We start from the raw sequence: 54,495 nt of genomic DNA on the forward strand, positions 1-54,495 counted from the left end.
AATATAAATCAAAAATTGAAGTATACAATAAAGACGCTATAGAACTTTCAAAAAGTATACTCCAGAATTTAGGAAGCAAATGCCTTTTTTACTTTGACCCCCCCTACTTTAATAAAAGTAAAACATTATATACAAACAGTTATACTAAGAATGATCATATTAATGTCTCCACTTTTATTAAGCAATTAAAGTGTCCATGGATAGTAACATACGATGATGTACCATCGATACGAAGACTATACGAACCATGTCCATATTCTGAATTATTAATAAACTATTCTGCCTATAAAAATGCTGTAAAGGGAAAGGAAATTCTTTTTTACGGAAATTTAGTTATCGCCTAAAAATAAACATACTTTTCTTGCCCGCCTTGCGGGGCGTATGACCGCCGATGCCTTCATGGTATTGGCGGTATTTTTTTGTATGCATAATATCCTATCGGAAATTTTTTCTTGACTTCTATATTTCCTATTGGTAATATCTCTTCACAACGAACGGAACACCAAAGGAGAACGCCATGCCCACCACAACCGCCCCCTACCTCGTAATCGGAACTTCCCCCTTCAACGGGATGGACACCGTGGACGAATGCGACTCCCTCGAAGAGGCGCGGGAATTCGCCAACGAGCACGGTGGAAAGGTGATCAAGGCTTCCGAGTATCGCCCCAAGGGGCTGCTTGAAGACTGGCTCAACAACGAGCCCGAAGACTTCGGCGTTCTTCCCGGCATCGACTTCCCCGCAACGCTGCACCGCGCTTGGTAAAGCGCCCAGCCCCGCACCAGCCCGGAAAATCCGGGTTGGAAACGGGATTGGGACGCCAATCCGAACATCAATGCAGGAGAAAGGAACCATGAAGGATTTGGACAAGATGACCGCCCGCGAACTTGAAGCGGAGCTGTCCCGGCTGGTGCTCCTCCGTACCGAGGCCCGCTGCTGTATCGCTCCAATCTTTGAACCGCAGGGCCTCGGATTCGTGAACGACATCGAAGGCAACGAACTCGCCCGCTGCACCTACGAGAATGTCCGCGACTACATCGTCACGTTCGACCCCGCCACAGTCCGCGGACTTCTCGACATCGCCATCAATGCCGTTTCCGCCAAGCTCGACGCGGTTGTCGAGGCCGAGCGCAAGAGGGCCGCAGCATGAAGTGGATTGAAGAACACCCCGTCGCGTGGCGCGTCACCCTGCTCATCCTCTGCTTCCTGATCACGGGGTACTTTGAAGCCCAAGACGAGGAACTTTTCCGGCAGGTTAATTCCATGCACATGGAGTCAATACGATGACCACCGCCCCCATCATGATCCGCGCTTCCAGCCTCGCCGGACTGTTTGAATGCCCGGCCCGGTGGGAAGCCCAAAACATCCGCGGGCTGCGGACGCCTTCCAGCGGTTCCGCACGGCTTGGAACCGCCGTCCATGCCAGCACCGCCCTGTTCGATACTTCGCGCATGAATGGAACGGGCATCACCCCGGACGAAGCGGCGGGCGCCGCTGTAGACGCCATCCACAAGCCGGATGAAGAAGTCCTTTGGGACGACCTCCAGCCCACGGAAGCCGAACGCATCGCCCTCTCCCTGCACCGTCTGTACTGCTCCACCATCGCGCCCCGGCAAACCTACGCGGCGGTCGAGGCCGCCTGCGAACGGCTGGAGATCGCGGATCTTGGCATCGCCCTGACGGGAACGGTGGATCGCGTGAGACGGACGGAGGAGGGGTACGGAATTGCCGACATCAAAACCGGGAAATCCGCCGTCGGCTCGGACGGAACCTGCAAGACGCAAGGGCATGCCGCCCAACTCGCCGTCTACGAACTGCTGGCCGAACACAGCACGGGCATTTGCATCAAAGCCCCGGCCCAGATCATCGGGCTGCAGGCCGCAAAGACGGAAAGGGGCCAGCGCGCAGCCACAGGGACAATCTCCGGCGGGCGTGAGCTTCTCATAGGCGGCGAGGATTTCCCCGGCCTTCTCGAAATGGCCGCAACCCTCATCCACAGCGGCAACTTTTACGGCAACCCCCGATCCAACGGATGCGGGAAAAAATACTGCCCCATCTTCAACATCTGCAAATGGAGACGATAACCCATGAGCCAACAGCCACAGACAACCACGCTTTCCGAATTGAAGAAGCCCACGCCGCCCCTCGATCCTTCCATCAAGGCGGGCTTCGATACGGTGGGCGGTTTCGACCTCATCCAGCGCACGGCCAAACTGTTTGCGGCCTCCAACATCGTGCCGCAGCAGTTCCAAGGGAACCTCCCCAACTGCGTGATCGCCGTGGACATGGCCCTGCGCATGGGGGCCAACCCGCTCATGGTCTGCCAGAACCTCTATATCGTGTATGGACGCCCGGCGTGGTCCGCACAATTCCTGATCGCCACCCTCAACCAGTGCGGGCGGTTTACGTCCATCCGCTACGAATTTCAGGGCGAGGAAGGCAAGGATGAATGGGGATGCCGCGCCGTGGCTACCGAACTCGCTACGGGGGAAAAGCTGGCCGGCCCGCTCATCACCATCGGACTGGCCAAAAAGGAAGGCTGGTACGGCAAGAGCGGGAGCAAGTGGCAGTCCATGCCGGAACTGATGCTCCGTTACCGGGCTGCGTCGTGGTTCGTCCGGGCCTATGCCCCGGAAATCGCCATGGGCTTGAAGACCGCCGAAGAAGTGCAGGATACGTATGATCTCGAACCCGCCGAAGACGGGACATATCGCGTATCCGTGCAGGAAATGAAGGAAGAAGCGCAGGATAAGGACACCCCGTCCAAGCGTAGCCGCCCCACCAACGCCGAAATGGAAGCCCGACGCAGGGAAGCCGCCGACGCATGGCTGGCCACGGGCAACCCTCTTGAGGACGTCGAAAAGCTGGTCAACGCCTACGCCCGCAACTGGAACACGGCGCAGTGCGAGAAGGTCAGGCAGCTTGCCGCCGAAGCCATGCGGAACGGTGCGCAACAGGACGCCCCGGAAGCCCCCGCGCAGCCGGAAGCGCAGCCCGCCCCCGCCGCCAATATGCTCACCTGCCCGAAAACGGAAACGCAGGTCAGCGACTGGACGTGCTCCGACTGCGAACAGCGCACCGGATGCCCGGCGTGGGCCGAGTAAGCCCCCAACCGCCCCGCACCTTCCTTCCGGGGCGTCACCATAAAAGCCCCGCCGGGGGCTTCATACCCGGCCCAAAGGAGAACCCATGAGCCAAGAAATAGCCATCATCGCCACCAATGCCCGCCCCATCGGCCCGAATATGACCTATGTGCGCGAGGAAACCATCACCATCTCCGAACCGCTGACAGACGCCGAACGGCTGGAATACGGACAGGAAATGGCCGATGCCCTCGCGAAAATCGAGGAATACGAGGCCGCGCTTGATGCCGAACGCAAGCACTACAAGCGCCTCATCGAAACGCAGGAGAAAATCGCCCAAACCGCCTCAAAACGCTACCGCGACGGCAAGGAAGAACGGGAGGCTCACTGCGATCTCCTGAAGGATTGGGACAAGTGCGAAATGGTATGGGTTGAATCCGCAGAACCTTACCGTGAAGTCCTGCGCCGCCCCATGACCGCCGAGGAACGGCAGGGCTCCTTTCTTGAAAAGCCCGTCTCCGTCTCGCCCAGCTCCCCCGATGATGACGACGTAATCGACGTGACCTCGGAGGAACAATGATGGATACCCGCCGCGCCACCATCACCATTTCCGAAACGCCAAAGGAAAATACCCTCAGCATCGACGTGGAGTTCTTCCCCGAACTGAACCTTCAGGACGATGCCTTCTCAGGTCTGGCACATCTCGTTTGCACCGCGCTTGAAGCCATCAACAAGGAAGCGGAACGCCATGCCGGATGAAGCCCCGAAACCACGCAAACAAAAAAACTTCGCTCAGATAAACGGCGCCTGCAAAATGGCCCGCCTCAGCGACGGACTGTCTCCCAAGGCTTGCCCCGTCTGCGGCACCGTCAGCAAGCTCAGGGAATGCCCCTTTTGCCACCATCGGCGGGAGAAGAAATAGCCGCCGTCCGGGGGCGCGGCCGGACAACAACGCGCAGGGAGAAAGTATGCTGACGAAACAGGAAAAAGAATGGTTCGATAAAGCAAAGGCAAAGGTTCCTCAGTGCGGCTGTACTTGGCTCTGGTGCACTATGAAGTGTGAGCATGGAGAAGAGTGCTTCGACATCCATTCAGATTTCGAAGACGCCGCCGAGTTCGAGGCGAGAGTGGCGGAAAAACTTACACTGAAAGAGCCTTGTCCTCTTCCCGAAAATGCTGGACTTCATGATTGCCCCTACTCCTACTTTATCGAAGACGAGGAAAGCGCATTTTCGTGCAGATGGTGCCGTCTGAAAAGAGCCCGTATCGCCGTTGAACAGGAGATGGAAGAATGCCCGAACCAATGACCGAAGAACTCGACTACATCCGTTCCGCCGCCATCGGCGACATGCTCGGAGACTCCCGCGCCTTTGATGGGATGGGGCCGTCCGCCGTCGTTTTCAGATTGTGCGTGGAGATCAAAAAACTCCACAAAGAGCGCAGCGAAAACAGGGCGTTAATCCGTTTCATCATCGGCAGATTGGAAGCCATAGCCCAAAGAGGGAAAGCCCCCGTAAGACGGTGTAGGAGAACAGCATGGAACCGGAACTGCTGACAACAAAACAAGTCGCTTCCGTCATGAACATTGGAGAAGAGAGGGCGCGGGCAATCCTGCTGTCCCGTGGCGTACAGCCTGTGAGCCTTCCGTGGGGCAAGGAGCGCAAAACCTTGCGCTGGTCACGGCGCGCCGTTATGACGGTGATCGACACATTACATGCTGAGGCTCAGGCAAAGGCAGGAGTTCCCAAGCGCCGACGATCACTCAAAACAACAGGGTGCGTCATCGGAAAATCCGCAGAGGAACTTTTCGCAGAATTCAATATGGGGGCCGTCCAGTAGTGGCTGGCGGCCCCTTTGCTCAGGAGCTATTCAGTATGGCCATCAGACAGAGGAAAGGCCGCAGAAAGCCGTGGGAAGTGTACTGGAACAACCCCTTCACGCTCAAGCGTGAATCACTGTACGTCGAAACGGAGGAAGAAGCAAAAAAACAGGATGCACTTAAAAAGTATCAGCTCAAATATGAACGGGATCTCTTTCGGCGAGAGGCAACGGAAGCGCCGCAGGTGGAGCATACCTTTGAATCCGCGTATTACCTGTTCCTAAAAGAAAGACGCTTTTCAGAAAGGGCGTTGAGCAGGCACTTGCTAAACATGAAACCCTCCGTCCTGTTTCTTGGAAATACACCACTTCGAAATGTGGACAGGGTTAAACTCAAAAATCTTGTTGAGCATCTTCTATCGCGTGGAATCAAGACGGCAACCCTTAAACGCTATATGTGTCAAGTCGTTTCCGTGCTCAGGTGGGCACATCAAAATAAACTCATCATAGAGATACCGCAACTCCCCCAACTACCACATGTGGAGTACGAGCATTTTATTCCGCCGACTCAACATGAAATCACACTGATTTTTGCTCATGCCAGCGAACATGTTCGGCGTGTTATCGTACTCGGATCGCAAATGGGCATCAGAGTAGGTCCATCTGAGCTTTTCGACCTGAAATGGGTGGATGTAGATATTGAGAATAGTGTGATTCATCTGCGTGCGGCAAAGAAAAACAGAGCTGAGCCGATCAGAGATATTCCGATCAGAAAAGCGTTGATAAAGGAGTTGCAGTCGTGGCGTGATATGGACAGAGCACAGGGGGCTGAGTATGTCATCCATTTTATGGGGAAACCTATCAAAAGCATACAAAGAGGATGGAAAGCGGCCCTGAGACGAGCCGGAATAGCCAGAAATATACGTCCATATGATTTACGGCATGCCTTCGCCACCGAAGCAATCGCCGCCGGTGCAGACATAGGAACGGTTGCAAAACTCATGGGACACACAAGTTTGACTATGATTTTAAAGCATTATCAGCATGTGCTCAACTCACAAAAAGTTGCCACTATGGAGGCCATCCCCGAACCGAAATATGTGGCAGAAAGTATGTGGCAAATCAGGAATACAGATTCCAACATCCAATAACATATTTTAAATAATATATTTTTAGCTATACTATTTTTACATCTTATCCCCGTCGTAGGGATTGGCCCACGTAATCCCGACAAAACGATCCGGGAAACGTCCCACGGCCCGCTCCACTACCGTGTTGTCCATATAGCTCACCACAGACTTTTCGATACCGTACCGATCCATCTCGGCGACCATCTGTTCATCCGTATACCCGACATCAGCCCATCCGCCGAAATATCCCACATGCGCATGTGCGTCGATCTTTTGCATCATGCCCTCCTCAAAAGAATACTGCCTAGTGGCGTTTCATGTGACCTACGCCCGCTCGGAACGGCGGTCAAGCCAAGACTCCCCTTATCCTCCGTCCGGCTGGACTCACCACCCTTTTTCGCCTACACTCCTTTCCTGTGCGCTTGTCCGAAAGCTGCCGAACCTTGTCAGGAACCAACCAAAGAAGTTCTGCCATGCACGAAATGTCTGTCGTTACAAGCCTGTTATCCATTGTTCGCGAAGAGATGGAAAAGCACGACGTCCATCGCCTCCTGTTGGTACGGGTACGGTATGGCGCATTGTCCAACATCGTCCCGGAAGCGCTTTCCTTTGCTTTTGAGGCGCTTACGGCGGGAACGGATTTCGAGGGCGCTGTGCTGGAAACCGAAGAGGTTCCCATCACTCTCAAGTGTTCCCAATGCGGACATACCTTCCCGGCCATCAAAGGAGAGCACTTCTTTGCACCGTGTCCAGCCTGCGGCGAGCAATACGGACATTCAATGGAAACGGGCCGCGAGCTGTACGTTCAGCATATCGAGGCGGAATAAAAGGAGCTTATTGTGGAAATACCTGTCATTCGTAATGTTCTTGAAGCCAACGGAAAGTTGGCGGCAAGCCTGAAAGATCAGTTCGCCAAACACGGCATCCTTGCCCTGAATCTCATCAGCTCTCCCGGTGCGGGCAAGACCTCCCTGCTGGAGCGCACGCTTACGGATTTGGCTTCCGAATTTCGCATGGCCGTTATTGAAGGCGACCTCCAAACGGACAATGACGCACGCCGTGTCGCCGCCACCGGAGCCAAAGCCGTGCAGATCAATACGGACGGCGGCTGCCACCTCGACAGCAACCTTGTTATGGAAGCTCTGGGGGCTTTCGATCTGAACGAGATCGATATCCTGTTCATCGAAAACGTGGGGAATCTCGTTTGCCCCGTCGAATTCGATTGCGGTGAAGACGCCAAAATCGCCCTGCTCAGCGTGACCGAAGGCGACGACAAGCCTGAAAAATACCCTCTCCTTTTCAACCGCGCCAGCGCGATGATCCTCAACAAAATCGATCTTCTGCCCTATGTGGATTTCGATGTAGAGGTTGCCGCCCGCCATGCCCGCCATCTTAATGCGGATCTGGCCCTCTTTGAGGTTTCCTGCCGTACAGGTGAAGGGCTCGAAAAATGGTACTCGTGGCTGCGCCAAGCGGCGAAAGCCAAAAAGAATGCTTGAGTATCCCCTTTGGGAATCGTCAAGATCAAAAAAAGCCTCCCATATTTCGAGAGGCTTTTTTGTATCAACGATTATGCGTTACATATGGACATGTACGCCAAAAGCATGGTTCCCGACAGGCAACAGCGGGGGCAACTGGAGGCGCTTGAACGCGCTCCTGCGCATAAGGGCTTGCACACGGTTGACATCCTCAGGCGTGACGCCGGGCAACTCAATATCCTCAGCCCGCTTCGATTCTTCAATCAACGCATGAAGGATCGAATCCAACACATCATACTCAGGCAAAGAATCCTGATCCTTCTGGCCCGGGCGCAACTCCGCCGACGGCGCCTTATCGAAGATGCTCTGGGGAATGGCGCACATCCCCTCGCGCTCGTTGAACCATTGCGCGAGCTGGTATACTTCCGTCTTATACAAGTCGGCAATGGGTGCCAGACCGCCGCAGGTATCCCCATACATTGTGCAATACCCGGCGGCCACTTCGGACTTATTCCCCGTAGCCAAAAGCATCCAGTGAAATTTGTTGGAAAACGACATCGTGATCACGCCGCGGATACGGGACTGGATATTCTCTTCAGTGACATCCCTTTCCCTTCCGGCAAAGGCAGGGGCAAGCGCTTTTTCAAAGGCATCCATCATCGGCGAAATCGGAACCGTGAATGTTTCCATCCCCAGATTGGCGGCCAACGCCTCGGAATCGGTGATGCTTCCCTCACTCGACCACGGGGACGGCATCATCACGCCGTGTACGTGGCCCTTGCCCAATGCATCGACGGCAAGCGCCGCGACAAGTGCGGAATCCATCCCCCCGGAAAGGCCGAGGACGACATCCGTAAAGCCGTTCTTCCGAACATGCTCGCGGATGCCGGATGTCAGCAGCCCCCAGACTGATTTCCAATCCTTGGCAGGAATGCTCGACATTATTTCAACCTCGACTTTAAGATATCGCCCATGGCGTATACCTTGCCGCCCGGCTGCCCCGGCAGCCAGCTTGCGGCACGCAGCGCACCCTGCGCGAAGTTTTCCCGCGAATGTGCGTGGTGAGTCACCTCAATGCGTTCTCCGGGGCCCATGAAATAGACGGTATGCACGCCGACCACATCGCCGCCGCGAATGGCCTGAACGCCGATTTCCTTCTTGGGGCGCTCCCCAATAATGCCTTCGCGGTGGTAGCAGGCAACATCCTTAAGCTCCCAATCCCTGGCTGAAGCCAAAGATTCGGCAAGGCGCAAAGCCGTGCCGCTGGGGGAATCCTTCTTGCGGTTGTGATGCAGTTCTACCATTTCCAAATCATAGTCCGGGCCAAGCATCTGCACGAGTTCAGGCAACAGTTCCAAAAGGACATTGACCCCGACGCTCATGTTTGGAGACCAGAACACCCGACCGTTTTGGGCGATCGCATCCAGCTCTGCCTTTTGCTCCGGGGTGAAACCCGTCGTCCCGATGACGATGGGATTGCCGTTCTTGACGGCGCACCGGGCATTGGCAAGGCTTGCTTCCGGTGCCGTAAAATCGATTACGACAGCCCCGGGAACCTGCGGGTACACGACTTCGGGATCCGTTCCGGCGAGACATCCCCAATGAGCCAATGCTTCCAGCTTGTCAGGGCGTTCCAGTACGGCCGCAAGCGTCATGCCCTGCTCTTTCGCAAGATTGGCAATGGTCGTCCCCATGCGCCCGGAAGCGCCCATCACGACAACAGAAAGACTCATATCCTCACCTACTCCCTTATTCAGAATTCTGTGCCGCGCTTTCAGACGAAGACGCCGCCACCTCATTGTCCGCCTGCAGCAATGCCAGAAAACCGGCTTCGTCCACAATACGGATACCTAATGCCTGAGCCTTTTCACGTTTGGAACCCGGCTCCTCCCCGACGACCAGCAGATCCAGTTTACGGGAAACGCTGCCCGCAATTTCCGCACCGGCATTTTCCGCCATCTGCTGCGCCTTTGAGCGAGGCATGGACAACGACCCCGTAAAGAGGATCTTCCGCCCGGCGAGCGGCCCCGCGGGTACGGAAGCCACAGCCGCCTCCTGACGCACAGGCCACAGCCCAAGCTCCCGCAGCCGCGCCAATAAAGCCACATTGGGCTCGTCGTCAAAAAATGCCTTGATGGAACTCGCCACTTCCGGGCCGATATCCGGCAGCTCCTGCAATGCTTCTGGGCTTGCCGACCGCAACGCATCCATATCGACATACGCAGCCGCCAATGTTTTTGCCGTCTGCTCACCCACATGCCTGATGCCAAGCGCACAAAGAAGACGCTGCAACGTCGCTTCCTTCTTAGCCCGATCCAACGAATTCACAAACTTGGTGGCGAGTTTTACACCCATCCGTTCATAATGCAAGAGCTCGTCAACCCTGAGCGTAAAGAGATCCGCAGGAGTTTTGACCCGCCCTGATGCGACAAGCAGTTCGATCCAGCGCTGGCCGAGCCCTTCGATATCAAGACCGGCCTTGGAGACAAAATGCGCCAATGATTGCCGGATCATGGCGGGGCAGGAAACATTCACGCACCGCCAAGCCACTTCCCCTTCCAAACGGGACGCGGCCTGACCACAGGAAGGACATACATGGGGAAAAACAAAAGGCTGCGAATCCGGGGCACGTTCCGAGAGTACGGCCCGCACCACTTCAGGAATGACATCCCCGGCACGCTGAACCACCACACGATCGCCGATTCTGACGTCCCTATTGCGGATTTCATCCTCATTATGGAGAGTTGCCCGGCTGACGAGCACGCCCCCGACGTTCACCGGCTCCAATTCGGCTACGGGGGTTAAAACCCCTGTCCTCCCCACCTGAACGGTAATATCCAGCAACAGGGTTGTTGCCTGCTGCGCCGGGAATTTCCACGCAACGGCGAATCGCGGAGCTCGCGCCGTATAGCCCAATGCCTCCTGCGCCTCAAGATCATTGAGCTTCATAACCACGCCGTCGATCTCGTATGCCAACGACTCCCGTTTTTCGCTCAACGACGCGTAGTAGGCTTCCACTTCTTCGGCCCCCCGGCAGAGGCGCCCTCCCGGCGGCGTCTCGAACCCGAAGCTACGGAGCCGATCCATAACCTCCGCATACGTATTCCACGGCTGTACCCCGCCGAATCGAACGTCCCCAAAACCATACGCCAAAAAACGAAGAGGCCGGGAGGCTGTAACCGAGGTATCCAACTGTCGTATGGAGCCAGCCGCGGCATTGCGCGGATTGGCAAACGTTTTGAGGTTTTCCTTCCGCAACCGCTCATTGAGCAAGGCGAAATCCTTCCTGCGGAAAATGACTTCCCCCCGCACTTCCAAACGCTCCGGGGCATCGCCGTACAGCACTTTGGGCAAGTTGCGCACCGTCCGCATGGCCTCCGTCACAAGTTCGCCAACCTCGCCGTCCCCGCGCGTCAGGGCTTCGACAAACCGCCCGTTCTCATACACAAGCTCAAGGGCAAGGCCGTCCATCTTCGGATCACACCAAAAGGCATGCTCAAGCCCCTCCTGAGCATTGTCCAGACGCTTGAGAAACCCTTGCCACTCCTCCGTATCGAACACGTTGTCCAGACTGTACATCCGCCGCGTATGGGCCTTGGTTTCCAGCGACGACAACACTTGTCCACCGATCCTGTTTGTCGGGGAATCGGGCGATCGCCATTCGGGATGGCGCTCTTCCAGCTTCAAGAGCTCCTGAAAAGCGGCATTGTACTCGTCATCGGTAATTTCAGGCGCATCAAGCGTATGATACCGATAGTTATGGTAGCTCACGAACGAACGGAGCTCTTCCAGACGTTTTTTATCGGCATCCTCGACCAAAAGGGATTGCAGCGTCCCTTGATTCATGGCTTCATCCTTCGTTACCCCGCTGACGAGGCTAAACAATCAAAAATTGTTCCCGAAGCTGCTTGATGCGATCACGCAAGGCAGCCGCCTTCTCAAATTCCAGATCACGGGCAGCGTCGCGCATCTCGCGTTCAAACTGCTTCAAATACCGGGCCACGTTCTGGGCCGTGATGTCCACTGATGTGGAAACCGCCGCAGGCTGTTGAGCCTGTTTGCTCCGCCCACGCTTTCCCTTTCCTTCGTTTGAGGAGGTGTACAGGGAGTCAAAAGGCGTGGCAAGCGGCTTGCTGATGGTCGTCGGCGTAATGCCGTGCGTTTCGTTCCAGTCCTGCTGCTTCGCGCGCCGACGGGCCGTTTCGCCCATGGCCGCACTCATGGATGCCGTCACCGTATCCGCATACAGCAAAACCTTTCCGCCGGCATTACGCGCCGCCCGCCCGAACGTCTGGATAAGCGATCCTGTGGAACGCAAAAAGCCTTCCTTGTCCGCATCCAAAATGGCGACTAGGGAAACTTCGGGGATATCCAAGCCTTCGCGCAACAGGTTGATGCCCACCAGCACATCAAACTCACCCGATCGCAGGGCTTTGATGATGGCCATGCGTTCCATCGTGTCGATGTCCGAATGCAGATAACGGGCCGTGACGCCCATCGTATTCAAATATTCGGTCAAGTCTTCAGCCATGCGCTTAGTCAAGGTCGTGACCAATACACGCTCATGCTTTTCAACACGGGCCCGGCATTCCCCAAGCAAATCGTCAATCTGCCCTTTTACGGGACGAACCTCAACTTCGGGATCGAGCAAACCGGTCGGACGGATGATCTGTTCCGCCACAATGCCTTGCGAGCGTTCCAGCTCCCATTTTCCCGGCGTTGCCGAAACATAGACTACCTGATTCAAGCGTTCCAAAAATTCATGAAATTCCAGCGGCCTGTTATCCAAAGCGGATGGCAGCCGGAAACCAAAGTCCACCAGGGTCGTTTTCCGGGAACGGTCTCCCTTGAACATGCCGCCGACCTGCGGAATACTGATATGGGACTCGTCAGCGAACAGCACAAAATCATCTGGAAAGTAATCAAGCAATGTGGCCGGAGGTTCCCCTTCCTTGCGCCCATCCAGATGCCGGGAATAGTTCTCGATGCCGGTGCAATAGCCCAATTCCTGCATCATTTCCAAATCAAGCTGCGTGCGCTGCTCCAGCCGCTGCGCCTCAACCAGCTTGTTCTGGGACTGGAACAAGCGCAACCGTTCCCCAAGCTCATCCCTGATATCGGACATGGCCCGCTCAAGGTTATCCCTGTCCGATACATAGTGGCTTGCCGGATAGATAACGGTTTTCCCGATATTCCCTAAAATTTCACCTGTCAGAGGGTCAATCTCCCGGACGGCTTCGATCTCGTCGCCGAAAAATTCCAAACGTAGGGCGCGCTCGTGCTCATAGGCTGGGATCACTTCCAGCACATCGCCACGAACCCGGAACGTCCCTCGGTGGAAATCCATATCGCTGCGCTGATATTGGACATCCACAAGTTTGGTGATGATAGTGTCCATGCTGACACGCTGGCCGACCTCAACCGGAATGATCAGCCGGGCGTAGTATTCAGGAGAGCCCAAACCATAGATACAAGATACGGACGCAACAATGATGACATCCCTGCGCGTCAGGAGGGCATGGGTAGCCGCATGCCTGAGCTTGTCGATATCGTCATTGATGGCCGAATCCTTTTCAATATACGTATCGGACGCGGGGACATAGGCTTCAGGCTGATAGTAGTCGTAATAACTGACGAAATATTCGACGGCGTTTTCTGGGAACAACGCGCGGAATTCATTGTAAAGCTGTGCCGCCAAGGTCTTGTTCGGGGCAAGCACCAGCGCGGGCCGATTGACCTGAGCTATGACATTGGCCACGGTAAAGGTCTTTCCCGATCCGGTAACGCCGAGCAAAACCTGATCTTTGACGCCCGCTTCGATATTGGAAGCAATTTGCTCGATAGCCGCAGGCTGATCGCCTGTAGGGACATGATCGGTTCGCAGCTTGAACAGTGGAGTTTCGGTTGTATTCATAGGAATTCAATAAGCATCTCTTTCCCCTCAGGCAAGAAAAATCCTCATTGGAACCCACCTGACATGCAGCTCAACATTTTCCCTCCCCTGTGACTGAGCCCTCCGCCCTCTCCACAACAACTTGTTCACTGGGTCATATTGTCGTCTCCCCCTGCATGGGATAAAACGGAAAAGCCAATTCGCCAAGGAATCATTTGTTATACCTTCCTTCACCTTGTTTTGGAGCTGCACGGATGCAAAAGGATTTCCTCCACGTCCTCCCTGTTGAAGAAGTCATTTCCCGCTTACTCGGCTTTTCTCCTCTGCCTCAAGAAAACAAACGGCTGGATACGCTCCCCAGCGGTTCCATACTGGCTGAAACGATTATGGCTACGGAAACCCTGCCGACAGCCAACCGTTCGGGAATGGATGGCTATGCCGTGCAAGCCTCCGATCTCTTCGGGGCTTCGGAGGCCAACCCTGTGTGGCTTGACTGTATCGGGGAAATCGCCATCGACCGGCCGCCCAGTTTCACGCTTCAATCCGGGCAGTGTGCCGCTATCGTGACGGGCGGTTACCTTCCAGAGGGCGCAGATGCCGTCATTATGGTCGAGCATACCAAACCGTTCGGCGCTGGCGTCATTGAAATGCGCCGTTCCGTAGCCCCCGGTGAATACGTCATGCAAAAAGGGGATGACGCACGAGAAGGCACCCCGCTCCTCGGACGGGGAACAAAACTCCGTGCTCAGGAAATCGGGCTCTTAGCGGCCCTCGGCGTCGTAGATGTTCCCGTCATCAGGCGTCCTAGGGCTTCTATCCTTTCCACGGGCGACGAACTTGTACCACCTGCACAAACCCCACGGCCCGGCCAAATCCGCGACGTCAACACGTTCTCCCTTTCAGCCATGCTCCGCCCCGTTGCCGATGTTTCCACATTCGGCATCGCACCGGATCAGCTCGAACCGCTAACGACATCCCTCAAAACTGCCCTAACAGGAAAAAATGGACTTCCGGCGGATGTCGTCTTTCTGTCCGGGGGAAGTTCCATAGGCGTCAGAGATCTGACGCTGGAAGCCCTGCAATCTTTGGGCGACACGGAAATCCTTTGCCACGGCGTTGCGCTCAGTCCGGGCAAGCCCTTGATATTGGCCCGCTGCGGTCAGGCACTCGTCTGGGGGCTCCCCGGACAGGTTGCCTCCGCACAGGTCGTCATGCACATTCTGGGGATTCCCTTTCTCCGCCACCTTGCCGGGCATTCCATCATGGCCCAGCTTTTGGGGCAGGAAAACTCCCGATACGGGCACGCGTTCGAGCAAACATTCTGGCCTTCGCACCAAGCCATATTGTCGCGCAACATCGCCTCCCGCCAAGGGCGTGAGGACTACATCCGCGTGAGGTTGGAACATCAGGTGAACGGCCTTCCGCACGCTGTCCCGATCCCCGGCCTGTCTGGCCTTCTTCGGACGTTGCTGGATTCGGAAGGATTGGTGCGGATCCCCGCACGGATAGAAGGCCTTGAGGCGGGTATGCCTGTTGATGTCCTACTTTTCGAGAGCTGAGTTTTTTGAAAAGATAACAGCATGTTATGAGCTAGATGCCTCAGTCAAACTCACCCGTATAACGGGTGGGGTCTTGGTATGGACACTTCGTATCCTCAACAGGCTAAAGCCCGTAATAAAAGGCTCTGTCATAGTATGTGGTTGTTTTATATCCACAGCACGGTGAAAATACTGCTTTTTTATCCAGCTTTTCCATTGGCGGAATCCGTGACTGAGGCATTTGGTAGGCTGTTCCTTTGGAACTTCAAGGGAAAAGCATCAACCATTCTTATAACACAACCTAATAAAAAAGCCCTCCTAGGAGGGCCTTTTTATTGTTCAATACCGCATCACCATTGGAGCCGATTACCCATGATTCCGGCACGGCGATATTTGACATAGGCATCCCGTGCCGCGATATAAGGTTCTACAGCACTCTTTTTCAACGATTCGTATGTACTGATCACCGTCCCCATGTCATTGAAACGGAAGCCAAGGCTTGCCGCAAGCGTAGGCTCAAAATCAAGGGGGCCGATAGGTTCTGAAAGCCAGAAAGATGCGGACGCCGCCCAGTCTCCGGCAAGGCCAACCGTATCACGCACCGTACTTGGGCCGACGACGGGCCATACAAGATAAATCCCCTCGCCAAATCCCCATACGCCGAGCGTCTGACCGAAATCAGCATCTCGGTTATCCACAGGAATGAGCGGCTTACTTTGCTTGGCGACATCGAAGACACCACCGAATCCGGCGGTTGTATTCACAATAAAACGCCCGACTTCAATCCAAGCTTCCCCGAAACGTCCCTGCAACACACAATTCAAAAAACGGATAGGCATCTGGATATTATGAAAAGCATTGCTGATCCCAGTCCGCACTGGTGCCGGGGTAACGTAGGTATAGCCCGTATAGACGGGCTTAACGACCTTCAACAGGAGAACGTCATTGAAGCCGAACCAAAACCGGTTCCACCCCTCCAAAGGGTCGGCAATAGCTTCAGATTCTTCATCATCATAATCCTCAAAGGCAGAATCGGAGTCCGCTACGCTAGCCGCTTTAACTGACGACGTCGTTTCGACCACCTGTACATCAGCAGAGTTGACGGCCTTATCATGTTTTGCCGCACACCCCACCAGAGAAAGCGCAACGGCGACACACAGACACATCTTCCATATTGGGGAAAAACATTGCTCCGCAGTCATGAAACTATCCGTTAATTGACAGTGGATTGGGCCTGAAGCTCTCTGGCCCGGGCTTCAACCTTTTCGATCAACTGTTCAGGAGTCCCCCGCGTCAAGACGTCCTGGAACTGCGAACGGTAGTTCTTGATCAAGCTGACGTTCTCGATCAGCACATCATAGACGACCCACTTCCCGTTCTTCAGCATCATCCGGTACGCCACAGGAACGGGCTTACCGTCGGACAGGGTGACGATGGTCTGGATCTCGGCACGATCCCCCTTTGTCGAGAGGACTTCGCCGGAGTATTCAATTTTTTCCCCGTTATACCCCTGAATTCTATCAAGATACGTTATGAGCAAAAGGTTGGCGAAAGCCTTGTCGAACCGTTCTTTCTGCGCATCGGAAAAACTCGGCCAATTCCTGCCCACCGTGCGCGCTGAAAATTCGTTGAAATCAAAAACTTCATGGACATACTTCTCAATTTGGGCACGGAGCGGAACCCGTTTAATCGGATCCTTGTAATTGGGCTCTTTCAACACATCCAAAATTTGATCGATTTGCTTCTGCAACACCATAAGCGGAGATTCCGCGGCTTGAACGGTACCGCAAAGAACAAACACACTGCACAACGCCAAAACCATATGTCTGATTGTACGCATCATAATTACACCTTCCCGAACACATACTTGCTGATGAGGCTTTCAATATCCACCGCCGATTCGGTGTCCGTAATTTCGTCGCCGCTCTTCAGCGGTTCCCCAGAGCCGCCGGGCTCCAAGCTGATATACTTATCGCCAATGAGCCCGCTGGTTTTGACCGAAGCGATCACATCATCCGTAAGATGCACATTGTCCCCTAGCTGCAATTCTACAATAGCACGGGGCTGTTTGTCATCCAAGCGGATGGACTTGACCCGCCCGACGCGGACACCGGCGATCTCAACCTCCGCTCCGGGGCGCAAGCCGGACACGGAATTGAAAGAGGCCGTCAAAACGTATCCCTCGGAATGGAAAACTTCCATGCGCCCAAGCTTCACCGTCAGGTAGGCGACACAGACAAGTCCGAGCATAACAAAAAAACCAACAGCGGCTTCTTTGGAAAACGACATAGGGGTTCCTTCCTTGTCCTTGATGAGAGCGTTTACCCTTCAAGCCACGCATCCAGCGCGGCCCGAACATCCGGATCCGTCGCGGTAGCCGCGACACGACTGGCTTTTTCTTCAGCCTTCCTATCCATGAAGCGTCGAAGGTATTCATCCGTAGAAGCCTTCAGCGCCTCATATGAACCTGAAAAAACGACGCGCCCGTCACGCAATACCAGTACGTGTTCCGCAATGCGGGCCACGCTTGCCAGATCATGGCTTACCACGATCAGGGTCATTTCCGGGTATGCCTTGCGCATATCCAGCAGGAGCTGATCCATTTGGGCCGAATTGATCGGATCGAGGCCGGAGGTCGGCTCGTCGCAAAAAAGTAGCGGCGGCTCTGTGACAATGGCGCGGGCCAGCCCGCCGCGCTTCTTCATCCCGCCGGACAATTCATTGGGATAATAATCGGCAAACTCGGCAAGCCCTACCAGCTCCAAAATACGCAGGACGGTAGAACGGATGGTCGCTTTGGGCAAACGGGTATGCTCATGCAGCGGCAATCCCACATTCTCGGCCAGCGTCAACGAACCGAGTAAAGCCCCATCCTGAAACAGGACGCCAAAACGCCGCCGCACCCGCCGGAACTGGCGTTCCGGGAGTGCGAACAAGTCTTGACCACCATAAAGGATATGCCCCTGCATAGGCCGCGAAAGCCCGATAACGTGCCGCAACAGGGTCGACTTGCCGCATCCAGACTCGCCAAGGATGACCGTAATCTTACCGCCGGGCAAAACGGCATTGATATCATCAAGAACCACGCGAGTCCCATAGCCTACCCGGAGGTGTTCAAGGCGTATATCCCAAGAAGAATGTTGATCCTTCACCTGAACCTCCTAACGCAGCATGGCCGAAGTGACCACATAGTCCGCCACAAGAACAAATACGCACGAAATCACAACTGCGGAGGTCGTGGCATTGGCGACCGCTTCAGGCCCCATGCCGTCACGCCGCCTGTGCGCATTATACCCCTGATAACAGCAGATCAATGCTATCAGCAGGGCAAACACAAACGACTTGATAAAGCCTTCTATGACGTCCGGCATCAGGACACTGCTCTCGATACCGTGGAAGTAAGCGCCTTCATTGACACCCAGCAGCAGTACGCCGGTCAGGTAGCCGCCGATGATCCCAACCACATCAAAAATGGCCGTCAAAAGCGGAAAAGCTATCAACGAAGCGGCGAAACGAGGTGCGACCAGATATCCCATTCCGGGAATATCCATAACTTCCAACGCGTCGATCTGATCCGTGATGCGCATGACGCCGATCTCGGCGGCCATAGACGATCCCGCACGCCCCGTGACCATAATGGCCGTCAGGACTGGGCCAAGTTCCCTGATGAGCGTCAACGAAACAGCGGCCCCCAAAAAGCCCACCGAGCCAAACTTCACCAAGACATAATATCCCTGCAAGCCAAGAACCATACCCGTAAACAGCGCAATCAGGCAAATGACGAACAGCGATTTCGTGCCGATGACATACAACTGCTGGAGAACTTTGCTAAACAGCTTAGGCGCTATGAATATTTGCCGCAATCCCTCCAACAGGAATAAAAACGTATCCCCAAGGGCACCTATCCAACGTAGGAAAAGCGCGCCCGGAACAGCAAAAAAACGAAATAAGATGTCCATTCGCTCACCGCCCCCGAACAGGCTTCTTTGAAACCTGCGTTGCATCCTTTAATCCCATTTTGGCAAGAATCTGCTTGGTAGCCGCGGCATCCGCATCCGTTCCCCGGACGAGAACCTGCACCCGGAACCATTTGGGACGCCCCTTTTTGTCCTTCTCGATGGTCATGCGAGTACGTAACCCGTCACCGTCCATGCGCTCGCGCAACTTATCGGCACTCTCTCTACTCTTGTATGCCACAGCCTGAAAGACGAAATCATATTTAGCCTTATCCGTAGAAACGGCTTCCGGTTTAGGTGTCGCGGCAACCGCGGGCTGAGCCGCCTTCACTTCGGGCTTGTTGGGAGCTGCATTTGCCGCAGGCTGGGCCTGCTTGAGATCCGTCATGAACGTCAGTTCTTCAGGCTTCAAGATCCCCTTCGCCTCTTTCGGAGCATCCTGCCCTTCAGGTGGAGGCAGCAAGCGCGCCAGTTCGGGCATTTTCTTTTCGGGATTGTACCCTCTGCCGACGATGACTCCAAAGGCAAAAATCCACCCGATGGCGATGATTGTAATGATCCCGCTCGTAATAAGGCCGGAGAAACTCAAGCTGATCGTATATTTCCGGTTAGACAACTTTTTTTCGCCACCAGCATCGCCACCCCCGGATGAGCGCGACGAAGAGCGACTGGAAAATGGCATCAGAGACATATTCTACCCTGCTGTCTGAATGGCGTCTCAAGTGGGGGAACCGGAAGGCCGAACCCACTGGCCGTGGGTTCGGCTGAGGGCAAGGTGATCCCCCTACATGCTTTCAGGAGCACTTACGCCAAGAAGTTCAAGACCATTTTTTACCACCTGCCCCACGGAACGGAGCAACGCAAGACGAGCCAAGGCCAACTCAGGAGCACCTGCCTGAAGGACGGGATGTTTGGCATAGTAGCTGTGCAGCATCCCGGCAAGATCCATCAAATAATAGCTGACGTGATGCGGAGCCAGTGCCTGTGCTGCACCTCTGGCCACATCTTCAAACCGATCAAGGAAGCGGAGTAGAGCCAGATCTTCCGCTTCGGAAAGGGGCGCCAGCAGTGCCAGATCCGGCTTTTCAGGCAGCGCCAGCCCCACCTCGGCGGCCTTCCGCAACACGGATTGCACCCGCGCGTGGGCATACTGGACATAATAAACCGGGTTGTCCATGGAACGTTGTTTCACCAGAGCGAGGTCGAAATCCAGATGGCTGTCGCTCTTGCGGGACAGGAACATGAATCGCGCGGCGTCCACACCCACTTCCTTGACCACGTCGGCCAAGGTTTCAAACTGCCCGGCGCGCGTGGACATGGCCACCTGCGTACCGTTCTCCAACAAATTCACAAGCTGGATGAGCACAACATCAAGATCTTCCGCCTTCCGGCCAACGGCCTGAACCGCCGCCTTCATGCGGGGAACGTACCCATGATGATCCGCGCCCCAGACATCGACCACACGATCAAAGCCGCGATGGTACTTATCATCATGGTAGGCGATATCCGACGCGAAGTACGTCAGCGAACCATCGGACTTGCGCAGGACACGATCCTTGTCGTCACCAAAATCCGTCGTACGGAACCACAAGGCACCGTCCTTTTCAAAAGACAGGCCCGCTTTCTTCAGGCGCTCAAAGGTTTCCTCAACCGCACCACGCTCAACAAGAGAGCGTTCCGAGAACCACACCTGATGCTCAACCCGGAACTCCCGCAAGTCTTCCTTGATGCCGTCGAGGATAGTCTGCATGCCATAGGCAAAACACCTATCCTGCCCTTCCGCATCGGGAAGCGAGGTCAGCCCCGGATCTTTGTCCATCATCTCGCGCGCAATATCAATGATATAGGAGCCCCGATAGTAATCTTCAGGCCATTCCACAGCTATCCCGGCAAGTTCCTTGGCCCGCAGCCAAATGGAAAGGCCAAGGAGCCGCATCTGACGGCCAGCGTCGTTGATATAATATTCGGTTGTGACGTCATAACCGGCAAAACGGAGGATACGCGCCAAGGTATCACCCACCGCCGCACCTCGTCCATGACCGATATGGAGAGGGCCGGTGGGGTTAGCCGAAACATACTCCACCTGTACCTTACAGCCTTCTCCAACAGTAGACTGCCCAAAACGATCGGCGGCGGCATCAATGCGCCGGATCGTTTCACGCCAGAATTCAGGGCTGAACGTCACGTTCAGGAAACCGGGGCCGGCCACTTCGACAGAGGCCAACGAAGTATCCTCATTCCGCAGGGCTTCAGCCATTTTTGCGGCCAGCTCGCGCGACGGCATCCCTGCGGCCTTGGCGGATACCAACGCCAGGTTGGAAGCCAGATCGCCGTGCTTGGGATCTTTGGAAGGTTCGATGACGGCCTTGTCCGGCCAAGGAAGGTTCATATTTTTCAGTACAGCCCTGAAAGAAGCCTCAAGATGCTGTTCGGCGCGCATGTAATACCTCGAAATCGGAACGGTTAATAAAGATAGACGTAAAGCGGTTATTCTACCGCAACACCCGCAAAAGTAAAGTAAGCTGTCTTGAGGACTGCCCGCGGCCTTACGGGGCAACTGAAACGGAAAAAAGAAGAGCACCCTTCCGAAACAAACTATCCTTAAGCTCTCCTCTTGGAACATGGTGGAAAGAAGCGCTCTAAAAACACCGGCTCGGCATAGTATGACTGTTTTATTTCAGTAGTATGCTGAAAATACAGATTTTTTATCCAGTTTTTCTGCTGATGAACTCCATGATTAGGGCATATTATGAGTTATTCCTTTGGGATTTCAAGGAATAAAACATCAACTGTTTCCTATGACACTGCCAAAACACTTTCCCACGCCTCAACCGGTCAGCGTAACTTACGCTACCCCACTCTTTCCAAAACCCACCGGACATATTAACATCTCATCTAAGTACACCTGACAGATTTCCATTAAAAATAGTAGCTGCTGTAAAATGTGCGTTGAGAATCAACCGCCTGGGTCGTGTCAGCAATTAAATATAATAATTTGAAACTATTTAACTATTTTAAGGCTACAAAATATTTACAATAATTTAAAATAGTTAAATACTATACGACGATGCAACCTAGAAAATAACCTCTTGGCCCCTCCCTCCCGATGGAAATTTTCCTTTCCATGTAAAAAGGCTACGGGCTGTCAGCAGTTCTTAGGTAATCCCCTCACGTTACGATCGGTTCTGAAGGCGCCGATTCGTCAGCCGCGTAGGGAGGGCTGCAAAAGGATCTTCAGGCCATGGATGCTTCGGGTACCGCCCCCGCATTTCCGCTCTGACGGCTGGATATCCATTCTTCCAGAATCCTTTGAGATCGCGGGTGATCTGCAAGGGCCTGCCCGCAGGGGATAAGAGATGGACAAGAACCGGAACCTTCCCTTCAGCTACCGCAGGAGATCCCTGCATACCGAACATCTCTTGGAGCTTAACCGCAAGGACTGGTACAATCCCTTCCGCTGATGCCTCGTAGTGCAGACGGACAAAGGAGCCTGAGGGGACTTCCATATGGGTGGGGGCCATCACATCAAGCTCACGTTGCTTGCGCCAAGGGAGCAACGCGTGAAGGGCCGCCGCCAGATCGATTTTCGAGAACTGAGAACGCCGTGATATGCCTTGTAAAAAGGGGATAAGCCAGTCTTCCAGACCTGCTAAGAGCGTTTCTTCCGAAATATCGGGCCAGTCTCCGCCTTTGTCCACAGACCGCAGCAGCTCGACGCGCAGCCGCCACTGTTGCAATTCGTCCGTCCACGGCAAACAGGCCAATCCAAGTTCCCGGATTCCCGAAAGCACCGCTTGTGCCACCCGATCCGCAAGGGAAGACCCGCCGCTTCTCAAAGGAGCTTCTTTCAGAATAAATGCGCCGAAACTCACGCGCCTGCGCGCCGCCACTGCCTGCTCCCGGCTATCCCACACAACTTCTTCGGTTTCGGTAAACTGGGCATGATATAAAGTCTCAACCGTTTCCTGAGAAAGCGGCGCAGCCTGCCAAATACGCACATTACCGGAACCGCCGTTGACGGCCCCTACAGCCAACACAGGCTCGTCAGCCAACGAATCCGTATCGTCCAGAAAGCCGCCGCGCCCGTTGACCATACGGTAACTGCCCCGGCTCCGTTTCTGGGCAAGGCGATCCGGGTACGCCAAGGCGAGCAAGACACCGGCTTGTTCCTCTTCCGGTATATTCACAGGATTCCGGTACGGCGATTCACCCGCCGCATCCACCAGCCGCCCTATTTGGCGGGCAGCATCCCGGATCCGAAAAACGGCGGGCGTCCCCTGACCGTGTTCAAGCAGTGCCAGACGCGGGCGGATATCCGCATCACGCAACCGCAGCGGATCACGCTCATCAGCCATTGCCGCCAACAGGCAGGCGGCCTTGCCAAGCCCAAGCGTTTTAGCGGCAAGAACCATATGCGCAAGCCGCGGATGCAAGGGGAGGCGGGCCATAACCTTTCCCCGTGCGGTCACCCTCCACGCCGCATCAAGTGCCTCCAAGCTGCGGAGCAATGGAAGGGCCTGATTGACCGCTTCCGCCGGGGGCTCATCCAGCCAGTGCAGGGAAGAAGGAGCGGCTATCCCCCATACGGCAAGCTCAAGGCACAGCGGGGCCATGTCGGCATCCAGTATTTCCGGTCGTATATGAGCCGCCATTCCCGCTTCGTCCCCTTGGTGCCACAGCCGGTAGCACACGCCAGGCCCCGTCCGCCCCGCCCGGCCTCTGCGCTGTTCGGCACTGGCAAGGGATACACGCTCCGTGACAAGCCGGGACATGCCCGTCCCCGCGTCAAAACGTACCGTGCGGGCCAAGCCGGAGTCGATGACCACCCGCACGCCTTCGATCGTCAGGCTGGTTTCCGCAATGGATGTAGCAAGCACTATCTTCCGTAGCGGAGCCTGAACCGACGCAATGGCGGCGTCCTGCTCCGCTGCGGGCAAATCGCCGTACAGAGGGCAAAGGTGTACGGTATCCGATCGCACACCTTGAAGTAACGCTTCAACTTTTCGGATTTCACCCACTCCCGGCAGGAACACAAGGATGCTGCCGTCCTCCTCCCGCAACGCGCGCCGGACAGCATCCGCAACCCATGCCTCCATAGGCATATCAGTCCGGGGCAGTGGGAAGTAATACGTCTCCACAGGCCACGTGCGTCCCCTGCTCCGCAACACCGGAACCTCTCCGGGAAAATCCTGTTGCAGCAGCTTAAGGAGTGGCCCGGAATCCAATGTGGCCGACATGATCAGTAGCCGCAAATCGTCACGTAGGCCCTGTTGGCAATCAAGCGCAAGGGCAAGCCCCAAGTCGGCGTTCAGGCTGCGCTCATGAAATTCGTCAAAGATCAGGCAACCGACCCCCTGAAGTTCGGGATCTTCTTGAAGCATCCGGGTCAAGACGCCTTCCGTCACCACGGTAATCCGGGTAGCCGCGCTCACCCGGGAATCCAGACGTACACGGTAGCCTATGGTCTGGCCAACCTTTTCCCCAAGCAGGGAAGCCATATACCGGGCCGCATTCCGGGCCGCCATGCGCCGGGGTTCCAGCATCAGGATGCCTTTGCCGCCGAGCCACGCGGCCCGGAGCAATGCCAAGGGAACCCGTGTCGTCTTGCCCGCACCGGGCGCCGCTTCGAGTATACATCGGGTTCCGCCGCCCAATGCTTCAAGCAGATCCGGGAGCAGGGCCTCAATGGGAAGAACTTCTTTGGTATGATTGGACATGTCCCTCTCTAGCATGAATCCCACTTCCCGGAAAGTATGCCTCCCAACCATCGCGTGGCGAGCTTTTCCTTGAAGAGCGGCTTCGCCTGATCTATGTTCCGAATACCGCCTGAGCCACCGGATCGGGGAAGGCCGGGCGTTCATGAACCATTCATATTTCTGGAGAGCGATATGTCCCTTATGGAAGCGCCGGAGCGCAACCTTGCCTTTGATCTTGTCCGTGTCACCGAAGCCGCCGCCCTTGCGTCCGCGCGCTGGCTCGGACGCGGCGACAAAAACGCCGGAGACGGCGCCGCCGTGGACGCCATGCGCCTGTCCTTCAATTCCCTGCCCATTGCGGGCAAAGTCGTCATCGGAGAAGGCGAAAAGGACGAAGCGCCCATGCTCTACAACGGCGAAATCATCGGCATGGGCAATGGGCCTTCCCTTGACATCGCCGTGGATCCCGTCGAGGGAACCAACCTGCTCGCTTATGGGCGTCCCAACGCCATTGCCGTCGTCGGGGCCGCTCCGGGAGGCAGCATGTACAACCCCGGCCCCAGCTTCTACATGCAAAAGCTGGTTGTCGGCCAAGCCGCCCGTGACGTCATCGATCTGGATGCGCCGGTCCATGTCAACCTCCGCCTCATTGCCAAAGCGCTGGGCAAGGATACCAACGACCTTGTCGTCTTCGTTCTCGATAAGCCCCGCCACCAGAAGCTTATTCAGGAAATCCGGGCCGTAGGCGCACGCATCCAGCTGCATACCGACGGCGATGTCGCCGGTGCCCTGATGGCCGTGGATCAGCGTTCCGAGGTCGATGTCATGATGGGAACCGGCGGCACGCCTGAAGGCGTACTGGCGGCCTGCGCCATCAAAGGCGCGGGTGGCGCCATGCTTGCCCGCCTCGATCCCCAGTCCGAAGCGGAAAAAGCCGCTATTCAGGAAGCGGGCATCGACCTTGCCCAAGTCCTTGATGCCGATACTTTGGTGCAGGGAGATGACGTCTTCTTTGCGGCCACGGGTATTTCCGGCGGCACGTTCCTGCGCGGCGTCCAGTTCTCCGGGCAGGGAGCCGTTACGCATTCCATGATTATCCGCAGCAAAACCGGAACGATGCGCTATATCGAATCGCATCACAACTGGAACAAGCTCATGCAGATCAGCTCCATCAAATACGATTAGTATACTATACGCCGGGACAAAGGGGCACTATCCTTTTGTCCCGGCGCAGTATGGACGCCGCCCCATCCCTTCAACAAGAGACGTGATACATGGCCCTTTTTTTCCGCTTCGGCCTTGCCTGTTTGCTGCTCCTGCTGACAGTATTCCCCACTTCGGCGGAAACGCTGTACAATCAGCCTCCGTTTTCCGAAAAGGAACTCAACCAGTTTATCGCCGATCTTCCCCGTTTCCGTGCATGGATCAAAACCAATAAGGAAAAGGCCCACCCGATCGTCAATGAAGCGGGCGAACCCGATTTCCTTTATTCCGAGAACGCCGCCGGGCATATCAAGGCTGCGGGCTGGAAACCGGAACGCTTTTTCTGCATTATGGGGCGGGCCGCCGCCGCTGTCGCCATCATCCAGCAAGGGGACGCCATCACAAAGGAGCCCCCCGTTGAAATGCCCAATGTGAGCGACGACGAACTCGACATTGTCCGGCGCAATCTTCCCGGCCTGCTCAAGGCCATCAGCCCGGCCCCAACCCCCAAAAAGTAGAGGTCAATATGTCCACTGTTCCCACCGCCGTTCTTTTCCCCGGTCAAGGTTCCCAAGAGCCCGGCATGGGCCGCGATGTTGCCGAAGCATCGAAAGAAGCCATGGAGCTCTGGAAAAAAGCTGAACAGATCAGCGGCTTTCCCCTGCGCGCCGTCTACTGGGAAAGCGACGATGCGGCGCTTATGGCCGATACCAAGCACCTCCAGCCCGCGCTGACGGTCGTCAATGTGACGCTGTGGCAGGCGCTTTCCAGAAAGCTGTCTCCCGCCTGCGCCGCCGGCCATAGCCTCGGCGAATACAGCGCGCTGGCTGCCGCCGGAGCCCTTTCCCTCGAATCGACCCTTGAATTGGTAAGCCTGCGCGGGAAGCTGATGGCGGACGCCGATCCTGACGGCAAGGGCGGCATGGCGGCAATCCTCAAGCTCAACCGCGAAGCCGTGAGCGAAATCGCCAAGGCCGCTGCGGAAGCCACGGGAGAAATCCTCATTGTGGCCAACCACAACACCCCGGCCCAATTCGTTATCAGCGGGAACAAAGCGGCGGTGGAGGCGGCCCTCCCGCTTGTTAAGGAAAAGAAAGGCCGGGCGGTTCCCCTTCCCGTCAGCGGGGCATTCCACAGCCCGCTGATGGATACGGCCGCACAGGAACTCGCCAAGGCGCTCAACAAGATGACGTGGGCCAAGCCGCGCTTCCCCATTTACAGCAATGTAACCGGTAAGGCGGTGACGGATGGAGAAAGCCTGCGCGAACTCGCCGCCGTCCAGATGATTTCTTCGGTTCTGTGGATCGATACGATCGCCAACCAGTGGCACGACGGCATCCGTTCATGGGTTGAAGTGGGCCCGAAGGGAACCCTCTCCCGTATGGTCAAACCGATCCTCGACGCCGTTCCGGTGGAGGAAGAAGTTGCTGTTACGGCTGTTGGCTCTCTGGAAGCCGTAAACGCTTTCGCCTAATCCCTCCGCTCAGTTGAAGCAATCCACATAAAGATGTGGGGAGGACGTTGAAAAACGCCCTCCCCTCTCTTTTTATCGGATCAATCTCTTTACCGGGTCAGCTTGCGGAACTTCAAGCGGTGCGGCTGATCCGCATCCTTACCGAGGCGCTTCTTGCGATCTTCTTCGTATTCCGAATAGTTCCCGTCAAAAAAGACAACCGACGAATCGCCTTCAAACGCCATAATGTGCGTAGCGATGCGGTCGAGGAACCACCGGTCGTGGCTGACGACCAATACGCAGCCCGCGAAATTTTCAAGGCCGTCTTCAAGGGCACGCATGGTGTTCACGTCGATATCGTTGGTCGGTTCGTCAAGCAGGATGACGTTGGCGCCGGACTTGAGCATCCGGGCAGTATGCACGCGATTCCGCTCGCCACCGGAAAGAACGTCGACCTTCTTCTGCTGATCGGATCCGGTAAAGTTGAAACGGGAACAATAGGCGCGGGCATTGATTTCCCGGTTGCCGAGCTTGATCGTCTCGGCACCGTCGCTGATCAGCTCATATACGGTCTTACCCGGCGTCAGGGATTCACGCTGCTGATCCACATACGCAAACTGGACGGTGTCGCCGATGGTCAGCGTACCCGCATCGGGCTTTTCCTGTCCCACAAGCATCTTGAAAAGTGTCGTCTTACCCGCACCGTTCGGGCCGATGATGCCCACGATAGCACCCGCCGGAATGATGAAATTCACATTTTCCATCAATTCCTTGTCACCAAGGGCCTTGCAGACGCCCACGGCTTCGATGACCTTTTTGCCCAAACGAGGCCCGGCAGGAATATAGATTTCCAGTTCGGGGGCCCGCTTTTCGCTCTCGTGGCTCAGCATGGCCTCATAGGCGTTGATGCGCGCCTTGCCCTTGGCATGACGGCCTTTCGGGGACATGCGAATCCATTCCAGCTCACGCTTGAGGGTCTTGCGGCGCTCATCCTCAGCCTTGTCTTCCTGAGCGAGGCGCTTTTCTTTCTGCTCCAGCCAAGAGGAATAATTGCCCTTCCACGGAATGCCGCGGCCGCGATCCAGTTCGAGGATCCACCCGGCGACGTTGTCGAGGAAGTAGCGGTCGTGGGTTACGGCAATGACCGTACCGGGGAAATTCTGAAGATACCGTTCCAGCCACGCCACGGACTCGGCGTCCAAATGGTTGGTGGGTTCGTCGAGCAGAAGGATGTCGGGGTTCTGCAACAGCAGGCGGCACAACGCCACACGGCGCTTTTCACCGCCGGAGATGACGGAAACGGGCGTGTCACCCGGAGGGCACCGCAAGGCATCCATCGCCATCTCAAGCTTGGAGTCAAGATCCCATGCACCCTTCGCGTCCATGAGTTCCTGTACCTGCCCTTGGCGTTCGATGAGCTTATCCATTTCCTCCGGCTCCATAGGCTCGGCGAATTTGGCATTGATCTCCTCGAACTCCTTGACCAAATTAACAAGCTCCTGCGCCCCTTCCTCAACGACTTCGCGGACGGTTCGCGTTTCGTTGACCAGCGGTTCCTGCTCCAAATAGCCGATGGTATAGCCGGGAGCCAGCACGGTCTTCCCTTCAAAGGCTTGATCCACGCCTGCGAGGATCTTCAACAGGGAGGATTTGCCCGATCCGTTCAGGCCGAGAACACCGATCTTCGCGCCATAAAAATAGGAAAGGGAAATATCTTTCAACACTTCACGCTGCCCATGACGCTTGGACACGCGGATCATGGAATAAATAATCTTGTCAGGTTCGTTGCTCATGAAATCTCCTTACAAAAAATGGCCCTGCCGCTGGACGCTCCACTTCAACGGCAGAGTCTGGATGAACCCATGCCATGTTGTGCAATCACAGATGTCCGATTGTCTTTTGCCCTATTTTGCTTCACTATGCAACCATTGGGGAATACGCCATTTGCACTTTCCTGTGCTTTCCTACAATATGCCTTCTGGGTTAGCCAAACAGTCAGTCGAACTTCGCCAAGGCGACTTTGACGGCTTCCTCAGACAGTGGGCCGTCTTATTGCTCGACATGATTGAAAAGGCTACGGGTAAGACCATCTCCAGACGCGATAGCGACGAAACAGTGATGGCATTCGGAGCAACGCTCTCGTTTACATGGGGGATATTGATGCGTTTTCTTGTACCCTGCCTCGTTATCGTACTTCTGTTTTCCCTGTCGCCCATGCAGGCAGAGGGAGCATCGGACGCCACGGCAACCGTCCGGGAGGCTATCAGCGACCTTCTGGATGACTTCGATGATTTCAAAGACTCTGATGTATTTCGGCAATGCATATACGGGTGCGGCAGTAAAAATCCGGGCAGCGAATGGCGCAACAGGCTCACAACGCTCCAGCGTCAGGCCATGCGGCGTAAGGATGTCCCGACCTACCTTAAGGATGCCATCGGTGAACTGTGGCAGATGGGCCGGAGCTATGCACGAGGCAATATCCGTAAAGCAGCCGAACTGCGCCAGCGCGTTGAGGCTGTACTGGAAGACTAAAGATGATGAAAACAAAATGCAAATAAAAGAAAGAAAAAGGATGTGCCTCTTTCTGGCACTGATTATCGTACTTTGTATGGGCTCACCGGCCTATGCCGAAACGCCCACCGCTGAAGCCCAAAAGAAAGTTGCCGCCTATCTCACACTCCTTGACGATATGTGCTTTACCAACCCCTTTTTGTCTGATGGCTTTACTCAAGACCCGGGAAAGAGTTGGAAAGAGGGCCTGGAAAAACTTGAAGCAGAGCTAAACGCCAACCCGGAAGTGGCACCTGCCGTCAGGGACACCCCTCGGCTCCTTATCCATCTTGGTTTTCAGACGTTTTATGCAAGGCACTGTCTTGCCGACAGCAACCGGGACAGAAAAAACGTGCTTGACAGGCTCGGCGAATACGCCGAAGGCATTTAATAAAAGAAGGCTCTGTTATAGTATGTGGTTGTTTCATCTCCACAGTGTGGTGAAAATACAGCCTTTTTTCCAGTTTTCCCCTTGGCGGGATCCACGGCTAAGGCATTTTGCCGGTTATCCCTTTGTAGTTTCAAGGAATAAAGCATCAACCATTTTCTTTAACACAGCCTAAAAGAAAGCTTTGTGGGATTTTTGGGCTTTTGTTCATTCCCGCTTCTGCCACTAACCTCAGAAGCATATTTGATTTTTGAGGAGCAGAGGCCGTACTGCGTTTTGGCATCTGCCTCAGCTTCTTCCTTCCGCTATAGAAGGCTGGAAACGCTTATGCCTAACATGCGAATGTCGCACGAGCACTCTGCCTGTAGCCGTCAGCGCGGCTGTGCAACCGTATTAGCCCTATCTATCGGTACCTACCTTGATCTTATCAACGCTCCGCTTTGACCATACAAACGACAGCCGGTTCTCCCGATACTCCCATTGCCCTTTCTCCAACTCCGAAGCGTTGGGCAGTAAGGCCATATCGTTATTGAAGTGCTGGCGTCGCCCATCGGCGCAGCGTCGTTGTGGTGCGGTCATGTATATCCGACCAGTACCGTGCTAAGCCATGCGCGGGACGGAAACGGAAGCGTAACGGCTACGATCAAAAACCTATGTACATTGCATCGACACCTTTTATTTGACCCGGCTTACCCCCAATCAGCTTGACATATTCAAGTTTTTAGTTATAGCTAAAAAGAATCAATCCCTTTAAAATAGGAGAGCAACCATGAAGCGTCTATTCGCGTTGGCCCTTGCCGCTACCCTTGCTGCTCCCACCATAGCCGTAGCAGGTTTTCAGGGGCCGAGTTCCGCTCAAGGGGGAGGTTTCCAAGGCCCCACTACCGGCATTGAGGCCGATACTGTAGCCAAAGCTCAAAAAAGCTGGGACGATGCCCGTGTCGTGCTCACCGGGAACATCACTCAACGGGTTGCCGGCAGCGACGACAAATACATCTTCAAGGACGCCACGGGCGAAATGATTGTGGAGATCGATTTCGAGCTGTTCGCAGGCCGAACCGTTACTCCCCAGAACAAAGTACGTCTCTCCGGCAAAGTGGACAAGGACTTTATGGAATCCCCCAAGGTTGACGTAAAGGTTCTTGAAATCCTGTAACGGAAGATCCCAAAACAGCCTCTTAGGGTACATTGTCGTTCTGAAGCGAAATGGAGGGGAAGGAAAAGCCTTCCCCTCTTTTTCTCAGGTAAAAAGAGGGTTAACCACCAAAGAAAAAATGCCAAGTTGACAGTTAAAGCGGCATTTACGCGTATGAGTATGTTCTCTTTTGAAACAATACCGCTAATATTTATATAACTATATAGTTATATAAATATATTTTAACCTATTACAGACAGAAATTTTTTATCCAGTGGACAAAGCCCCAGCCGGATACGGACTCGCCATCTCATTCCCATCTTCTGTTCTGACCACTTCATTTTGGGCTCTTGCGTATAGCCACGAAACGCGTTAGGAGGAACCTTCTTTTAACAACAGCGTGGCGAAAGGACTGTTATGAGCAGCACACCAGACGAAATCACTATTGAATACGAAGAGTCCGGGCAGATCATCATCAAGGAGCTGGACAAGGTCATCCTCTCCAAAGGGGCATGGACAACTATTCTTTTCCGCTATCAGGAATTCGACGCGGAAACGGGTGGATACGGCCCGGACAAATATGCTATCCGCCGTTATCAGAAGTCGGGGGGCGAGTACCGTCAAAAATCCAAATTCAACATCTCCAGCGCGGAACAGGCTCGCAAGATTGTGGACGCCCTCTCCGGCTGGCTTGCGGACGCTTGATGCACATCTTTGCCAAAATGCTTTCCGCCGTCCTTGTGGCGGCTTTTTTCGTTTTCCAGACAACCTTCTCCCATGCGGAAGGCCTGTTTTCAGCCACCGTGACGCAGTGTACGGACGGGGACACGCTTGTGCTTGATACGGGGCAGCGCGTCCGCCTTGCCGGAGTCGATACGCCTGAAAAAGGTTCCAAGGACACTCCGCCCCAATATTATGCCCGCGAGGCGGCGCGCTTTACCTGCGAACGGACAAGGAAGCAGCGGGTTAAGGTTATCCCGCTTTCCGGGCCGTCCCGCGACAGGTATCAAAGGCTCGTCGCTGAAATCATCCTTCCCGACGGGCGTTCCCTCAATGAACAGCTTCTTCTGCACGGTATGGCCTCTTTTTATGCGCATAAGAACCTCCCCAGCCAACTGGTGCGCCGCCTGACCGCAGCCCAAAAGGAGGCGCTGGACAAGCGTACCGGCTGTTGGGCGTTCGTCCTGGCCCGCCCTCAGGCTCAGCAACCCTACATAGGCAATAAGAACAGCAAACGCTTCTTCTCCCAACCATGCCTGCGGACGATTACTCTTTCAAAAAAAAATCAAGTCCGCTTTTCAGATCTTGAAGAGGCTTTCAGGGCTGGCTATGCACCGGCAAGACAATGCGGTATCTGGCCATCCGCGGAGTAAGGGGCTTTCCTGCACGCCGCCAAAAGGATACTCTGCCTTCATGAATACAGAAACGTGGAGGCAAAGATGTGGAACGCCGAAACAGCCCGATTCCTACATGACTGGTATGCAACGCCTGAGGGAACCTATGCCATCGCTCAGGAAAACCGCCTTTTTCAACACTTGATCTCTCAGTGGCCCCGGCGCGGGCATACGCTTCTGGACATAGGATGTGGTGCAGGTATCTTTTTGGAAATGCTCTGGCACTATGGATTTGATGTCACGGGCTTTGATACAAGCACCGAACTGCTCGACATGGCGAGGGAACGGCTGGGAAACCGGGCTGAATTCCAACTGGGGCACCCGGAACATCTTCCTTTTGATGATGAAGAGTTTGATTACGTAGCTCTGCTTACCGTATTGGAATATATGGACAACCCGGAAGACGTGCTGCGCGAAGCCATCAGAGTTTCCCATCGCGGCGTCATCATCGGTTTTATGAACAGTTTCTCGCTCTACCAGATACAAAGGCGCTTGTACCGCCCGACCCTTGAGTTCCGGCACAGACGCCATAACCTGAACTTCTGGTCGCTGGCCCGTATGGTCAGGCGGATCTGCCCTAAAGCAGCCCTATCCCCCCGCTCCGTATTGCTTGGCCCGCCAATCACATGGAAGAAAGAAGGTTTTTGGGGGAAACTCAACAGCCTCCAAACGCCGCTTCCCATCGGGGGCTATCTCGGCATTTGCATCGACACCATGCCGCGTGTCCCTCTGACGCCTTTATTCCTTCGCGCCAAAGAGAAAGCATTCAAAGTTTATGCGGGACTCCAGCCCGAGGCCAACCGTGAAGGGGCACCATCCCGGCCTTGATGAATGTCTCCACTCTTGGAGTACTCCAAGAAACGGTTGTACCCTTTAGCCGCCCCCTTTTTGGGAGGCATGGCTCAGGCAAAGGACGGGAATTCTCCCGTCCTTTCCATTACCCACACGGCAATAGTGCCCCTGCCATCCACAGCCGCCGTAGGCGAACACCTTCTCCCGGCCCAGCCAACCATCGAAACGCTCCCGCGGCGCATATCTCCTTACAATGCCGATCCCGGTATCCGGCAGTATCCTACCCTTGAGAGAAGCGCACACGAAAACGGTTTCCGCCTTCCCAGTGCTCATGCATCACTTTCCAGCCCAAACGTTCACAGCCCCGTAGCACAAGCGAGAGCCCCAGCCCGCTGCCGGGGCTTTTGCTGGTTCCGCGCACGCCCCGTTCAAACATGCGTGCGCGCACATCAGGATCGATGACGGGGGCGGTATCCGTCAGAAGCATTTCCTCCGTGCACAACTCCAACAGAATGCGGCCCTGTTCGGTATAGCGACATGCGTTGTCGAGCAGATTGTGCAAAACCATAGCAGCCAGCTCAGGGCTTCCCAAAACCGTCAGACGATCGGGCAACAGACTGGAAAAGGTGACAGGCCTCCCACGCAATCGTTCCCGAATCTCCGCCTCTTCCTGCCTTGCCAGCGCACAAAGATCGAAAGGCCGGAACTCCAACTGCTCCGGTTTACGCGCGAGAAGCAGCATTGTACCAACCATCGCCGTCATGGACTCGACTGTGCGCTGCATTCTGACCACAATCGGAAGCAGTTTGCCATCTCCGCTCAAGCGGCTTTCCAAAATCTCCACCCCGCCCTGCAATACGGTCAGCGGAGTGCGCAACTCATGGCTGACGTCCCCAGTAAATAGCTGTTCCCGGTTTAAAAACTCCCTTAAGGCCTGCTCCCTTCCTGCGAACGCCCGCGCCAGATCTCCGACCTCATCATCCCGACAACACAACGGCGTGTCATCCAGTGCTTCGCCCCGGTTGACCCTGCCGGTCAGCTCGACAAGCGGTGAAACCAGCCGACGGCTCAACCAGTAGGCCAGCAACCCTGCACCGATCAGGCTCCCCACGACACATGCCAGCGCAATGTCGGCCATCACTTCTTCCAGATCGTCAAGATCCTTGATCTTGCCGACAATGGCGTATTCTTGCCCCTCTTTGTTCCTGAATGTCATGGCATAGCGATCCCGCTTGATGCGCACAAGCTCACGCACTTTGGAACGCTCCGGACGCAAATCATCAGGAATAGCTTCCCCGACGTACCATCTTACCTTCAGCTCCTTTGCGAGCACCTTACTGTCTACGGAAAGCCTTTCCCCCTTGCGGAGCGCATCCCCTTCCTCTGCGGCTATGAGCAGACGCATGATCGGTTCCATATGCCAGCGAATGACATGGGTAATCGCATAATCATATGAAAGATAGGCGGTTAGGCTGAATATACCTCCGGTTACCAAAGTCAAGATGAGGAACGCTTCCGCGATACGCCTGCTGAGTGACCGAGCCCTGACACGCCGCACCGCCCGATCGCGCAACGCCGTCAGCGGACGGGAAAAGGCTATTGCCCGCCGCAAGGCGCCGCAGCCGGAACGGAACCCAGTAAGAAGCAAAGGGATTTTATTCATGCCGAACCAATGTATAGCCTACATGAGGGATAGTCTTAAGGAGCGGACAGGTAAACGGTTTATCCAGCTTTTGCCGCAATTCATGGATATGGGTACGTAAGGCATCGCTGTCCGGCGGAGAATCCCCCCAGATGGCTTGTTCAAGTTCCGCTCTGGGGACGACGGTTGGAGCGGCCCGCAACAATGTCTCCAAAATGACGAACCCCGTGGGGCTCAAGCGCAGGGGAACCCCGCTCCGGGTTGCGCTGTGGGCCGCGGGATCGAGCTCAATATCTTCCCAGCGTAAAACGCTGCGGGTTTGCCGCCCCTGCGCACGGCGCACCAGCGCACGCAGCCGGGCGTCCAACTCTTTCATCGAAAACGGCTTGACCAGATAGTCATCAGCTCCGCAATCAAGGCCCGTCACGCGATCCGCAACTGTATCACGGGCCGTCAGCATAAGGATAGGGGTCGGATCGGTATGGTCTTCCCGTAACGCTCGGCATACCGCCAACCCATCCATCCCCGGAAGCATGATGTCCAAGACGATGACGTCAAAGGTACCCGCTACCGCCATTTCCAATCCGATATGGCCATTGGCGGAACAATCGAGCTCATAGCCGAGAGGCTCAAGGAATGCGTATAAATTTGCGGTAATATCTTGGTTGTCTTCAATAATCAGTGCACGTATCCGACCTGCTTCCATACGCCCCTCCACTTCCCTCAAACAGCTTTCCGGCAATGCCCATAAATAAAAGGCGAGCACAGAGGATTTCCGTGCCCGCCTCCCAAACGAACTACTTCACGATTTCAAGGTACCGTACGTCCACTTCATTGGCGCGCCCCTGCTTCTTGTGATCCACCTCGCCCGTCAGCCTCACCCGCGTCTCCGGCGTTACCCTATTGGAACCAAAGATCCGCTGGCCGATTTCTACCGTTACCTGTCCAGAACCATCTTGGAATACATACTTATTTTTGCTGAGACGTTCCAGAATGTTGCCTTCCAGCGTGCAGGTGGTATCATCAAGAGCATTTTGTACCTGCGCCGCTTTCGTAATGGTCTGAGGGCCGGGACCGGCAAACCCGCCAGTACTGGCATTAGGCCCCTCAAAACCCGCAAAAGCGGGAACAGCCAAAGCCAAAGAAAGCAGCAAAACCATGATGTAACGCATACGGACACTCCTTTATTGGGGTTCTCATTCATTGATGTGGCCATCATGCTATACCGGGTGTGAAGAGAATGTTAAGAACGAAAAAATTCCCTCAATCGGCCTCCCTTACCCTTTGCATCCCCACCACCATGAAGTGTCCTTTCTTACCAATGTATTCGTAAGGCTCTGTCATAGCATGTGATTGTTTCATCTCCACAGTATGCTGAAAATGCAGCCCTTTTGTCCAGTTTTCCCTTGCCGGAATCCGCGGCTAGGCGCTTTGTTGATTATTCCTTTGGAACTTCAAGGAAAAAACAACAACCCTTTTCTACGGCACAGCCATTCGCAATAAAAAACGGAATGGCCCAAATGTATTTTTTGCGGCCCCGGCGCGCTACCAGCCATCAGCGGTATCCCCTGAGGGACTCCGGCCCCGTTGAAGGCAACCCCTTGTTTTCCACCCGATACTATTGCACACTTTATACTCTGGAGGTGCAGCCATGACCAAGCACGATAGCCCTGTTTCATCCGGTAAGCAGCCTCTGTTCGCCCCCTTCGCTGTTCCAAAGATCGGAAATATAACTACGGCATGGCACGAAATACTGCATCTTGGCACCAAACTCCACCACTCCGCCGGAAGCATCGTCAAAGTTGAGGGCGAAACCTGCTTTGATCTCTTCTACATCGAGGAAGGGAAAGTCCATGTAGTTTTCGACACGATCGACGGCAGGGTGCGCTCGGTCGTTTCCTTTGAAGCGGGAAGCATCTTCAACCTCGCCCCCGCAGCCACCCGGCGTGAGGCATCCGGCCAGTACCAGTGTATGACCGACGCCGTGATCTGGCAAATTCCGGGAAAAGTGCTGCACGATCCCTCTTTTGCCGCCCAGTATCCCAACCTCATGCTTTCCGTCATCGAGCTGCTCGGCACACTAGTCCTCACCTACCACACTTACCTCACTGACATGCTTATGGATGATTTCGTCATCCGTTTCAGCCGCTTTCTCATTTCTCTCAGCCTTGAGCGGGGGTCTGACAACTTCCCCCTCGGCATGACGCAGGAACAGCTCGCTTCCGTATTCGGCGTCCATCGCGCTACGCTGGCACGAGCAATCCAGTACCTAAAACAGGAAGCCATCATTGCCTGCTTTACCTGCCGCCATGTGGAAATCATTGATATGGAACGGCTGCGCCATATGGCGCACCTGTAAAACCGTTATTTGTGAAAAAATATTTATTTAGTTTATTCTTATTTTAATAAAATTATTTCAATATAATATAAAAAATAAAAAAGCTCGTCATTCTTCATGACGGGCTTTTTTTGCGTTTTGTCGCATATGCGATAGCCATATCCGCCCATATTGTGAAAGAAGGAACACGTAAAGGTATCTCATGATGCCCCGGCTTCGGAAAACACTGTTTGCTCAGGAGGAAACGAATATGCCCCCAGTCATCGACAGGAACAAATGCATTGGTTGCGGCGTGTGTGCGGACGTGTGCCCTCTCCAGGTTTTTCGCCACCAGCCCAAGAAGGACAAAATTCCTGAAGTGCGCCGCCCTTATGAATGCTGGCACTGTAACGCCTGTGTTCTTGATTGCCGGGCCAAGGCGATTGAGCTCCGGCTTCCGCTAACGCATATGCTGCTCTATGTGGATTCTGATTCCCTCAAACCCAAAGAATAACGCAGCAGTATCCTTTTATCCTTCGGAGGTACCATCATGATCCCCATCAAAGAAAAGCTGGAATCGGACGTTCTTATTGTCGGCGGCGGCATTGCCGGGCTTATGGCCGCTATTGCGGCGGCGGATAAAGGCGCGAGCGTGACCCTATTGGACAAAGCCAATACGAAACGCAGCGGGGCGGGGGCCACGGGCAACGACCATTTTCTCTGCTATATCCCGGAGAAGCATGGCTCCATCGATGTGGTCTATGAGGAATTCATGGACAGCCAAAACGCCACCAGCAACGACACGCCGCTTGTCATGCGCTTTCTGGAAACCAGCCCCACCATCGTCAACATGTGGAACGACTGGGGCATCAACATGAAGCCCACCGGGGATTTCCACTTTGAAGGCCATGCCTATCCGGGGCGTCCGAAAATCTTCCTCAAGTATGACGGCCACAATCAAAAAAAGGTGCTCACGGAACAGACCAAGAAACGAGGCGTCCATATCGTCAACCACTCGCCGGTACTGGAACTGTTCCGTGATGCGGACGGAGTCACCGGAGCTCTGGCCCTCGACATTTCCTCCGACGAGCCGGCCTACCGCATCGTAAAGGCCAAAGCGGTAGTGGTCGCCACAGGATACGTCAGCCGCCTGTTCACGACCGATCCCACGCCGAGCCAGATGTTCAACACGAACATGTGCCCTTCCGGGACCGGCGACTCCATCGCGCAGGCGTGGCGCTTGGGGGCCCATCTCGTCAACATGGAAAAGACTTACCGCCATGCCGGGCCCCGGTTCCTCGCCCGCTGCGGCAAGGCCACATGGATCGGCGTCTACCGCTACCCCAACGGCAAGCCCATCGGCCCGTTCATCACCAAACCCAATGTGGAAACCGGCGACATGACCAGCGACATCTGGGCGTCCGCCTTTACCGATCTGAAGCTCAACGGCACGGGCCCCGCCTATATGGACTGTTCCGGCGCGAGCCCGGAAGACCTTGAGCATATGCGCTGGGCCATGCGGTGCGAAGGGCTCACCGCGCTGCTCGACTATATGGACAAGGAAGGCATCGATCCCGGCAAACATGCCGTGGAATTCGGACAGTACGAAGCCAACCTCTGTACCAACGGCATCGAAATCGACATCAACGGCGAGAGCAATATCCGCGGCCTGTTCGCGGCGGGCGACATGATGGGCAACATCAGCGGCGACATCGGCGCTGCGGCGGTCTACGGCTGGATCGCTGGGCATCACGCGGGGGACTACAAAACGCTTGGGCAGCCCGCTGATGTGGACGGGACGCCTTTCTGCCAGGAACGCATGGCTTTTTTCAGCGGCCTGTATGAACGCAGCGGCGGCGCGTCATGGCAGGAAGCGAACTTTGCTCTCCAGCAGATCATGACCGAATATGCGGACTGCGGCCCGCACCGTCTGCGCTCCGATACGCTGTTGACGGCAGGCATCAAGTATCTCGGTGACCTGCGGAAAAAAATCAACAAGGAAATGTCGGCATCCGACTCCCACGAACTGATGCGCGCTGCGGAAGTGCTCAATCTGCTCGATCTCGGCGAAGCGCTCATGATTGCGGCACGTGAGCGCAAAGAAAGCCGGGGACGTCATTTACGGGCCGATTTCACCTTCACGAACCCCTTGCTCCGCGACAAGTTCCTCCGCGTCTGGCAGGAAGACGGTACGCCCCGCACGGCATGGCGCGACCGCCTGAAATAGGCGATACGCCGGGGAAACAACCTCCCCGGCTCCGCCATACGGCCGCCCTTCCCAATTGCTTTCCAAAATTCCGCCAGAATTCCGAAGCATACCGGTAAACGCCCATACATTCCCTGTCTGGTCAGGCCATCCTTCCCTCATACCAACAGAGGTCGTTATGAATCCCGTTCAGGCTCTCAAGTGGACCATGACCCTGCTTATCCCTTGCGGCATCTATTTCCTTTCTCCACAAGAGGTTTCGCCGCATTTCCCACTATACATGGGGATTACCAGCGCCGCCATCATAGCGTGGGCGCTCAATGTATTCCCCGCCATCGGCGTGGCGGCGATGCTCACGTTCGCCTATATCCTTTGCGGCGTAGCGGATGCCGAAGTCGTATTCGGGCCGTGGGCTACCGTGCTCCCGTGGCTGAGCTTCGCGGCGGTCATCATTGGCGAAGGCATGGAAAAGACGGGGCTGGCCAAGCGGCTGGCCTTGCAATGCCTCAAGCTGACCGGCGGCTCCTTCAACGGTCTTGTGGCGGGATTCTTCCTCGCCGGGCTCGTGCTCGTCGTCATCCTGCCCTCGATCCTCGCCCGCGTAGTCATCTTCTGTGCCATCGCCGTAGGCATTATTCAGGCGCTCCAGCTTGATGCCAAGTCCCGTATGTCGTCCACCATCGTCATGATGGCTTTCTTTGCGGCGGCGGCCCCGCAGTTCATGTTCCTGCACTCTTCGGAGTCCTTCATCTGGGCCTTCGGGATGATGCTCAAGGGGACGGACAAGACCGTCAACTTTTGGGATTATGTCTATCAGGCAACATTCATCAATTTGATATACTACGCTTTGTCCATGGCAACGGTCTACATCGTGAAGGGGCGCGAAACGCTTGTTTCCGGGGCATACTTCTCCACGTTCATCGAGCAAAGCCGCCGTGAAATGGACCCCATCCAACCTCGTGAGATCAAGCTGCTTATTCTCGTCCTCGGCATCATCCTCGGCTTCATGCTGGAGCCCCTGACTCATATTGATCCCGTATACGTCTGTTGCGTGCTGGCACTCCTGAGCTACCTGCCCGGCATCAATGTCCTTGACCGCGAGAGTTTCAGCAACCTGAATATCGTATTCCTCGTGTTCATCACGGGCTGTATGGCTATCGGCTTTGTCGGCGGCAGTGTCGGCGCGAACAAGTGGGCCGTGGCGAGCATCGTGCCCCTGCTTCAGGGATGGGGCGAAACCATGTCCGTCGTATGCGCCTATATCGCCGGGGTCGTCATCAACTTCCTGCTGACCCCGCTTGCAGCGACGGCCGCGTTTACGCCCGCCTTCGGAGAGCTGGGGACGGCCATGAACGTAAACCCGCTCCCGCTGTTCTACGCATTCAATTTTGGCTTAGACCAATACATCTTCCCGTATGAAGCCGTCTACTTCCTCTATATTTTCATCACTGAAAAGGTCCTGCTCCGCCACATCGCAACCGCCTTGGCGATCCGTATGCTCATCGTAGGAATCTTTGTCGTCGTGCTTGCCGTACCCTATTGGAAGGGTATCGGCCTAATGTAGCACGCTCAAAAATGGCGGGAGCCCCCTGCTGGTTCTCCCGTTCACCTTTCCATTTCCAGCCACCCGAAGTGTTGCCCCAGATAGATTTCCGGGGCAACATTTCTGTCTATGCTGTACGATAGCTTACCCATCTTTCATACTTTTCGCCTTTGGCTGATCGTTCTTACAACGCATTATTGACACGCCTGTTTTCGTCTCGTACCCTCTATGAGAAAAATTACGAAAACCTATTCTCAATGCGGCTTCAAGCGGCTTGGATCTTATGAGCATCATAGCTCCCCTTTATTGACCTTTACCTTTTATATCCCATGAATATTCAGCCTTTTACCTGACGACTCCCCGCAAGGTGCATGGAATGCGCTTTCCTGTCTGCGTCGGGTCTGGCAAAGCCTCAGCCCCTTCATGGGAATGGAAAGCACCGCCTTTAACCCAAACCATATTGTCTCCACAAACAGGTGCAACCGACACGACGCGGAACTATTGGAAAACCGTCATGAAATTTCCAAATGGTTGCCCTAGAAGAGGACAACGCGGCTCTAGAGGATGAAAGATACATGCCGTGTAGCTTTTCTCCCACGGGACATCATAAAATGAGGCGAATATGATCACGTTATCCGAAGCAGTACTTGACGAATTGAAACGCCTAAGAGGGCGTACCGAACGTACGTTCCGCATTGAACCCGGATGTAGTTGCTGCCACAGCCCGACGTTGGAATTGATTCTGGACGAACCTGAAGACGACGATGTAACCATGGAAGTTTCCGGTTTTACGTTCTGCATCAAGAAGCATATGTTGGATCAGCTCGGCAGCGTCCACATTGAAGCTGACCACGTAGAGGGATACCGGATATTCTCGGAACGGTCACTCTCCTCCTTTGTCAAAAACGGGCGCTTTTGCGCTTCATAACTCTATCCATAGAAAAGGCCGGAAACATTTCCGGCCCTTTCATTTTATCCGCCAAGGCGGACTCTGCTTGATACTCGCGCCGGTTCACTCCATTTATGGAGCTCCACCTTCAGCATGCTCTCCTCCCTGAGCCGACTCCCCAAACGCCTCCGGTCAGAAGCGAATCCCTGTGCTTCCCCAGCCCACGGACAAAGCAATAAGAATATGCAGCCATGCCGAGACATTCACCTTTTTCGATGACTTTCTAAAAAATTCATTTTGAATTTCAGATAGTTGAAACACAACTTTCATTGTAAAAGCGAATGCCTCGTCATGCCTGCGATCTTGCCCTCTTCCCGGCTCTCCGCTATCTTACGCCAAGATACGGTATCGGCCCGTTTCCTTTTCGATACCGCCAACGAGGAGATAGACAAATGCCCTTGCCCATGCCCGAAGAGGAAGAACTACACCGCTGTCCTCACGGAGAACGATGCCAAGCCCTAATGCTGTGCTCTCTGGACTGTGCAACAAGTGGCGCCCACCCAGACAGGAAAACAAAGGCCGATGGCCGGTTCATCGTAACTCCGTGGTGGTGCATCCATAAGTGCAAATGGTTTTCGGAACACAAGAACGAAGTGCCCAAAAAGCCCTGATCCGTCGAATAGAAAAGGCTGTGTTATAGAAAATGGTTGATGCTTTTTTCTTGAAGCTCCAAAGGGATAACCGAAAAAATGCCTTAGCCGTGGAGCCCGCCAAGGAGAAAACTGGAAAAAAGGCTGTATTTTTCACCGCACTGTGGAGATGAAACAACCACATACGATTATAATAGAGCCATAGAAAAAATCCCCCAAACAGACGCTTGGGGGATTTTTTATCAAACAGCCGCTTCAGAACTTACTTCTTCAGCCAAGGCATGAGGGCACGCAGCTTGCTGCCCACCTGTTCGATCTGGTGATCGTTTTCGATACGGCGCTTCGCCTTAAAGCTCGGGTAGCCGCAGCCACATTCAAGGATGAAGTCACGAGCGAACGTACCGTCTTGGATTTCGCTCAGAACCTGCTTCATGGCCTTGCGGGTTTCATCGGTGATAATGCGGCGGCCGGTACGGTAGTCACCGAATTCGGCGGTGTCGCTGATGGAGTAACGCATCTTGCCGAAGCCGCCTTCATAGATGAGATCAACAATAAGCTTCATCTCGTGGCAGCATTCAAAATAAGCGATTTCGGGCTGATAACCGGCAGCAACCAGCGTTTCGAAGCCGGCCTTGATCAGTTCGGTCACACCACCGCACAGGACGGCCTGTTCGCCGAAGAGGTCGGTTTCGGTTTCTTCCTTGAAGGTAGTTTCGATCACGCCGGAACGCGTCCCGCCAATGCCCTTGGCATAGGCCAACGCCTTCTGGGTGGCTTCGCCGGTGGCATCCTGATAGACGGCAAACACGCAGGGAACCCCGCCGCCTTCCGTGAAGGTGCGGCGAACCAGATGGCCGGGGCCCTTGGGAGCCACCATGAACACATCCACATCTTTCGGAGGCTCGATCTGGCAGAAATGAATATTGAAGCCGTGAGCGAACACCAGAGACTTGCCGGGCTTCAGGTTCGGAGCGATGTCTTCGCGGTACACGCGGGCCTGATGCTGGTCGGGCAACAGGATCATGATCACATCAGCGGCAGCGGCAGCTTCCGCGGCGGACATGGGGGCAAAACCGTGCTCCTTGGCAAGAGCGTAGTTGGCACCACCGGGACGCTGACCAACAATCACGTTTAGGCCGGAATCACGCAGATTCTGGGCATGCGCATGGCCCTGGCTGCCGTAACCGATGACGGCAATGGTCTTGTTTTTGAGAAAATCCAGGTTCGCGTCCTGTTCATAGAAGGCTTTCATGTTCTCTCCTTAACTGGTAACTCCAAACATTCCGAAAACACGGCCCAACGCGGACCGTCCCAGAATCACCTGCGGGCATGCGCCTAAAAGCGGATTGCTCGAAAACTCAAAATACACAAGAGCACAGAAGCTGGCAATATCCCCCTCTCCATAAAAACATAACGGATGCTATACGGAAAAGGGGGAAATCCAATCCACTACGGCTGTTTTTGAAGCCAGAAACAGCAATTCAAAAGATAAACGCTAAAAAAGCGGCCCGCGAAAATTTCCACGAGCCACTTACAAAATCGTTTAGATATCGTCGCTCTGCATCGTACGCCGGACAGCGAGCGTTCCCGTACGGGCAAGCTCCTTAATGCCGAACTTCTGCAGCAACTGAATAATCGCCTGCAACTTGGAGTGATCGCCCGTTGCTTCCAACGTCAGGTCGGTAAGGCTCACGTCCACGACCTTGCAGCGGAAAATGTCCGCTATGCGGAGCACCTCGCCGCGCTTGGATTCTTCCGCGTGAACCTTGATGACCATCATTTCCCTTTCAACATAGGCCATACCGTAAAAGTCGACGACCTTGACGACGGTCACCAGCTTGCGCAACTGCTTGACGATTTGTTCGATGATCTGCTCGTCGCCGCTGGTGGTGATGGTCATGAGAGAAACCCCATCCTCAAGGGTGGGGGCCACATTGAGCGACTCAATGTTGAAACCGCGACCGCTGAACAATCCCGCCACGCGAGAGAGGACGCCCGGTTCATTCTCAACAAGTACAGACAAAACGCGCCGCATTCTTCCTCCAAGAGCTGTTAAAGTTCACCCAAGAGGGCAACACCTATACGATCAACATTTCGTCCAGCGAGGCCCCGGCCGGTACGATGGGAGAAACATTCTCTTCCCTATCCACCAGCACGTCAATAACAGCGGTCCTCGGTGAAGCCAGAGCCTTGGGCAACAGCTCCTCAAGCTCTTCTTCCGTCGTAATGCGATAACCTTCCGCGCCATATGCGTCCGCCAGCTTCACGAAATCGGGCTGCCCCTTCATGTCCGTGGCGACGTAGTTGGCATCATAAAAAAGTTCCTGCCACTGGCGAACCATGCCGAGATGCCGATTGTTCAGAATGAGGATCTTGACGGGAAGCCCATTTTCGACAGCCGTCATCAGCTCCTGAATGTTCATCTGGATGGAGCCGTCTCCCGCGACATCGACAACAAGGCGATCCGGAAAAGCCAGCTGAGCCCCGATTGCGGCGGGAAGCCCATACCCCATCGTGCCGAGGCCACCTGAGGTCAAATACGTCCGCGGCTTATGGTACTTATAGAATTGGGCCGCCCACATCTGGTTCTGCCCCACTTCCGTGGTGATGATGGCTTCGCCCTTCGTGATCTCGTACATGCGTTCGACGACCTGCTGCGGCTTCAACACATCGCCCTTGGCCCATGAAAGCGGATGCTCCTTCTGCCATTCCAGCACCTGCCCCATCCAGTCCGCATGATCCCCTGCCCAGTCCTTCTGGGCATGACCGGATTCCAGAATGGAACGCAACCCCTGCAAGGCGCTGAGCGCGTCGCTCACAACCGGCACTTCCACCCGGACGTTCTTACGCAATGTCGTCGGGTCGATGTCGATGTGCACGATTCGCGCGTTGGGAGCAAACTGGGACAATTTACCCGTAACGCGGTCATCAAAACGGGCTCCAACAGCCAAAATGACGTCGGCCTGAGTCACGGCACGGTTTGCCGCAAAAGTTCCGTGCATGCCGAGCATGCCTATCCACAGCGGATCATCGCCGGGGAAAGCCCCCAAGCCCATCAGCGTGGAGCAAACCGGAGCGTGCATGAGATGAGCCAGCGTACAGAGTTCCTCTGCCGCATTGGCCATAATCACACCACCACCAGCCACAATGAGCGGTTTTCTGGACGTAACGAGGACATCCATTGCCCGCCGGAGCTGGTTCAGGTTGGCCCGGAACGTGGGACAGTACGACCGCATCACCACATCTTCCGGCCAAACGAATTCACAGCTTGCCTGCTGGATGTTCTTAGGAATGTCGACAAGCACAGGGCCGGGACGCCCGGAGCGCGCCAGATAGAAAGCCTTCCTGACAGTTTCGGCCAAGTCTTTGACGTCTTTGACCAAAAAATTGTGTTTCGTGCAGGGTCGGGTGATCCCTACAATATCCACTTCCTGAAACGCATCATTTCCGATAAGCGGCGTGGATACTTGCCCCGTAAAAATAACCATGGGGATGGAATCGCTGTAGGCCGTCGCAATCCCCGTCACAGTATTGGTCGCACCGGGGCCGGACGTAGCGAGACAAACCCCAACCTTTCCGCAAGCCCGCGCATAGCCGTCGGCGGCATGGACAGCACCCTGCTCATGCCGCACGAGAATATGGCGTAGATCCGGGTGGTTGGACAGCTCATCATAAATATCAATGACAGCCCCGCCGGGATAGCCGAAGAAAAGGTCAACACCTTCACGCTTCAGACTTTCCAAAAGGATCCTAGCCCCGGTGCACAACATTAGTTGCCTTCCTGTTCGTTATAGCCGTCGAGGATGGCGTGCAGGCGCGTCTTCCCTTCAAGCTTCTGTTTCTTCAACTGCTTTAACGTCTGTTCTTCCGTAGGCGTGCGATAGACCTTGGCTTCGAGCTTTTCTACCTGCTTTTCATAAAGAATATGGTCTTCCCAGAGTTCTTTCAGTTCAGGATTGACGGCGGCGTACTTTTCCAGAAGAAGAAGCTCACGCTGTTCCATAAGACTTTCTCCAATAATAGAGGTTTGAAAACGACACTGGAACGCGACGCTGTGCGTTACCGTTCCTTAAATGCATAGCCCAAAAAACGAGGAAAGGGAATGCCAATTCATGGCTGACTCCCAGAAAGGCGCTTTCTTCCTTTGCTGGCGGCCGCCCCTTCTTTCTATTTTCACAGGTTACAGCATGGCCGCATACTGGAACAGGGAACGGACCACGATGGACTGCACCAACTGGATGGCGATAAGCACCACGATGGGGGACAAGTCCAACCCGCTGATATAGGTAAAGGGAAGCCATTTGCGGATCCTGTACAGGACGGGCTCGGTTAAGGCATTCAGCGTACGAACCACGGGATTGTACGGATCAGGACGAACCCAAGTTAGCAGGGCGGAAATGATAACAACCCAGAAATACAAGGTTAAAAGCGTATCCATAACCCGCGCGATGGCGAAGATGATATTGCCAAGCACAAACATGCTACCTCCTATTAAAGATACGTGGATGGACGTTGTCAAATGCGGTCCAGCAGAGGAAGCCGCTCCAGCGCACTGCGCAGATGCGCAAAATTGTCGATATGCACGGCCGCGGGCAAATCCGGGCTGTTGTATGCCAACAGGGGAACTCCGCCGCCTTGTGCCGCAGCGGCATCCGTAGCGCTATCGCCGATAAACCCTACCACTTCAGGGCCACACTGCCATGCTTCAAGGATACGGTGAACCCCGGCAGGATCGGGCTTTGAAGGAACAATCTCGGCGGTCATGACCGGATCGAACATCTCGCGCAGGTTGAAGCGGGCCAACAAGTCCCACATGCCACCTCCACGATTCGTATGGATTCCGAGCCGGACGCCCCGCCCACGCAACCAATGCAACATCTCCTCCAGCCCCGGCTCAAGCTCCAACTGCGGCAACGCTACATCCCTATACGGGTAACGCTCCGCAATAGCTGGCAGGAGCTTTAGTTCCTCCGGCGAAAAAATATACTCAAGCGCCTCCTGCGCCGTGGACATTTGAACATATCCTGCCTGTTCCGGCGTAATGGAAGGCTTGCCGACTTCCCTCAATAACAGATTATAATAACCGATATTTACATCCCGGGAATCGACCATGACGCCGTCACAGTCGAAAATAAGGCCGGAAAGCCCTGCGGGAAATGTCCTCTCAAGCAGAGAAGCCAATGTCGTCACCGAGGATTGCATCATGCCTGCTCCAACACATCGTCTGCTGTACAAAGAATCACGAGTTGCCGTCTGTCAAGCCATGGCCTATCCGATTGCGGCGCTTTTTTTCCGATCAGCTTCCACATCGGCTCCTCGCCATAGGTCACGGCATAGCCCGCCGGGGCATGCCAGCCTTCAGGCAATCGGGCCAAGAGTGACGGCGATACGGGGTCCTGACATATGCCGGCTTCCGCAAACGCTTTTGCCATCCGCTGATCCGCCGTACAGACCATCGTTCCTTCCGGCAATAAAATTGCAAACAAATCCAATATAAAACGCCATGAAGGCAACAGTGTGGCCGGATCATCAGGAACCAGATCCCGCATCATACCAAGCAGGCCGGAAAGCATGTCCACATCTTCATCGGAAGGCTCCGTCTCTGTACCACGTCCCCCCAGATGCGCTGCCAATTTCTCCGCCCCCGCACGATAACGCGCCGAGAGCTGCTCCATATCCAGAACCCGTTCTTCCTGAAGCCAGCCCAGCAAGAGAAAACGCTGCGCCCAGCGACGCATATCTTCCGTTAACACCGTATCTTTTCCGGCCTCTCGGCATTCGCCTGTTTCAGCGAAGCGCTTCAAATCCTCCCGCTCCTGTGAAACCTTCTGAGCCGCGGATGGGAAAGATGCCGCCGTATCCGAAAGGGCAGCAATACCCGCCTCATCAAGCTGCGCCAGTTCCGCAAGGCAAGCTGCCGCCTCCGTAGGCGTATAAGGCAAAAAAATCTTATGCCATACATCAGGGGCTCGTTGCCCCCAATAGCGGCTCGAAAGCCCCGGCCAAAGAGGTCGAACACTCCCCGAAAATCCCTCAGGGAAGAATTCCCGGTGCATCGTCGGAACATATACAATAGAATCATTCGATTCTTTTTGCATGATACATCCTTTGTAACAATTCTCTTGCAGCCGCCCTGCATCTTGACCTCTAAACCTCACAGGCGTACTGTGCCAGCATTGATTCCCGTGATCCGCCCAGCAGTGCGGATTTGGCCTTCCGGCCTCGTCAAGGCCCCCATCCCGCCACGGCATTTTGTTGTGTACCCTGATGGACAGAAGGATGCAACGCCCTTTGCTTGACCTGCCCGGGATCCATCGGTATATCTCTGTCCTATAAAAACGGAGGCCTTTATGTACGGTATCGGCATGCAAGAATTGCTTGTAATTCTCGTTATAGTAGTGCTTATCTTCGGTTCCAAAAAACTCCCCGAAATCGGCGGCGGGCTCGGTAAAGCCATCCGTAATTTCAAGCGGGCCAGCTCGGAACCCGACGAAATAGATATCACCCCAAAAGACGAAAAGAAAAAAGACGATACAACCCATTCCGCATAGTCCGCCCCGATTTCAGTTCAGGGTCAATCCTTACTGGCGTTTTTGGGTAATATCTGTCAGAATAATTCCACTCCTTCAACGGAGGTTGGCAGCAACGCAAGGCATATAAGGAAGGCCACCATGAAAGTCGAACAACTTTCCATTTTTCTTGAAAACAAAGCCGGTCGGTTGGCGCAGGTAACCAAAACGCTGGCGGAAGCGGGAATCAATATCCGAGCCCTCTCTCTGGCCGATACGTCCGATTTCGGTATTCTCCGTCTCATTGTGAATGATACGGAAAAAGCCATCAACATCATGAAGGAAGCGGGATTCACCGTTGGGCGTACCGCTGTCGTTGCAGTCGAAGTAGACGATCAGCCCGGTGGGCTGAACAACATCCTTGAAGCCTTGTCCGGCCAAAACGTCAATGTGGAATACATGTATGCGTTCGTGCAGGAAGGCGGCGGCAGTGCTACCATGATTTTCCGCTTCGATCGGATTGATCAGGCCATCGAAGTGCTGAAGGCCAAAAACATCCCTATCATCCCCGCTGACCGCATCAACGGTTAGTGAACAGGTTCCCAAAAAGTCCCCACTCCCAAGGTGGGGACTTTTTTTATCCCTTCTCGCGATCAAACAGAAAAGGTTCCGTCATAGCATATTGCTGTTTTATTTCAGTATAATGCTGAAAACAGAGACTTTTTCTCCAATTTTTCCGCTGACGGACTCCATGATGGGCGCACTTTATTGGTTATTCCTTTGGAATTTCAAGAAATAAAGCATCAACCGTTTCCTATGGCACAGCCCGCAGGTGAGTATGTCCTCCTTCATAGAAAAAAGCTGACTCACTGTGGATGGGATTGAGGGCTCTCTTCCACCTACACGAAAGAAAGACGCCGCCGGAAATCTCCCGACGGCGTTTTTCTTTCAGCTCAAAGAGCGGCTAAAGCCAATCAAACCAACGCTTCCACGACCCCTGGATCTGCTCACGGGCTTTCTGTGACTGCTGCTCACGGTACCTATAGTACGCAGACAGGGCCTTTTCCTTCGCATGAGTACTGACTTCCGGCACATCGGGGAAATTATCCACAATGTACGTATAGCGCCGCCAAGCCGGGCCATAGTTGTTCATGTTCCAGAATACATCGCCCAAGTACAGCTCATGTTCAGCAAGGAGCCGACGGCAATTTTTCATTTCCTCGACAGCTTTCTGAGCGTATTCAGTATCCGGGTAGGTCTCCCTCAACCGTCCGAAGAACTCCAAAGCCTCCTGCGTCGACGTCGTGGGCCGATCTACGGAAATAAAACTCTTCAGATTAGACATCCCTACCTGATACAAAACGTAGGGAATAGCCTCATGGCGAGGGTGAAGCGATTCAAACTCTTTATAAGCTTCGGCTGCCTCAGGGTATTTTTCGTCAAGGAATAAAGCGTCACCAAGCGACAATTCCGCCTCAACCGTATAAGGGCTGAACGGGAAGTTATCCTTGAGCTTCGTATAGTACTGAGCAGCCTGTGAGTAATTCTTCTCTTGCATGGCGTCGTTGGCGCCTTCATAAAGCTCCTGAGCCGTATCTTCTGGCGGAGGCAGGAAGAAATAGTCAATGATGCCACACCCAGAAAGAAGCAAGAGACATGCGGCCAGCACTAGATGGCGAAAATACATGCTTAGGCGTCCAGTTGTTCAAGATACGTAAAGGCAGCCGTAGCGGCTGTAGCCCCATCCCCGACGGCGGTCGTCACCTGACGGCACATCTTGGAACGGATATCCCCCGCCGCAAAGAGTCCCGGCAAATTCGTCCGCATCTCGCAATCCGTAATGATGAACCCCTGCGGATCCAATTCGAGACCGGCGGGCAGGAAGCTGTTTTGAGGCTCATAGCCCACAAAGACGAACATCCCATCCACAGGAAGCTGTGTTTCTTCACCGGTCTTGACATTTTTCAGTTGAAGCCCCTGCAACGAGCCTTCTCCTATCAAACCGGTTACCACAGTATCCAACACCAGTTCAATCTTGTCCGAAGCGGCGCGGATTTTATCCTGATAAACCTTGGCGGCGCGGAAACCTTCCCGCCGATGGATCAAATACAGCTTGCTGGCAATCCTAGAAAGGTACAACGCCTCTTCCAGCGCTGAGTTCCCTCCGCCAACCACGGCAACGACCTGATCGCGGAAAAAATTGCCGTCACATAAGGCACAATACGAAACCCCCCGTCCCGTGAGTTCCGTTTCACGCGGCACACCCAGAGGACGGGGATTGGCACCAGAGCAAACAACGACCGCTTTCCCTACGATGGTTTCTTTCCCTATGCTGAACAACCAGCCGCCGGGAACCTGCTCCATCTTGAGAACCGCATCATTATACCGATCCAGTTCGTAGCCATCCAGATGCGCAGCGAACGCATCCGCCATCTCCCATCCCTTAATCCCTTTTGGGAATCCGGGATAGTTCTCAATGCTTTCCGTCTTGAGGATTTGCCCCCCGGGAGCAAGCATTTCGATCTGAGCTACGGAAAGTCCGGAACGGCAGAGATAAAGGGCGGCAGTGATCCCAGCGGGGCCGCCGCCTACGACAATGGCGTCGTAATGCTTCATGCCAAAGCCTTTTGTTCGATCATAGTCGTGATGCTGGACTTGGATACGGCACCGGTAACCTGCTCAACGACTTCACCGTTCTTGAAAAGAATAAGGGTAGGAATGGCGCGAATCCCATACTTGCCGGGGGTAGAGGGGCTTTCATCCACATTCAGCTTGACCACGGACAGCTTGCCTTCGTACTCATTGGCGAGCTCATCAATGATGGGGCCGATGGCACGGCAAGGGCCGCACCAAGGGGCCCAAAAGTCAACCAAGACAGGAAGCTGGGACTGCAACACAACGGCATCAAAGTTGGAATCATTCACTTGGGTAGCCATTACCGACTCCTTACGAAAGTTGCTTGTTAAGAAACAAACTGGTGCACTTTTTACGAGAAAATGCAGTGCCTCCAACGTAGCAATTGTAGGTGCGAGATCTCAGGGTGTCAAGATGCTGCGGAAAAGATTCACTCTTTGAGAAAAACGGCCCAAGCTGTTTAAAAAGGAAGTAGAGGGACACGCAACTCCCCAAAATCATCAGGGAGTTTTTGCCCACGAGGAATTGCGGGGAACGCCAATCCCTGCCCGTACCCCTTACAGGCCAGCAATTCTCCCGCATGTGCGATCATGACGGCGTTATCGGTACACAGAAATCTTGATGGCAACAAAAGCGGCTTGCCCACTTTCCTGGCAAGCGCATGCATTGCGGCCCGAACCTGCGTATTGGCGGCCACACCGCCAGCGACGACGATTCCGGCGATCCCTTTTTGCCGCTCACGGTAAAACGCCTTCTCCATCTTAAGGCTCAGCGTTTCAGCCACAGCCAACATATAGGATGCGCAGACATCACACAGGGCGGGGGAAGCCGAGTCGGTACCGGCTTCGCGGATACGTCTGCCCTCCTCCACAAGCGCGGGGTGTTCGTTGAGATATGTCAGTGCGGCCGTCTTCAATCCGCTGAAGCTGAAATCCAAATTATCCACATGAGCATATGGACGCGGGAATAGGCGCGCATCGGCAGTCCCCTTTTGGGCGAGGCGATCCAGCAACACTCCGCCGGGATATGGCAGCCCCAGCATCTTCGCGAACTTGTCGCAGGCTTCCCCGGCAGCGTCATCGAGCGTACGCCCAAGCAGTTCCAGCGACTCCGGGGCGTCTATTCTGTAAATATGGGTATGCCCGCCGGAAACGAGCAGTCCGAGCAGCGGATACTGCAACTCATGTTCAAGGCCCACGGCCAACAAGTGCGCATGCAAATGGTTGACGGCAATAAGCGGCTTGTTGCCCGCCAAAGAAAGCCCTTTTGCAAAGGCCACACCGACAAGCAAGGCCCCAAGGAGCCCGGGGCCACGGGTCACCGCCACCACATCCACATCTGCGAGGGTCAATCCCGTGCGGCGCATCAATTCGTCATATAATGCGCCCAAAAAACGGTAATGCTCCCGGGAGGCGATCTCCGGGACGACCCCCCCAAACAGGGCGTGCACATCCATCTGCGTGGCAAGCACGGATTCCACACACTTCCCGTCCCTGACCAGTGCCAGCGCCGTTTCGTCACAAGATGTTTCGATACCAAGGCAAAGCATGACAACCCATCGTGTTCAATAGAAAAAACAATATCCCTGATAAACGAACGATCGACCCATTCTCGGCATGCGAACATGCCCTGAGGTCGATCGTCCGTCCATCACGCTGCCGGACCGTATCCGGCCATGCGCGGATTACTTCTTGTAAATAGCATTGACCGCTTCGACATCCTTGCGGGAACCGATAAACAGGGGCACCCGTTCATGCAGCGTGGTCGGCGTAATGTCCAGAATGCGGTTATAACCGTCGCTTGCGGCACCGCCGGCATTCTCCGCAACAAAAGCCAACGGAGAGGCTTCACACAAGTACCGCAGCTTCCCACGGCTTTTTCCCTTGCGGCTGTCCGGCGGGTACATGTAGATGCCGCCGTACAGGAGCGTCCGGTGGAAGTCGGCAACCAGCGAACCGACGTACCGTGCGGAACAGGGGGCCGCATTCGGATCGTCAGGATGCTTGAAGTAGTCGATCGCGGCACGTGCCTTATCATCCCAGTGGTTCCAGTTGCCCTCATTGACCGAATAGATGCTTCCGGCCTCAGGGATACGGATATCGGGATGGGACAACAGGAATTCCCCCACGCTCGGATCAAGCGTGAACCCGTGTACCCCCTGACCAGTCGTGTACACCAACATGGTCGAAGTGCCGTAGAGGAAGTAACCGGCGGCTACCTGCTCGGAACCGGGCTGGAGGATTTCATCAAGCTGCACTTCACCGGTGCGTCCGGGCTTGCGGCGCAGGATGGAAAAAATGGTCCCGACGTTGATGTTCACGTCGATGTTGGAGGAGCCATCCAGCGGGTCAAAGATCAGCATGTAATCCCCACGGGGGAATGCCGCGGAAACGCGCACCAATTCCGCGTTCTCTTCGGAAGCGATGGCGCACAGCACACCGGAACGCTCCATCCGGTACAGAAGAACCCTGTTGGCAAAATCATCAAGCTTCTGGACATTCTCACCCTGAACGTTGATATCCCCGGTGCCGCCAAGAACATCAAGCAGACCAGCCTTATTTACGCTGCGGGCTATGATTTTGGCCGAAAGAACAAGATCA

60 protein-coding genes (1 of these 60 only partly in view) are annotated in these 54,495 nt (G+C 54.9%); 31 read left to right on the forward strand and 29 right to left on the reverse strand.

All coding sequences use genetic code 11. The features are described 5' to 3' along the window. The 12 genes from ACZM8Y_RS03380 to ACZM8Y_RS03435 all read left to right on the forward strand — a co-directional run. Positions 1 to 344: DNA adenine methylase (locus tag ACZM8Y_RS03380; RefSeq protein WP_489501576.1), on the forward strand; the 344-nt coding region annotated here is incomplete at its 5' end. Between the two features lie 173 nt (positions 345 to 517). Further along, positions 518 to 763 (forward strand): hypothetical protein, encoded by a 246-nt coding sequence (locus ACZM8Y_RS03385; RefSeq protein WP_482333824.1) that lies wholly within the window; start codon positions 518 to 520, stop codon positions 761 to 763. 88 nt (positions 764 to 851) lie between these two features. Next, positions 852 to 1,148, forward strand: a complete 297-nt coding sequence (locus ACZM8Y_RS03390) for a hypothetical protein (protein WP_482333822.1) — start codon at positions 852 to 854, stop codon at positions 1,146 to 1,148. Next, positions 1,145 to 1,285, forward strand: a complete 141-nt coding sequence (locus ACZM8Y_RS03395) for a hypothetical protein (protein WP_482333820.1) — start codon at positions 1,145 to 1,147, stop codon at positions 1,283 to 1,285. The genes ACZM8Y_RS03390 and ACZM8Y_RS03395 overlap by 4 nt, the downstream gene beginning before the upstream one ends. Beyond that, positions 1,282 to 2,082, forward strand: coding sequence for a RecB family exonuclease (locus tag ACZM8Y_RS03400; protein WP_482333818.1), 801 nt, complete (start codon positions 1,282 to 1,284; stop codon positions 2,080 to 2,082). The genes ACZM8Y_RS03395 and ACZM8Y_RS03400 overlap by 4 nt, the downstream gene beginning before the upstream one ends. Before the next feature lie 3 nt (positions 2,083 to 2,085). Next, positions 2,086 to 3,102, forward strand: coding sequence for a hypothetical protein (locus ACZM8Y_RS03405; RefSeq protein WP_482333816.1), 1,017 nt, complete (start codon positions 2,086 to 2,088; stop codon positions 3,100 to 3,102). A gap of 85 nt (positions 3,103 to 3,187) precedes the next feature. Continuing rightward, entirely contained in the window at positions 3,188 to 3,661 is a 474-nt protein-coding gene (locus ACZM8Y_RS03410) for a hypothetical protein (RefSeq protein WP_308770980.1), read from the forward strand. Next, positions 3,658 to 3,840: a hypothetical protein gene (locus ACZM8Y_RS03415; protein ID WP_308770981.1), complete on the forward strand. Its 183-nt coding sequence runs from the start codon at positions 3,658 to 3,660 to the stop codon at positions 3,838 to 3,840. The genes ACZM8Y_RS03410 and ACZM8Y_RS03415 overlap by 4 nt, the downstream gene beginning before the upstream one ends. 209 nt (positions 3,841 to 4,049) lie before the next feature. After that, complete coding sequence (locus tag ACZM8Y_RS03420) at positions 4,050 to 4,388, forward strand: hypothetical protein (RefSeq protein WP_482333813.1); 339 nt, start codon at positions 4,050 to 4,052, stop codon at positions 4,386 to 4,388. After that, a complete protein-coding gene (locus ACZM8Y_RS03425) occupies positions 4,373 to 4,636 on the forward strand; it encodes a hypothetical protein (RefSeq protein ID WP_308770983.1) in 264 nt (87 codons plus the stop codon). The genes ACZM8Y_RS03420 and ACZM8Y_RS03425 overlap by 16 nt, the downstream gene beginning before the upstream one ends. Continuing rightward, positions 4,618 to 4,920 (forward strand): hypothetical protein, encoded by a 303-nt coding sequence (locus ACZM8Y_RS03430; RefSeq protein WP_308770984.1) that lies wholly within the window; start codon positions 4,618 to 4,620, stop codon positions 4,918 to 4,920. The genes ACZM8Y_RS03425 and ACZM8Y_RS03430 overlap by 19 nt, the downstream gene beginning before the upstream one ends. A gap of 35 nt (positions 4,921 to 4,955) precedes the next feature. Continuing rightward, a complete protein-coding gene (locus ACZM8Y_RS03435) occupies positions 4,956 to 6,050 on the forward strand; it encodes a tyrosine-type recombinase/integrase (protein WP_482333811.1) in 1,095 nt (364 codons plus the stop codon). A 36-nt stretch (positions 6,051 to 6,086) separates the two neighbouring features. Here ACZM8Y_RS03435 and ACZM8Y_RS03440 read toward each other — a convergent pair whose 3' ends face one another. Beyond that, positions 6,087 to 6,311, reverse strand: a complete 225-nt coding sequence (locus ACZM8Y_RS03440) for a hypothetical protein (RefSeq protein WP_482333809.1) — start codon at positions 6,309 to 6,311, stop codon at positions 6,087 to 6,089. A 191-nt stretch (positions 6,312 to 6,502) separates the two neighbouring features. Here ACZM8Y_RS03440 and ACZM8Y_RS03445 point away from each other — a divergent pair, with 191 nt between their 5' ends. Both ACZM8Y_RS03445 and hypB read left to right on the forward strand, forming a co-directional pair. Further along, positions 6,503 to 6,856: a hydrogenase maturation nickel metallochaperone HypA/HybF gene (locus ACZM8Y_RS03445; protein ID WP_418716055.1), complete on the forward strand. Its 354-nt coding sequence runs from the start codon at positions 6,503 to 6,505 to the stop codon at positions 6,854 to 6,856. Between the two features lie 12 nt (positions 6,857 to 6,868). Next, the gene (hypB, locus tag ACZM8Y_RS03450; RefSeq protein ID WP_308772328.1) at positions 6,869 to 7,528 is read left to right on the forward strand and encodes a hydrogenase nickel incorporation protein HypB; all 660 of its coding nucleotides are present in this window, start codon (positions 6,869 to 6,871) and stop codon (positions 7,526 to 7,528) included. Positions 7,529 to 7,606: 78 nt separating this feature from the next. On the opposite strand, the gene nadE is transcribed toward hypB, so the two are convergent. Genes nadE through uvrB form a run of 4 tightly spaced genes read right to left on the reverse strand, consistent with a single transcriptional unit; the run spans position 7,607 to position 13,421 of the window. Continuing rightward, entirely contained in the window at positions 7,607 to 8,449 is an 843-nt protein-coding gene (gene nadE, locus ACZM8Y_RS03455) for an NAD(+) synthase (RefSeq protein ID WP_302552608.1), read from the reverse strand. Next, positions 8,449 to 9,240: a 4-hydroxy-tetrahydrodipicolinate reductase gene (dapB, locus tag ACZM8Y_RS03460; protein ID WP_482333806.1), complete on the reverse strand. Its 792-nt coding sequence runs from the start codon at positions 9,238 to 9,240 to the stop codon at positions 8,449 to 8,451. Before dapB ends, nadE begins: the two co-directional genes overlap by 1 nt. Before the next feature lie 16 nt (positions 9,241 to 9,256). Beyond that, positions 9,257 to 11,353 carry an NAD-dependent DNA ligase LigA gene (gene ligA / locus ACZM8Y_RS03465; protein WP_482333804.1) on the reverse strand — a complete coding sequence of 699 codons (2,097 nt, stop codon included), beginning with the start codon at positions 11,351 to 11,353 and terminating at the stop codon, positions 9,257 to 9,259. Positions 11,354 to 11,384: 31 nt separating this feature from the next. Further along, positions 11,385 to 13,421, reverse strand: a complete 2,037-nt coding sequence (gene uvrB / locus ACZM8Y_RS03470) for an excinuclease ABC subunit UvrB (protein ID WP_487479846.1) — start codon at positions 13,419 to 13,421, stop codon at positions 11,385 to 11,387. Between the two features lie 233 nt (positions 13,422 to 13,654). Between uvrB and ACZM8Y_RS03475 the strand changes: the two genes are divergently transcribed. Next, positions 13,655 to 14,959 (forward strand): molybdopterin molybdotransferase MoeA, encoded by a 1,305-nt coding sequence (locus ACZM8Y_RS03475; RefSeq protein WP_482334517.1) that lies wholly within the window; start codon positions 13,655 to 13,657, stop codon positions 14,957 to 14,959. Between the two features lie 329 nt (positions 14,960 to 15,288). Here the strand turns inward: ACZM8Y_RS03475 and ACZM8Y_RS03480 are convergent, their stop codons facing one another. The 8 genes from ACZM8Y_RS03480 to hrpB all read right to left on the reverse strand — a co-directional run bounded on the left by ACZM8Y_RS03480 (position 15,289) and on the right by hrpB (position 24,611). Then, complete coding sequence (locus ACZM8Y_RS03480) at positions 15,289 to 16,140, reverse strand: MlaA family lipoprotein (RefSeq protein ID WP_302552604.1); 852 nt, start codon at positions 16,138 to 16,140, stop codon at positions 15,289 to 15,291. An 11-nt stretch (positions 16,141 to 16,151) separates the two neighbouring features. Continuing rightward, the gene (locus tag ACZM8Y_RS03485; RefSeq protein WP_302552603.1) at positions 16,152 to 16,781 is read right to left on the reverse strand and encodes an MlaC/ttg2D family ABC transporter substrate-binding protein; all 630 of its coding nucleotides are present in this window, start codon (positions 16,779 to 16,781) and stop codon (positions 16,152 to 16,154) included. A 2-nt stretch (positions 16,782 to 16,783) separates the two neighbouring features. Beyond that, positions 16,784 to 17,227, reverse strand: a complete 444-nt coding sequence (mlaD, locus tag ACZM8Y_RS03490) for an outer membrane lipid asymmetry maintenance protein MlaD (protein ID WP_302552602.1) — start codon at positions 17,225 to 17,227, stop codon at positions 16,784 to 16,786. A gap of 32 nt (positions 17,228 to 17,259) precedes the next feature. Next, complete coding sequence (locus ACZM8Y_RS03495; protein ID WP_302552601.1) at positions 17,260 to 18,090, reverse strand: ABC transporter ATP-binding protein; 831 nt, start codon at positions 18,088 to 18,090, stop codon at positions 17,260 to 17,262. Between the two features lie 9 nt (positions 18,091 to 18,099). After that, entirely contained in the window at positions 18,100 to 18,897 is a 798-nt protein-coding gene (locus ACZM8Y_RS03500) for an MlaE family ABC transporter permease (RefSeq protein WP_487479845.1), read from the reverse strand. A gap of 4 nt (positions 18,898 to 18,901) precedes the next feature. After that, complete coding sequence (locus tag ACZM8Y_RS03505) at positions 18,902 to 19,510, reverse strand: SPOR domain-containing protein (RefSeq protein WP_489501578.1); 609 nt, start codon at positions 19,508 to 19,510, stop codon at positions 18,902 to 18,904. Positions 19,511 to 19,678: 168 nt separating this feature from the next. Further along, entirely contained in the window at positions 19,679 to 21,334 is a 1,656-nt protein-coding gene (argS, locus tag ACZM8Y_RS03510; RefSeq protein ID WP_482334855.1) for an arginine--tRNA ligase, read from the reverse strand. A gap of 733 nt (positions 21,335 to 22,067) precedes the next feature. Further along, on the reverse strand, positions 22,068 to 24,611 hold the full coding sequence (gene hrpB, locus ACZM8Y_RS03515) for an ATP-dependent helicase HrpB (RefSeq protein WP_487479844.1): 2,544 nt from the start codon (positions 24,609 to 24,611) through the stop codon (positions 22,068 to 22,070). A gap of 180 nt (positions 24,612 to 24,791) precedes the next feature. On the opposite strand from hrpB, the gene glpX reads away from it, so the two are divergent. The 3 genes from glpX (at position 24,792) to fabD (ending at position 27,267) form a co-directional block, all read left to right on the forward strand. After that, on the forward strand, positions 24,792 to 25,775 hold the full coding sequence (glpX, locus tag ACZM8Y_RS03520) for a class II fructose-bisphosphatase (RefSeq protein ID WP_482333082.1): 984 nt from the start codon (positions 24,792 to 24,794) through the stop codon (positions 25,773 to 25,775). Between the two features lie 89 nt (positions 25,776 to 25,864). Next, complete coding sequence (locus ACZM8Y_RS03525; protein WP_308771054.1) at positions 25,865 to 26,311, forward strand: hypothetical protein; 447 nt, start codon at positions 25,865 to 25,867, stop codon at positions 26,309 to 26,311. A gap of 8 nt (positions 26,312 to 26,319) precedes the next feature. Continuing rightward, positions 26,320 to 27,267, forward strand: coding sequence for an ACP S-malonyltransferase (gene fabD / locus ACZM8Y_RS03530; RefSeq protein WP_482333073.1), 948 nt, complete (start codon positions 26,320 to 26,322; stop codon positions 27,265 to 27,267). 89 nt (positions 27,268 to 27,356) lie between these two features. Here fabD and ettA read toward each other — a convergent pair whose 3' ends face one another. Next, on the reverse strand, positions 27,357 to 29,039 hold the full coding sequence (gene ettA, locus ACZM8Y_RS03535; RefSeq protein WP_302552594.1) for an energy-dependent translational throttle protein EttA: 1,683 nt from the start codon (positions 29,037 to 29,039) through the stop codon (positions 27,357 to 27,359). Positions 29,040 to 29,217: 178 nt separating this feature from the next. Here ettA and ACZM8Y_RS03540 point away from each other — a divergent pair, with 178 nt between their 5' ends. The 6 genes from ACZM8Y_RS03540 (at position 29,218) to ACZM8Y_RS03565 (ending at position 33,541) form a co-directional block, all read left to right on the forward strand. Next, on the forward strand, positions 29,218 to 29,778 hold the full coding sequence (locus tag ACZM8Y_RS03540) for a hypothetical protein (RefSeq protein WP_483971752.1): 561 nt from the start codon (positions 29,218 to 29,220) through the stop codon (positions 29,776 to 29,778). Positions 29,779 to 29,794: 16 nt separating this feature from the next. Continuing rightward, the gene (locus tag ACZM8Y_RS03545; RefSeq protein ID WP_479859107.1) at positions 29,795 to 30,187 is read left to right on the forward strand and encodes a hypothetical protein; all 393 of its coding nucleotides are present in this window, start codon (positions 29,795 to 29,797) and stop codon (positions 30,185 to 30,187) included. A 766-nt stretch (positions 30,188 to 30,953) separates the two neighbouring features. Next, positions 30,954 to 31,340 (forward strand): YgiW/YdeI family stress tolerance OB fold protein, encoded by a 387-nt coding sequence (locus tag ACZM8Y_RS03550; RefSeq protein ID WP_302552591.1) that lies wholly within the window; start codon positions 30,954 to 30,956, stop codon positions 31,338 to 31,340. A gap of 396 nt (positions 31,341 to 31,736) precedes the next feature. Beyond that, positions 31,737 to 32,024, forward strand: a complete 288-nt coding sequence (locus ACZM8Y_RS03555; RefSeq protein ID WP_302552590.1) for a hypothetical protein — start codon at positions 31,737 to 31,739, stop codon at positions 32,022 to 32,024. Further along, a complete protein-coding gene (locus ACZM8Y_RS03560; protein WP_482333065.1) occupies positions 32,024 to 32,692 on the forward strand; it encodes a thermonuclease family protein in 669 nt (222 codons plus the stop codon). The genes ACZM8Y_RS03555 and ACZM8Y_RS03560 overlap by 1 nt, the downstream gene beginning before the upstream one ends. 66 nt (positions 32,693 to 32,758) lie before the next feature. Continuing rightward, on the forward strand, positions 32,759 to 33,541 hold the full coding sequence (locus ACZM8Y_RS03565) for a class I SAM-dependent methyltransferase (RefSeq protein WP_308771061.1): 783 nt from the start codon (positions 32,759 to 32,761) through the stop codon (positions 33,539 to 33,541). A 244-nt stretch (positions 33,542 to 33,785) separates the two neighbouring features. Here the strand turns inward: ACZM8Y_RS03565 and ACZM8Y_RS03570 are convergent, their stop codons facing one another. The 3 genes from ACZM8Y_RS03570 to ACZM8Y_RS03580 all read right to left on the reverse strand — a co-directional run bounded on the left by ACZM8Y_RS03570 (position 33,786) and on the right by ACZM8Y_RS03580 (position 36,319). Then, positions 33,786 to 34,910: a sensor histidine kinase gene (locus tag ACZM8Y_RS03570; protein ID WP_482333062.1), complete on the reverse strand. Its 1,125-nt coding sequence runs from the start codon at positions 34,908 to 34,910 to the stop codon at positions 33,786 to 33,788. A 250-nt stretch (positions 34,911 to 35,160) separates the two neighbouring features. Further along, positions 35,161 to 35,853, reverse strand: a complete 693-nt coding sequence (locus tag ACZM8Y_RS03575) for a response regulator transcription factor (RefSeq protein ID WP_482333059.1) — start codon at positions 35,851 to 35,853, stop codon at positions 35,161 to 35,163. A gap of 91 nt (positions 35,854 to 35,944) precedes the next feature. Next, positions 35,945 to 36,319 (reverse strand): YgiW/YdeI family stress tolerance OB fold protein, encoded by a 375-nt coding sequence (locus tag ACZM8Y_RS03580; protein ID WP_302552585.1) that lies wholly within the window; start codon positions 36,317 to 36,319, stop codon positions 35,945 to 35,947. 479 nt (positions 36,320 to 36,798) lie between these two features. On the opposite strand from ACZM8Y_RS03580, the gene ACZM8Y_RS03585 reads away from it, so the two are divergent. The 5 genes from ACZM8Y_RS03585 (at position 36,799) to ACZM8Y_RS03605 (ending at position 42,141) form a co-directional block, all read left to right on the forward strand. Further along, on the forward strand, positions 36,799 to 37,506 hold the full coding sequence (locus tag ACZM8Y_RS03585; protein ID WP_302552584.1) for a Crp/Fnr family transcriptional regulator: 708 nt from the start codon (positions 36,799 to 36,801) through the stop codon (positions 37,504 to 37,506). A 229-nt stretch (positions 37,507 to 37,735) separates the two neighbouring features. Beyond that, a complete protein-coding gene (locus ACZM8Y_RS03590; protein WP_302552583.1) occupies positions 37,736 to 37,978 on the forward strand; it encodes a 4Fe-4S dicluster domain-containing protein in 243 nt (80 codons plus the stop codon). A gap of 36 nt (positions 37,979 to 38,014) precedes the next feature. Continuing rightward, on the forward strand, positions 38,015 to 39,691 hold the full coding sequence (locus tag ACZM8Y_RS03595; RefSeq protein ID WP_482333053.1) for an FAD-dependent oxidoreductase: 1,677 nt from the start codon (positions 38,015 to 38,017) through the stop codon (positions 39,689 to 39,691). Positions 39,692 to 39,848: 157 nt separating this feature from the next. Continuing rightward, a complete protein-coding gene (locus ACZM8Y_RS03600) occupies positions 39,849 to 41,234 on the forward strand; it encodes an SLC13 family permease (protein ID WP_482333051.1) in 1,386 nt (461 codons plus the stop codon). 601 nt (positions 41,235 to 41,835) lie between these two features. Beyond that, positions 41,836 to 42,141, forward strand: coding sequence for a hypothetical protein (locus ACZM8Y_RS03605; protein ID WP_302554283.1), 306 nt, complete (start codon positions 41,836 to 41,838; stop codon positions 42,139 to 42,141). A gap of 873 nt (positions 42,142 to 43,014) precedes the next feature. Here the strand turns inward: ACZM8Y_RS03605 and ilvC are convergent. The 7 genes from ilvC to ACZM8Y_RS03640 form a co-directional block, all read right to left on the reverse strand. Continuing rightward, the gene (ilvC, locus tag ACZM8Y_RS03610) at positions 43,015 to 44,004 is read right to left on the reverse strand and encodes a ketol-acid reductoisomerase (RefSeq protein ID WP_302554282.1); all 990 of its coding nucleotides are present in this window, start codon (positions 44,002 to 44,004) and stop codon (positions 43,015 to 43,017) included. 291 nt (positions 44,005 to 44,295) lie between these two features. Next, positions 44,296 to 44,787: an acetolactate synthase small subunit gene (gene ilvN, locus ACZM8Y_RS03615; protein ID WP_005026706.1), complete on the reverse strand. Its 492-nt coding sequence runs from the start codon at positions 44,785 to 44,787 to the stop codon at positions 44,296 to 44,298. A gap of 43 nt (positions 44,788 to 44,830) precedes the next feature. Next, on the reverse strand, positions 44,831 to 46,522 hold the full coding sequence (gene ilvB / locus ACZM8Y_RS03620; protein ID WP_479859458.1) for a biosynthetic-type acetolactate synthase large subunit: 1,692 nt from the start codon (positions 46,520 to 46,522) through the stop codon (positions 44,831 to 44,833). After that, the gene (locus ACZM8Y_RS03625) at positions 46,522 to 46,755 is read right to left on the reverse strand and encodes an HP1242/YdcH family protein (protein WP_302554280.1); all 234 of its coding nucleotides are present in this window, start codon (positions 46,753 to 46,755) and stop codon (positions 46,522 to 46,524) included. Before ACZM8Y_RS03625 ends, ilvB begins: the two co-directional genes overlap by 1 nt. 177 nt (positions 46,756 to 46,932) lie before the next feature. Next, complete coding sequence (locus ACZM8Y_RS03630; RefSeq protein WP_302554279.1) at positions 46,933 to 47,232, reverse strand: YggT family protein; 300 nt, start codon at positions 47,230 to 47,232, stop codon at positions 46,933 to 46,935. A 35-nt stretch (positions 47,233 to 47,267) separates the two neighbouring features. Continuing rightward, entirely contained in the window at positions 47,268 to 47,957 is a 690-nt protein-coding gene (locus ACZM8Y_RS03635) for an HAD family hydrolase (RefSeq protein ID WP_479859459.1), read from the reverse strand. Beyond that, positions 47,954 to 48,850: a hypothetical protein gene (locus tag ACZM8Y_RS03640; protein WP_479859460.1), complete on the reverse strand. Its 897-nt coding sequence runs from the start codon at positions 48,848 to 48,850 to the stop codon at positions 47,954 to 47,956. The genes ACZM8Y_RS03635 and ACZM8Y_RS03640 overlap by 4 nt, the downstream gene beginning before the upstream one ends. Before the next feature lie 252 nt (positions 48,851 to 49,102). Here ACZM8Y_RS03640 and ACZM8Y_RS03645 point away from each other — a divergent pair, with 252 nt between their 5' ends. Both ACZM8Y_RS03645 and ACZM8Y_RS03650 read left to right on the forward strand, forming a co-directional pair. Next, positions 49,103 to 49,303, forward strand: a complete 201-nt coding sequence (locus tag ACZM8Y_RS03645) for a twin-arginine translocase TatA/TatE family subunit (RefSeq protein WP_302554276.1) — start codon at positions 49,103 to 49,105, stop codon at positions 49,301 to 49,303. 120 nt (positions 49,304 to 49,423) lie between these two features. After that, complete coding sequence (locus ACZM8Y_RS03650) at positions 49,424 to 49,852, forward strand: ACT domain-containing protein (RefSeq protein ID WP_302554275.1); 429 nt, start codon at positions 49,424 to 49,426, stop codon at positions 49,850 to 49,852. Positions 49,853 to 50,225: 373 nt separating this feature from the next. Here the strand turns inward: ACZM8Y_RS03650 and ACZM8Y_RS03655 are convergent, their stop codons facing one another. The 5 genes from ACZM8Y_RS03655 to fbp form a co-directional block, all read right to left on the reverse strand. Next, on the reverse strand, positions 50,226 to 50,948 hold the full coding sequence (locus ACZM8Y_RS03655) for an outer membrane protein assembly factor BamD (protein ID WP_302554606.1): 723 nt from the start codon (positions 50,946 to 50,948) through the stop codon (positions 50,226 to 50,228). 2 nt (positions 50,949 to 50,950) lie between these two features. Continuing rightward, complete coding sequence (locus ACZM8Y_RS03660; protein ID WP_302554605.1) at positions 50,951 to 51,877, reverse strand: NAD(P)/FAD-dependent oxidoreductase; 927 nt, start codon at positions 51,875 to 51,877, stop codon at positions 50,951 to 50,953. Then, positions 51,874 to 52,197: a thioredoxin gene (gene trxA / locus ACZM8Y_RS03665; RefSeq protein ID WP_294624935.1), complete on the reverse strand. Its 324-nt coding sequence runs from the start codon at positions 52,195 to 52,197 to the stop codon at positions 51,874 to 51,876. The genes ACZM8Y_RS03660 and trxA overlap by 4 nt, the downstream gene beginning before the upstream one ends. A gap of 158 nt (positions 52,198 to 52,355) precedes the next feature. Beyond that, a complete protein-coding gene (gene tsaD, locus ACZM8Y_RS03670) occupies positions 52,356 to 53,444 on the reverse strand; it encodes a tRNA (adenosine(37)-N6)-threonylcarbamoyltransferase complex transferase subunit TsaD (protein WP_482334015.1) in 1,089 nt (362 codons plus the stop codon). Between the two features lie 135 nt (positions 53,445 to 53,579). Continuing rightward, a protein-coding gene (fbp, locus tag ACZM8Y_RS03675) for a class 1 fructose-bisphosphatase (RefSeq protein WP_302554603.1) crosses the window boundary here: on the reverse strand, positions 53,580 to 54,495 show its 3' portion. It continues 89 nt past the right edge of the window; the window shows 916 of its 1,005 coding nt (coding positions 90-1,005); the start codon falls outside the window, past its right edge — the gene reads right to left on this strand; the stop codon is at positions 53,580 to 53,582.

The sequence above is a fragment of the Bilophila sp. genome (assembly GCF_057864385.1).

What these genes read in the sequence shown, in the direction of transcription:
- ACZM8Y_RS03385 (WP_482333824.1), top strand. Translation starts at nt 518, where the DNA reads ATGCCCACCACAACCGCCCCCTACCTCGTAATCGGAACTTCCCCCTTC.
- ACZM8Y_RS03390 (WP_482333822.1), top strand. Translation starts at nt 852, where the DNA reads ATGAAGGATTTGGACAAGATGACCGCCCGCGAACTTGAAGCGGAGCTG.
- ACZM8Y_RS03395 (WP_482333820.1), top strand. Translation starts at nt 1,145, where the DNA reads ATGAAGTGGATTGAAGAACACCCCGTCGCGTGGCGCGTCACCCTGCTC.
- ACZM8Y_RS03400 (WP_482333818.1), top strand. Translation starts at nt 1,282, where the DNA reads ATGACCACCGCCCCCATCATGATCCGCGCTTCCAGCCTCGCCGGACTG.
- ACZM8Y_RS03405 (WP_482333816.1), top strand. Translation starts at nt 2,086, where the DNA reads ATGAGCCAACAGCCACAGACAACCACGCTTTCCGAATTGAAGAAGCCC.
- ACZM8Y_RS03410 (WP_308770980.1), top strand. Translation starts at nt 3,188, where the DNA reads ATGAGCCAAGAAATAGCCATCATCGCCACCAATGCCCGCCCCATCGGC.
- ACZM8Y_RS03415 (WP_308770981.1), top strand. Translation starts at nt 3,658, where the DNA reads ATGATGGATACCCGCCGCGCCACCATCACCATTTCCGAAACGCCAAAG.
- ACZM8Y_RS03420 (WP_482333813.1), top strand. Translation starts at nt 4,050, where the DNA reads ATGCTGACGAAACAGGAAAAAGAATGGTTCGATAAAGCAAAGGCAAAG.
- ACZM8Y_RS03425 (WP_308770983.1), top strand. Translation starts at nt 4,373, where the DNA reads ATGCCCGAACCAATGACCGAAGAACTCGACTACATCCGTTCCGCCGCC.
- ACZM8Y_RS03430 (WP_308770984.1), top strand. Translation starts at nt 4,618, where the DNA reads ATGGAACCGGAACTGCTGACAACAAAACAAGTCGCTTCCGTCATGAAC.
- ACZM8Y_RS03435 (WP_482333811.1), top strand. Translation starts at nt 4,956, where the DNA reads ATGGCCATCAGACAGAGGAAAGGCCGCAGAAAGCCGTGGGAAGTGTAC.
- ACZM8Y_RS03440 (WP_482333809.1), bottom strand. Translation starts at nt 6,311, where the DNA reads ATGATGCAAAAGATCGACGCACATGCGCATGTGGGATATTTCGGCGGA.
- ACZM8Y_RS03445 (WP_418716055.1), top strand. Translation starts at nt 6,503, where the DNA reads ATGCACGAAATGTCTGTCGTTACAAGCCTGTTATCCATTGTTCGCGAA.
- nadE (WP_302552608.1), bottom strand. Translation starts at nt 8,449, where the DNA reads ATGTCGAGCATTCCTGCCAAGGATTGGAAATCAGTCTGGGGGCTGCTG.
- dapB (WP_482333806.1), bottom strand. Translation starts at nt 9,240, where the DNA reads ATGAGTCTTTCTGTTGTCGTGATGGGCGCTTCCGGGCGCATGGGGACG.
- ligA (WP_482333804.1), bottom strand. Translation starts at nt 11,353, where the DNA reads ATGAATCAAGGGACGCTGCAATCCCTTTTGGTCGAGGATGCCGATAAA.
- uvrB (WP_487479846.1), bottom strand. Translation starts at nt 13,421, where the DNA reads ATGAATACAACCGAAACTCCACTGTTCAAGCTGCGAACCGATCATGTC.
- ACZM8Y_RS03475 (WP_482334517.1), top strand. Translation starts at nt 13,655, where the DNA reads ATGCAAAAGGATTTCCTCCACGTCCTCCCTGTTGAAGAAGTCATTTCC.
- ACZM8Y_RS03480 (WP_302552604.1), bottom strand. Translation starts at nt 16,140, where the DNA reads ATGACTGCGGAGCAATGTTTTTCCCCAATATGGAAGATGTGTCTGTGT.
- ACZM8Y_RS03485 (WP_302552603.1), bottom strand. Translation starts at nt 16,781, where the DNA reads ATGATGCGTACAATCAGACATATGGTTTTGGCGTTGTGCAGTGTGTTT.
- mlaD (WP_302552602.1), bottom strand. Translation starts at nt 17,227, where the DNA reads ATGTCGTTTTCCAAAGAAGCCGCTGTTGGTTTTTTTGTTATGCTCGGA.
- ACZM8Y_RS03500 (WP_487479845.1), bottom strand. Translation starts at nt 18,897, where the DNA reads ATGGACATCTTATTTCGTTTTTTTGCTGTTCCGGGCGCGCTTTTCCTA.
- argS (WP_482334855.1), bottom strand. Translation starts at nt 21,334, where the DNA reads ATGCGCGCCGAACAGCATCTTGAGGCTTCTTTCAGGGCTGTACTGAAA.
- hrpB (WP_487479844.1), bottom strand. Translation starts at nt 24,611, where the DNA reads ATGTCCAATCATACCAAAGAAGTTCTTCCCATTGAGGCCCTGCTCCCG.
- glpX (WP_482333082.1), top strand. Translation starts at nt 24,792, where the DNA reads ATGGAAGCGCCGGAGCGCAACCTTGCCTTTGATCTTGTCCGTGTCACC.
- ACZM8Y_RS03525 (WP_308771054.1), top strand. Translation starts at nt 25,865, where the DNA reads ATGGCCCTTTTTTTCCGCTTCGGCCTTGCCTGTTTGCTGCTCCTGCTG.
- fabD (WP_482333073.1), top strand. Translation starts at nt 26,320, where the DNA reads ATGTCCACTGTTCCCACCGCCGTTCTTTTCCCCGGTCAAGGTTCCCAA.
- ettA (WP_302552594.1), bottom strand. Translation starts at nt 29,039, where the DNA reads ATGAGCAACGAACCTGACAAGATTATTTATTCCATGATCCGCGTGTCC.
- ACZM8Y_RS03540 (WP_483971752.1), top strand. Translation starts at nt 29,218, where the DNA reads ATGCCTTCTGGGTTAGCCAAACAGTCAGTCGAACTTCGCCAAGGCGAC.
- ACZM8Y_RS03545 (WP_479859107.1), top strand. Translation starts at nt 29,795, where the DNA reads ATGCAAATAAAAGAAAGAAAAAGGATGTGCCTCTTTCTGGCACTGATT.
- ACZM8Y_RS03550 (WP_302552591.1), top strand. Translation starts at nt 30,954, where the DNA reads ATGAAGCGTCTATTCGCGTTGGCCCTTGCCGCTACCCTTGCTGCTCCC.
- ACZM8Y_RS03555 (WP_302552590.1), top strand. Translation starts at nt 31,737, where the DNA reads ATGAGCAGCACACCAGACGAAATCACTATTGAATACGAAGAGTCCGGG.
- ACZM8Y_RS03560 (WP_482333065.1), top strand. Translation starts at nt 32,024, where the DNA reads ATGCACATCTTTGCCAAAATGCTTTCCGCCGTCCTTGTGGCGGCTTTT.
- ACZM8Y_RS03565 (WP_308771061.1), top strand. Translation starts at nt 32,759, where the DNA reads ATGTGGAACGCCGAAACAGCCCGATTCCTACATGACTGGTATGCAACG.
- ACZM8Y_RS03570 (WP_482333062.1), bottom strand. Translation starts at nt 34,910, where the DNA reads ATGCGTCTGCTCATAGCCGCAGAGGAAGGGGATGCGCTCCGCAAGGGG.
- ACZM8Y_RS03575 (WP_482333059.1), bottom strand. Translation starts at nt 35,853, where the DNA reads ATGGAAGCAGGTCGGATACGTGCACTGATTATTGAAGACAACCAAGAT.
- ACZM8Y_RS03580 (WP_302552585.1), bottom strand. Translation starts at nt 36,319, where the DNA reads ATGCGTTACATCATGGTTTTGCTGCTTTCTTTGGCTTTGGCTGTTCCC.
- ACZM8Y_RS03585 (WP_302552584.1), top strand. Translation starts at nt 36,799, where the DNA reads ATGACCAAGCACGATAGCCCTGTTTCATCCGGTAAGCAGCCTCTGTTC.
- ACZM8Y_RS03590 (WP_302552583.1), top strand. Translation starts at nt 37,736, where the DNA reads ATGCCCCCAGTCATCGACAGGAACAAATGCATTGGTTGCGGCGTGTGT.
- ACZM8Y_RS03595 (WP_482333053.1), top strand. Translation starts at nt 38,015, where the DNA reads ATGATCCCCATCAAAGAAAAGCTGGAATCGGACGTTCTTATTGTCGGC.
- ACZM8Y_RS03600 (WP_482333051.1), top strand. Translation starts at nt 39,849, where the DNA reads ATGAATCCCGTTCAGGCTCTCAAGTGGACCATGACCCTGCTTATCCCT.
- ACZM8Y_RS03605 (WP_302554283.1), top strand. Translation starts at nt 41,836, where the DNA reads ATGATCACGTTATCCGAAGCAGTACTTGACGAATTGAAACGCCTAAGA.
- ilvC (WP_302554282.1), bottom strand. Translation starts at nt 44,004, where the DNA reads ATGAAAGCCTTCTATGAACAGGACGCGAACCTGGATTTTCTCAAAAAC.
- ilvN (WP_005026706.1), bottom strand. Translation starts at nt 44,787, where the DNA reads ATGCGGCGCGTTTTGTCTGTACTTGTTGAGAATGAACCGGGCGTCCTC.
- ilvB (WP_479859458.1), bottom strand. Translation starts at nt 46,522, where the DNA reads ATGTTGTGCACCGGGGCTAGGATCCTTTTGGAAAGTCTGAAGCGTGAA.
- ACZM8Y_RS03625 (WP_302554280.1), bottom strand. Translation starts at nt 46,755, where the DNA reads ATGGAACAGCGTGAGCTTCTTCTTCTGGAAAAGTACGCCGCCGTCAAT.
- ACZM8Y_RS03630 (WP_302554279.1), bottom strand. Translation starts at nt 47,232, where the DNA reads ATGTTTGTGCTTGGCAATATCATCTTCGCCATCGCGCGGGTTATGGAT.
- ACZM8Y_RS03635 (WP_479859459.1), bottom strand. Translation starts at nt 47,957, where the DNA reads ATGATGCAATCCTCGGTGACGACATTGGCTTCTCTGCTTGAGAGGACA.
- ACZM8Y_RS03640 (WP_479859460.1), bottom strand. Translation starts at nt 48,850, where the DNA reads ATGCAAAAAGAATCGAATGATTCTATTGTATATGTTCCGACGATGCAC.
- ACZM8Y_RS03645 (WP_302554276.1), top strand. Translation starts at nt 49,103, where the DNA reads ATGTACGGTATCGGCATGCAAGAATTGCTTGTAATTCTCGTTATAGTA.
- ACZM8Y_RS03650 (WP_302554275.1), top strand. Translation starts at nt 49,424, where the DNA reads ATGAAAGTCGAACAACTTTCCATTTTTCTTGAAAACAAAGCCGGTCGG.
- ACZM8Y_RS03655 (WP_302554606.1), bottom strand. Translation starts at nt 50,948, where the DNA reads ATGTATTTTCGCCATCTAGTGCTGGCCGCATGTCTCTTGCTTCTTTCT.
- ACZM8Y_RS03660 (WP_302554605.1), bottom strand. Translation starts at nt 51,877, where the DNA reads ATGAAGCATTACGACGCCATTGTCGTAGGCGGCGGCCCCGCTGGGATC.
- trxA (WP_294624935.1), bottom strand. Translation starts at nt 52,197, where the DNA reads ATGGCTACCCAAGTGAATGATTCCAACTTTGATGCCGTTGTGTTGCAG.
- tsaD (WP_482334015.1), bottom strand. Translation starts at nt 53,444, where the DNA reads ATGCTTTGCCTTGGTATCGAAACATCTTGTGACGAAACGGCGCTGGCA.